Raw genomic sequence first — 57,671 nt, forward strand, 5'->3', positions numbered from 1 at the left:
TGGCGATAATACAACGTCACAATTAGAAAACCCAAATACGCATACCTATTCAACTTTTGGAGATTATGCTATTCAATTGATAATGAGTAATACATTCTCTTGTACTGATTCGGCAACCCAATGGATAAAGATATTGCCTAATATGCCTATTGCAGACTTTACTGGCGAAGGGAAAGGGTGTGCACCCCTAACTGTTAATTTCACAAACCTGTCTCAAAATGCAACTTCTTTCAGTTGGGATTTTGGTGACGGCTATTTTTCAAATCAGGAAAATCCAACTAAAATATATGAACAGGAAGGTATTTACTCAGTAAGTTTGACAGCAATAAGTGAGTCTGGCTCACATTCAGTGACCAAAGCTAACAGTATTGAAGTTTTTAAAAAACCCATCTCACGATTTTTAGTAAGTTCAGATTATATTGAAGAATTAGGTATGGCATTAGAAACAACTAATAAGTCTGAATACGCTGATACTTATTTATGGGATTTTGGTGATTTTTCTAGCTCTACAGAATTTAGTCCCTCTCACTATTACCAAGAAAATGGAAAATATACGATTACGTTAATAACATACAACGAAGAGTGTAGTGATACTAGTAGAAAAGATGTGAGTATAGCTAACAGTACAAGTGGACACATTATAGTGCCAAATAGCTTTACTCCTAATTCAAATAATGAAAACGGCAATAATTTAAATACATAAGATGGCATCAATGATATTTTTTACCCTGTCGTTATTGGATCAAAAAGTTATAAACTAGATATTTATAACAGATGGGGAGAACACTTATTTCACTCAGAAGAATTAACAGAAGGCTGGAATGGCTATTTCAAAGGACAATTGTGTCAGCAAGACGTATATGTTTATAAAATACATGTAATTTATCATAATAATTCTGAAGAAAAATTGGTAGGCAACCTAACTCTTGTTCGATAACAATTATCAAATGTTAATTTCTTTGTTCAAAAACTTATTTCAATAAAATTTGAAAATATATTCTTTAGACTTACCTTTATATTATGTATGAAGATGAATTAAGTTCACAAGGAGAAAGCAATACTAATCACTTAATCAACAGATTTGACAAGATGTTAAACGAAAGCCATTTCGTTTACTTTGATTCTGAAGAAATCGAAAAAATAATTGATTATTACACTGAAAACGTAAACAAATTTAAATTAAGAGAAGCCTTTTCTCTATATGAAAAACTTTATCCATTTTCATCACAGCTAAAAATTAAAAAGGCACAAACCTTATTGTACTTTGACAAAGCCTCTGAAGCTCTTAAGGTCATTGAGGAAGTACCTACAACAAAAAATGAAGAGTATTTATACACTCTAGCAAGTATTTATAGCAAATTAGACAAACCTAAAGATGCAATATTAATATTTGAAGATTTATTGCTTATCAATAAGAATAACGAAGATATCATTTCATGCTTAGCTAACGAATATCAAAAAATTGACAATTTCTCTAAATCAGCAGATATGCTTGAAAGGTTGTTAATTTTGAATAATTATAATGAAATCAATTGGTACTCTTACATCATAACTTGTGAGATATCAAAAAAATCAAAACGCTCTTTATCCTTCATAAAAAGACATATAAAATCCAAGCCTTACGATTATGAAGCCTGGTTCTATCTAGGCATTATTTATCAAAGAATGGATAACCATTTAGATGCTATTAAAGCATTTGATTACAGTATATGTATAAAAGAAAATTATATAAGAGCTTACACAAATAAAGCAGAGTCATTATCCGAACTGGGATATTACCAAAAAGCTATTGACTGCTGCAAAGAAACGTTTCAGTTCGAAGAAGCAGATGCCATATTATACTTTGATATTGGCGAACTCTATGAAAAATTAGATGACTTAAATAAGGCAAAATCTTACTTTTATAAATGTATTAGGAAAGATGAGTTTTTTGGCGAAGCCTGGTACACTATTGCTCTTATCCTTGACTTACAAGGTCAGCATTTAGAAGCCTCATATCATATTAAAAAAGCCATTGAAATAAGTTCTTCTAATGTAGATTATCTTTTCTCCTACGCTCAAATCCATGAAAAAATAGGATTTATTAAGGAAGCAGAAATAGCATACAGAAAGGTATTAGAACTTGATGAACTAGATTCTGAATCATGGCTTAACTACTCTCATTTGCTTTATAAAAACGAATCTAAAACTGAAGCTATTGAAGTATTAAAAAAGGGTGTTAAATTAAACCCAAAAAATGCAGAACTATCTTATAGATTATCGGCTTATCTTTTTCAGAACGGAAGTGAAAATCAAGCTCTAACATTATTTGAAGAAGCACTGTCTATTGACTACGATTTACACGAAGAGTTTTTTCAACACTTTCCTAGTATAAAAAACAATAAAAATCTACTACATTTGCTGATTGAATACAAAAAATAAAACATTTATGAATTTCGAAATACCTTACTTACCTCAAAGAGCATTAAAGCCTCGTCAAAATGGTCTTACTATGATGATGGACAAAGGGTTAAGTGTACGTCAAGTAGAAGACTTTATAGAAACTGCTGGTGAGCTTACCGATATGGTAAAGTTTGGTTTTGGCACTTCAATAATATCTCCAAACCTTGCTGAAAAGATAAAACTTTATCAAAATGCAAACATTGATGTTTATTTAGGTGGTACATTATTTGAAGCTTTCATCGCTAGGAATAAGTTTGACGACTACAAAAGGTTGCTGGATAAATACAACATCAATACAGTTGAAGTTTCAGATGGGTCTATAGAAATATCACATGTTGAAAAATGTGAATATATTTCAGAGCTAAATAAAAATTTCAAAGTACTATCTGAAGTGGGTTCAAAAGATGCGAATAAGCTGATCCCGCCCTACAAATGGATAGAACTCATGCAAAGAGAACTAGATGCAGGATCATGGAAAGTTATTGCTGAAGCTCGAGAAGGTGGTAACGTAGGTATATATCGAGGTAGTGGTGAAGTGCGTTCAGATTTAATCGAGGAGATTTTAACAAAAATTGACAACGATAAAATAATGTGGGAATCACCACAAAAAACCCAACAAGTTTGGTTTATAAAATTAATGGGATCCAATGTAAACCTAGGCAATATAGCCTATAATGAGGTTATACCACTAGAGTGTTTAAGGCTAGGGCTTAGAGGAGACACATTCTTTGACCATCTACCAAAATAGCACCACAAGGAATGACTGTTAAAGAACTCAAACACCTAATCGATGGTAAAGCAGATGTCAAAATCATTGATATAAGAGAATCTTATGAATATGAAAACGGCTCCATTTGCGAACTCAACATTCCTCTAGCACAATTTATGAGTAGAATTAACGACATTCCTAGAGAAAAACCTGTTATAATATATTGTAATAGTGGTAAAAGAAGTCGTTCTCTAAAATATATGATTGAAAAACTTCATGCTTACAACAACTTATCTCACTTAGAAGGTGGATATCAAAAGTGGGAAGAAGAAACGGCAGATCTCTAATTATGAAAACATTTTTCATTAGATTTTTTAAAGGCGTTGCAATGGGTGCCGCAAACGTCATTCCTGGTGTGTCGGGTGGTACCATAGCGCTAATAACTAACATTTACGAAGAATTAATAGACTCTCTAAAGTCATTTAATTTAAATGCTTTTCAGCTCCTTGTAAAAGGTCAGTTTCAAGCCTTACACTCTCAGTTAAACTTAAATTTTCTAGTGCCCATTATACTAGGTATTGTTGTTAGCATTTTAAGTTTAGCTAAACTGTTTGATTACCTACTTATAGAATTCCCTGCACATACCTGGGCTTATTTCTTCGGTTTAGTATTAGCATCGGTTTACTATGTTGGACTAAAAGTAAAAGAATGGAATTGGAAAATCATCTTAATCCTTATACTTGGGACAATAATAGCCTTAACTATATCATTTGTATCGCCATCTCCAACTGAAGACTCCTCCTATTTTTACATTTTCATTTGTGGTTTAATTGGTATATGCGGCATGATTTTACCCGGTCTTTCTGGTTCTTATATTTTGATGTTAATGGGCAATTACCACTTGCTAATGGTAAAATCTATAAATAGTATATCAGAATTTGTTCAAGCTCTAGCTAGCGGCAACCTTACCACATTCTTAACAAGTCCAAATTTCGAATTACTAATTTACTTCATCATCTTTTTGATTGGATCTGTTGTTGGTTTAATCTCATTTTCAAATATCATTTCATGGGTATTTAACAAATACCACGATGCAACACTAGCTCTGCTTACAGGCTTTGTCTTTGGATCATTAAGTATTATATGGCCATGGAAAAAGGAAATCTTTAGTAATGAGGTAATTGACAGACATGGCGAGCCATTACTGTTGGGTTACGAACGCTATCTTCCTAGCGTATGGGGGCTAAATGAAATATTCGTTCTCGTATTTATGCTTATCGGTGTACTTTCAATTATAGTCGTAGAATATTTAGCCAAACAAGAGTAAATGATTTCGTTTGGACTTATCGGCTATCCTCTTGGACATTCTTTTTCAAAAATATATTTTGAGAAAAAATTCAAACTAGAGAACATTAAAAACACAGAGTATTTAAACCTTGAAAACTCAAGTTTAGAAGAATTATTCAGCTCAAAAAAACTATTAACTTTAAAAGGGTTTAATGTCACCATCCCACACAAAGAAGCTATTATCCCTTACCTAGATGAATTAAGCAAAGAAGCTAAAGCTATTGGAGCAGTTAATTGTGTTAAAAGGAAAGGACAAAAGTTTATTGGCTACAATACCGACTACATAGGGTTTCTTAACTCTTTTAAAAAGGTAAAGAAAAGTTATCATAAAAAAGCATTAATACTTGGCAACGGTGGAGCAACAAAAGCTATTATTTACGCTCTTAATGTTTTAGAATTAGACTATCAAATTGTATCGAGAGGCTCATCTTTTGATTACACTGATATAGATAAAAAATGTCTTGAAGAGTATCAAATTATTATCAACTGCACTCCTCTAGGAACACATCCTGATACGGATAAATATCCATTAATACCCTACCAATTTTTAACCGATAAACATTTTCTTTATGATTTAGTTTATAATCCTTTAGAAAGTCGATTTTTATCTTTTGGTAAAGAAAAAAAGTGTACCATAAAAAATGGTAAAGAAATGCTAGAAATACAAGCTGATGAATCATGGTTTATATGGAATCGTAAAAATTACACTTATTAAAGTTTTTAAGTTAAATTTGCAGAAATCTAATCTAACAATAAGATGGTAGAAGAATCAAAAGAGGTTGAAACAGAACTTGTTAATGAAGAAATAACAGAAGAAACCCCTACTCAAGAAGTTGATTACAATACATTTACTGCTGAAGAATTACATCAGCAAGTTTCAGAATTAATTAAAATTGATAATATTTATTCTGTAGCCAAAAGTGTTGATGCTATAAAAGCTGTTTTCTACAAAAAGATAAACACAGAAAAAGAACTTCATAAAGAAGAATATTTAAAAAATGAAGGTGTTGAAGAAGAATATAAATTCATTCATCCATTAGAAAAAGATTTTAAAAAAATATTTGGAGAATTCCGCAAGAAAAAAGCAGAATACAGAGAAAACTTAGAATTAGATTTTGCCAAAAATCTCAAGATAAAATCTCAAATCATCAAAGATATTGAGAGCATAATAAAGGATGAAGAAACCATTAAAGAAACTTTTGAAAGGTTTAGAGCCTTACAAGATAAATGGCGTTCTACTGGAGAAGTAGGTATTGGCTATCGAAATGACATCTGGAAATCATACCATCATCAGGTTGAAAAATTCTATGATTTTATAAAAATCAATAACGAATTAAGGGACTTGGATTTTGATAGAAATCTAAAACAAAAAGTTTCAATGTGCGAAGAAGCAGAAGCCTTAATAAGTGAAAAGTCCATTAATAAGGTTCATTCAGATTTACAAAACCTGCACGAAAAATGGAAAGAAGTAGGCCCTGTAAAAAGAGAACTAAGAGAAGAAGTATGGGAACGCTTTAAGACAGCAACACACAAACTCCATAAGAAAAGAAACGAGCATTTTCTGGAGCTCAAAGAAAAAGGGAAACAAGCCTTTGAGAATAAATCCAAAATTTGTGAAAAGATTGCCGCCCTTTCAGACAAAGAGGTTAAATCACACAACGAATGGAATAACTTGACAACTCAAGCTCAAGAGTTAGAGGCTGAATGGAAGAAACAAGCACCAATGAGCAAAGAAGATAATAAGGCTGCTTGGAAACTTCTTAGAGAAACACTTTCTAACTTTTACGCTAAGAAAAATGACTTTTACAAAGGAAAAAAAGAAGAAAACAAACATATCTTACACCAAAAAATAAGCTTGTGTGAGAAGGCTGAAGAATTGGTTAATTCTGATGCTAACTGGAAGTTAAAATCTGAAAAGGCTATCAAGCTACAAGAAGATTGGAAAAAAAGCGGTTATTTACCCAAATCACAATCCGATAAAATCTGGAAAAGATTTAGAACAGCCCTTGACAACTTTTATAACAGTAAAAAAAGTTTCTTCAAAGAACTAGATAAAGAAAAAGCCGATAATCTAAATAAGAAAAAAGACTACTTGAAAAAAGTAAGTGACTTCAAACTTTCTGAGGATAAGAAAGAAAACTTGAACACTCTAGATAATTTTCAAAAAGAATGGCGAAACTTAGGTGATGTTCCTAGGGATAAAACCAAGATTGAAGATGAATTTAGAAAATCCATTGACAGCTTGTACAAGCAAATGAAAGTGGATAAAAAAGAGTTGAATGACATTAAGTTCAACAACAAATTGCAAAACTTAAAATCAAAGTCTGATCCATTTGCAATTGACAAAGAAAAGCAGTTTGTCAGAAACAAAATCAATGACCTTCAAAAGGAAGTCAATCAATACGAAACCAATATCTCTTTCTTTGGCGCTTCAAAAGGTGCAGACAAACTCAAGTCTCAAATAGAAAAGAAAATAGAGAATGGAAAAGCTGAAATAGATTCATTAAAAGATAAATTGAAACAGCTTAACACCCTTTAAATGGGATTCAGAATAGTATCGGATTTTAAGCCTACAGGAGATCAACCATCTGCCATAAAACAACTCGTTGAGGGTATTGACAACAACGAAAGTCATCAAACACTTTTAGGGGTTACCGGTTCTGGTAAAACGTTTACTGTTGCCAACGTTATAAAAGAGGTTCAAAAGCCAACTCTAATACTCAGTCATAATAAAACCCTTGCCGCTCAATTGTATAGTGAGTTCAAACAGTTTTTTCCACACAATGCAGTCGAATATTTTGTATCCTACTACGACTATTACCAACCAGAGGCATATATTCCTAGTAGCGGAACGTATATTGAAAAAGATTTATCAATAAATCAAGAAATTGAAAAATTACGATTAAGCACTACCTCTACCCTTTTATCTGGAAGAAAAGACATCATAGTGGTAGCCTCTGTTTCTTGCATTTATGGCATCGGAAACCCTGAAGAATTTAACAACAACGTTATTGAAATTGAGGCTGGACAAAAAATAAGTAGAAATAAGCTACTCAATCAATTGGTAACTTCTTTATACTCTCGATCGGACATACAATTTGAAAGGGGCAATTTTAAGGTCAAGGGAGATACGGTTTCTGTTTTTCCTGCATATGCTGATATAGCTTATAAAATTCATTTTTGGGGCGATGAGATTGAAGAAATAGAAAGTTTTGATCCTGTAAATAATTTGGTAATTGAGAAATTCAAGTACCTACGTATTTTTCCAGCTACCATATTTGTTGCCTCTAAAGACCGAATTCAAAGTGCTATACATCAGATTCAAGATGATTTGATGGATCAAGTGCAATTCTTACATAATACTGATAGAAAATTAGAAGCCAAGCGTTTGGATGAAAGAGTCAATTACGACCTAGAGATGATTCGAGAACTCGGCTATTGTTCAGGTATAGAAAACTATTCTCGTTACTTTGATGGGCGAATGCCAGGAACACGTCCTTTCTGTCTGATAGACTATTTTCCTAATGATTTCTTAACCGTAATTGATGAAAGTCACGTGACTTTACCTCAGATAAGAGCCATGTTTGGTGGCGACCGTTCTCGTAAAGAAAACCTAGTAGATTACGGCTTTCGTTTGCCTGCCGCTATGGACAATCGACTTTTGAAGTTTGAGGAATTTGAAACTATCAATAATCAGTTCATTTATGTCAGCGCTACCCCTGCCGACTATGAATTAGAGCAATCAGGAGGAGTAGTAGCAGAGCAAGTCATTAGACCAACGGGATTATTAGACCCAAAGATAGATGTTAGACCATCACTCAATCAGATAGATGATTTACTAGAAGAAATAAAATTGAGAGTAGATAAAGATGAACGAACTCTTGTTACTACCCTTACTAAGCGAATGGCAGAAGAATTGACTAAATACCTCACACGCTTTGAAATACGTTGCCGATACATACACTCCGATGTAGATACTCTTGAACGTGTCGAAATATTACACGAATTGAGAGAAGGGCTTTTTGATGTATTGGTGGGTGTCAATTTATTAAGAGAAGGCTTGGACTTACCGGAAGTTAGCTTAGTAGCCATTTTAGATGCCGATAAAGAAGGCTTTTTACGTTCTGAACGTTCTCTTACTCAAACAGCCGGAAGAGCCGCCAGGAATGTCAATGGATTAGTAATTATGTATGCCGATAAGGTTACTCGCTCTATGAAGCTTACCATAGATGAAACAAATAGACGTAGAGAAAAACAAATCGCCTACAATACTGAAAACGGACTAGTTCCTACTCCATTAAAGAAGAAAAAGGACAATGAATTAGCCAAAAAACTAAACCCTTACGCTATAAAAGAAGGTATGAGTATGGCTGCTGAAAGCCAAGAAGATTATTCTAATCCTAAGACTTTAGAAAAAGCCATAAAGAACACTAAAAAGCAAATGGAAAATGCAGCTCAAGACTTAGATTTTATTGAAGCAGTAAAACTTCGAGATAAACTCACTGAACTGAAGAAGTTGAGAAAATAAATTTACTCATACCCCCAACGGTGTACATCATTGTTAGCTTCTTCGATATCGTCTTTAACCGTTTTTATACGTTGAGCAAGAACACCAAAGAGTTTATCGTTAAGCATGAGCCATCGCATCTGCTCTTTATCGTTATCAGCAGCCTTAGCTACTTTAGCTAATAAATGAAAGCCATTGAGCTCTAACCAACGAAGAGCATCTTTCTTGCCCTCTACTCCTTTTATCATAGCCAATAAGTGAGGTGCATTCTTCATGAGCCAATCCGTAGCACTTTTGTCGAAGTAAAGGGCATGGCAAAACAAACCCAATTCAGGGTAATTATTTTTCATTAACCAATCTCTAATTTCAGTATTTCCAGAGATAGCCTCACCCCATGCTACAACTATTTTTTCGGAATATTTATTCATAAAAAAAAGCCTCTAAAAAGAGGCTTTAAATGATTATGGTTTTTAAGGCTTTTTAGCGACAAACTTATTTTTGAGAAAATAACGTCTATTTTCAACGCTAACTAATTCCCATCCTCTTTGCCCTAATTTATTTAGTGCATCGATAACAGTCTTAACATTTTTAAAACTATTTTGGTATTTATCAGAAATTCTCCTGTCTAATGACTCGAACTTAAATTGCAAAACCGTAGGCTCTTTTTTGGACTTTACTTCTACTACTTCCATTATCATATAAGAATAAACTGTTGGTTTTTCTTGTCTTATGTTATCTTTTGTAGCAGGTTTCCTATCAACCGCTTTTTTTGGAGCAGGTCTAGTTTGCGCCATTAGGGCTACAGGCAATACAAAACTCATTAAAATTAATATCTTTCTCATTATTCTATAGGTTAAATTAGCACTCTATTATTTGTCACCACCAAGTATGATTGGTAGGTCACCATCACCATTTCCAATAACAATTACTTTACTGTTAGGCGATTTTGACAACTCTTGAGTCGTTTCAATACCTTTCCATTTAAGTAGTTGAGGCGTAATCGTTTTGGTTACGATACGCTGGAAATCTGAAATACCTTCAGCTTCGATACGTTTTCTTTCTGCCTCTTTGGATTCTTTCAATAGTTTGAACTCATACTCTAAGGCTTCTTGCTCTTGTCTTAACTTATTCTCAATAGCTGCTTGAAGGGTCTTAGGTAAAGTTACATCTCGAATAAGTATAGCATCTAAAAAGACATATTTATCTGCAACAGATTTAGACGTAATCTCAAAAATCTTGTCTTCCACTTCTTCTCTTTTAGTAGAATACAATTCTTCTGGCAAATACTCACCAATAACCTCTCTGGTGACAGAACGGATTTCTGGTCGAATAATACTTTCTAAGTAATCTTCACCAACTAAGTCGTGTAAGTATCCTAGCTCAGCAGTATTAGGCGTAAATCGGAAAGATAAATCTACCTTTATAGAAAGACCATTTTTCGATAGTACTTCCATAGCTTCATAATCCTCTTGAATTTTAACATTGTAGATGTAAACCTTATTCCAAGGTGCTATAAAATGAAAACCTTGAGGGACAACTAAATCTTTATCTAGACCGCCTCCAAAACGCTTAAATATTACCGCTTTTTCACCTGGGTTAACAGTGTAAAACATATTTCCACCAGTTATCAAAAGGAAGATTATTGCTGCAAAACCTAGCACAAAAAATCTAGGAAGTTTAGGGTTAAATCCACCCGAATCGTTGTTTTCAAACATTTTGTTTTATTTTGAATTGTTAAATATTAGTGTTTCTTTTTCTTATGAACCACTCTAGTGCCAAAAATACAAATAATAAAGTGAAAATCCATTTCAAGTTAATGAAATCACTTTGTGATTCTTCTTTATAACTTATACTTAGAGATTCTATTGTGGATAGTTCACTTTTTAAATCAGAAAATTGAGATTTATTATAAGATTTGCCACTATATTTTTGTGACAAAGCAAAAAGGAATTGAGGTTTTGCCTGAGTATGAATTTTTTCCAATTCCAAAGGAAGAATAGAAAATTTACCCTTATTGATTAGTTCCTTACCGTTAAATATAACCTTAGCTTGATAATTATAATTCCCTACATTTAACTGATTCAATTCAAGAGAATAATTAATAGCTGTTTTATTGAACGAATAATTATACTCATTTCCTTTTTCATCGCTTATTAAGATGCTGACTTCTGCACTATTAACCAACTCATAATTGGCATCATATAAATCTGCTTCAATTAATAAGATTTCATTCTCATAAACAAGCTTATCATGACGCAACCTAAAAGGACGTTTATCTTCTTTAACTGATAAGAACTGAATACTCTTGTTAATTAGTTCATCAAAGAGCTTATGATCATCTGTTTTGAGATACTCGTACATTCGCCATTTCCATAAACCTTCAGTAGCACAAATTGCCTGTCTGTATCCGTTCTGTTTACTGAAAGAAAGAATAGGATTAGAGGTCTCAATTCCCAATACATTTTGAGTAAAAAGATGATGATGTTCTGAATTAAAGGTGTATTCAGCTAATGGACTATATAATGGTGGCAATTCTTCTATCCATAAATTCCATTTTTGGCTTAATGAGAATAAAGAAAAAGAATTGAAATCTGGGCTTACCTCATTAAGTGATGATTTCAAAGGTTTGAATGTAAACCAATCCAATGATAAGGATTGACTTGAGTTACCTATGAAGTAAAAGGTAGGTATATTAGCATCTATCACATTAAGCTGAAAAGCAATAAGCAAACTGTAAGGGCTATAATCGCCGTCAAACTCATCTGTATTTTGTACAATTATCTCGTAATTTTCATTACTTTGAATAGCTTTACTTAGGGCAGAAATATCAGGATGAGAAATGTCAGAAAGTAGAAGTATCTTCTGCTTACTTTCCAATACATCAATGAAAATATTTTGTGTATTGTTGGAGGTATTTTGTTCCCCTTTAATCTGCTTTACTTCAAGCCTGTAATTATGCACACCTACACTTTGAGCATTGAGTCTAAAATCAAAGGAATGAACTTCATCATCAAGATTGACAACGGTTGTTTTTTTATCTAGCAAAACATCTCCCTCATAAACACTTAACTCAAGAGTTTCACCTTTAGAAAATTGAGTCAATACAGTAGCTTCTATTGGAAAAGAATTACCCAAATAAGCAATTTCATTATACGAGACTGCTGTAAGTTCTATATCTTTCTGTGCTAGAGTATCACCTAAGCATAAAGTGTATAGCGGTGCATTAAAAAGGTAAATAGCATATAAAGGATTAGAGCCTGAATTGTATATACCATCAGACGCAATAACATTAGCCACAACATTGCGATTAGAATACACATCTGATATTTCGTTTATGTAGTCGGATAAATTCGTTTTTCTATCCTTAAAATCAAAAATAGGGTTTCTTTCAACTTTCTCACCAAAAGCATATAATTCTATTTGAAAATCTTCCTCAAATTCGGCTTTCAAACTATTCAGTTCATTTACAAATTCATTTTTGTAATAAGCACTATCGGCATGAGCAACGAGTGATGATGAATTATCAACACCAAAAAGAATTATAGGCTGTTCTTTGTGAGTAATAAATTGGTTAATGTAAGGCTTGAGCAGTAAAAAGGTCAATAAAAAAAGAGTTGCAAAACGAAGTGCAAACAACAGTCTTCTCAAATATAATTTAGATTTGAATACGCCCTTTTTATACAGAACATAAGACATAGCGTAGGAAAGAGCGATACAGCCCACAATCCATAGCATTGACCATTCTGTAGTAATGTAACTCATTAAGTCAACATTCCTCCGCAAACATTTAACACTTGCCCTGAAATATATGATGACATATCGGAAGCTAAAAATACCGTAGCATTAGCAATATCTTCAGGTGATCCTCCTCGCTTAAGCGGAATACTATCTGTCCAACCTTTTACAATATTTTCATCGAGTTTAGCTGTCATTTCTGTTTCAATAAATCCAGGAGCAATAACATTACAACGGATATTTCTAGAGCCTAGTTCTAAAGCCGTAGATTTAGAAAAACCAATAATACCTGCTTTTGAAGCCGAATAATTAGCTTGTCCTGCATTACCTTTTACACCAACTACCGAACTCATATTAATGATAGAACCAGAACGTTGTTTAAGCATAGGTCTTAGCACAGCCTTAGTTAGGTTGAATATAGATTTCATATTGACTTCCATTACTGTATCAAAATCTTCTTCACTCATGCGCATTAGCAAGTTATCTTTCGTAATACCAGCATTATTAACCAATACATCTATAGTGCCAAAAGTTTCCATTACATTATCAGCTAAGTCTTGAGCAGCATCAAATTGTGAAGCGTCTGACTTAAAGCCTTTTGCTTTTATTCCAAAAGCTGATAACTCTTCTTCTAGTGCTTTTGCTTTTTCTTCCGATGATAGGTAGGTGAAAGCAATGTTAGCTCCTTGCTTAGCAAAAGTCAAAGCTATTCCCTTACCTATTCCTCTTGATGCACCTGTAATAATGGCTGTTTTACCTTCTAATAATTTCATTGTTTCAAATATTTAAATGCTAAAATAATAGTATTCCAATAAAAAAGACGCTAAAAGCGTCTTTTCTAGTATTTTTTATATTCTGTTTTATGCGTTTACGCGCATCAATTCAGCCATCTTAGCGCCAATTTTAGCTGGAGATGCTACAACATGGATACCACATTCACTAAGGATTCTCATTTTAGCTTCAGCCGTATCATCTTCACCACCAACAATTGCACCTGCATGCCCCATAGTTCTACCTTTTGGAGCAGTCTGACCAGCTATAAAACCAACTACTGGCTTAGTACCGTTCGCTTTTATCCAATGTGCAGCGTCTGCCTCTAACTGACCACCTATTTCACCAATCATAATAATTGCATCAGTTTCTGAGTCATTCATTAGCAATTCAACAGCCTCTTTAGTGGTAGTTCCAATAATTGGATCGCCACCAATACCGATTGCAGTAGAAATTCCCATTCCTGCCTTAACCACTTGGTCAGCAGCTTCATAAGTCAATGTTCCTGACTTTGAAACAACACCTATCCTACCAGATTTAAATACAAATCCTGGCATAATACCGCATTTTGCTTCAACCGGAGTAATTACCCCTGGGCAATTTGGACCAACCAAACGACAATCTTTATCAGAAAGGTATTCTTTGACCGTAATCATATCTTTAGTAGGAATTCCTTCCGTAATACAAATTATCACTTTTATTCCTGCTGCTGCTGCTTCCATAATGGCATCTGCCGCAAAAGCTGGAGGTACAAAAATCAAAGAAGTATTAGCGGCTACTTTTTCTACTGCTTCTACAACAGTATTAAAAACAGGTCTATCCAGATGTGTTTGACCTCCCTTGCCAGGTGTTACACCACCAACAACATTTGTTCCATACTCTATCATTTGACCAGCGTGAAAAGTACCTTCACTTCCAGTAAAACCTTGAACAATAACTTTAGAATCTTTATTTACTAATACGCTCATTTTTGTAATTGTATTTATTTCGATGCAAATTTAAAATGAAATATGGATTAGGAAAACAAAAAAGCAAAAGACTTTCTATCTTTGTCAAATGTTTATCAACAATGATACTATTTGTGCCTTAGCAACTTCTTCTGGTCAAGGTGCTATTTCTGTAATTCGACTTTCTGGTTGTGAAGCTATTCATATTTGCAATCAATTTTTTACGAATAAGGACTTAACTAAAGTAGATAGTCACACTCTACATTTTGGTACTATCCGAAAAGAAAACAAAATATTAGATGAAGTTGTGGTTAGTGTTTTCCGCAATCCACATTCGTACACTGGTGAAGATGTCATAGAAGTTTCTTGTCATGGATCTGTATATATCCAAAATCAATTGATACAATTATTTATCGGTGCTGGTGCTAGAATGGCAAAGGCAGGTGAATTTACATTGAGAGCTTTTGCCAACGGTAAGATGGATTTATCACAAGCAGAAGCCGTAGCCGATTTGATAGCTTCTGAAAGTGAGTCAGCACACCAAGTGGCCATGCATCAAATGCGAGGTGGTTTTTCTAACGAACTTAAAGGGCTTAGAGAGGAGCTTATCAATTTTGCTGCACTTATAGAGCTAGAGCTTGACTTTGGTGAGGAAGATGTAGAATTTGCTGATAGAGAAAAATTTAATAATCTTCTGATTAAGATTAAAACAGTTATTCAAAACCTAATCGACTCATTTGCTATTGGTAACGTCTTAAAAAATGGTGTGCCAGTAGCCATAGTTGGTCAACCAAACGTAGGCAAGTCTACCCTTCTCAACGCCTTACTCAATGAGGAAAGGGCTATTGTATCTGAAATAGCAGGTACTACACGTGATACAATAGAAGATGTTATTATAATGGGCGGAATACAATTCCGATTTATTGACACTGCCGGATTGCGAGAAACCCAAGACACTATAGAAAAAATAGGTATTCAAAAAGCGGTAGAAAAAGCTTTAGAAGCTCAAATAATAATTTTTATCATTGATGCCACTCAAAGCTTAGACACTCAACTGAAAGAATTGGAGTTACTAAAAGAGAAAGGATTAAAAGAGCCATTATTGGTAGTCAACAAAATAGATTTGAATACTGAAATCAAGGAAAAGCTACCACAGGCATTATTCATATCAGCGAAGCATAAAAAAGGTATTGAAGCTTTTTCCCAAAAAATGATCGACCTCGTGAACACATCATCTTTAGGAAATAGCACTTTAGTAAGTAATAATCGGCACCTTGAGGCACTAAATCTGTCCCTAGAAAATATTGTTAAAACAATTGATGGACTGAACGGTGGTATCAGCGGCGATTTCTTAGCTATGGATATCCGTCAAGCGCTTCACCATATTGGCGAGATTACAGGTGAAATTTCTTCTGACGATCTTTTAGAAAATATTTTTTCTAATTTCTGCATCGGAAAATAGTAGTTTCTATCTGATAATTCAATACTTTAAAAAAAATCATTTTTGAGAAATATCTTTTATTTAATTTTTTTCTGATATTAGCTTTAATTATGAAAAACTATTTTTTCATCCTATCCTTCTCTCGTTCTGGTAGCACAACACTTGGACAAAAATTAAACAACCATTCGGATGTGGAAGTAATCAATGAAAGTTGGATGTTTCCTTTGTTAGGCACTTTGAAATGGAGAAAAATCACTCCACTAAGACAAAAGTATATCTTTAATCAAATAGAAAAAAATAGAGAAAATAATAACTCAAATAAATTTAACCCAAAGAACGTTGAATCTTTTTCAGTATCAGTAAGGTATTTATTTGAAAACATAACGAATTCTAAAGCTAGTTTCTTAGGAGAGAAAACACCAACTAACCTATTCTATTACGGCTATTTAAAAAGACGTTTCAAAACAGCAAAATTTATTTTTCTTAAAAGACATCCTCTAGCAATTTGCTCTTCCTATTATAGTCGTTGGCATTCATCATCGTACAGCGATAAATTTATTATAGAAACAGTAAATGTTATAAAAGCTTATAATGAAAGATTTGAGGCTATTAACGATAAGGAAAATATCTTACAGGTAAAATACGAAGAACTTGTAAGTGAAAGTAAAATATGGTTGACAAAAATAGCCCAACATATTGGCTTTGAATTTGAAGAAAAAATGCTCGATGAATCAGATGAAAAGCTATTTGAAAACTCTGAATCAGAAAAATACCACCAAGACTCTCATAAATCTCTCAATGATTTTCATGTCGATAAATACAAAAAAGTATTTACTCCAAATCAAATACAAGAACTTAGCTACCTATTAAGACACGAAATTAAGAGTTTAGGCTATCCTTTAGACGATTTAATCACGCCTAACAACAGAATCAAAAAGCTAGAGAAAAACATAATTCAAAAACGCTCTCTTAAAAGAATATATTTGAGAAGAAAAACATCGCTAGTTAAAGCCAAATTATCTTACCTTAAATTTATTTTAAAACAGCTATTGAGATTATGACTTTTTAAAATGTTGTTATTTGGGCAAATAACTTCGGTTTCTGTTTTAGAATTTATTAGATTTGTCACCGATTTAAAACACAATAAAATATGAATTTTGATGTCATTGTAATAGGAAGTGGACCTGGTGGATATGTTACTGCTATTCGCGCTTCACAATTAGGGTTAAAAACTGCTATCGTAGAAAAGGAATCTCTTGGAGGTGTATGCTTAAATTGGGGTTGTATTCCAACTAAAGCCCTTTTAAAATCTGCACAAGTTTTTGAATATATCAAACACGCTGAAGATTATGGAATTAATGTAAAAGATGCTGATGCTGATTTTTCTTCTGTTGTAAAACGTTCTAGAGGCGTTGCAGATGGAATGAGTAAAGGTATTGACTTCTTAATGAAAAAGAATAAGATAGAAGTGATAATGGGAACAGCTAAAGTAAAAGCTGGTAAAAAAATTGATGTTGTTGACGCTGATGGTAAAACATCTGAATACAATGCATCAAATATTATCATTGCTACTGGTGCTCGTTCAAGAGAGCTGCCAAATCTTCCGCAAGACGGCAAAAAAATTGTAGGCTACAGAAAAGCTATGACTTTAGACAAAAAACCATCTAAAATGGTTGTTGTGGGTTCTGGTGCTATTGGTGTTGAGTTTGCTTACTTCTATAATGCTATGGGTGTTGATGTAACTGTTGTTGAATACATGCCAAACATAGTTCCTGTTGAGGACGAAGATGTATCTAAGCAATTAGCTCGTTCATTCAAAAAATCTGGTATTAAGGTAATGACTAATTCTTCTGTTGAAAGCGTTGATACCTCTGGCAAGGGCTGTGTAGTAAGCGTTAAAACAAAGAAAGGCGAAGAAACTATGGAATGTGATGTTGTTCTTTCTGCAGTAGGTATCACCGCTAATATTGAAAACATAGGCTTAGAAGATGTAGGAGTCGTAACAGATAAAGGTAAAATTTTAGTGAACGACTTCTACCAAACGAATATGCCTGGATATTATGCCATCGGTGATGTATTGCCAACCCAAGCACTAGCTCACGTAGCTTCTGCTGAAGGTATTATATGTGTAGAAAAGATAGCAGGACACAATCCTGAACCTTTAGACTACGGTAATATTCCTGGTTGTACCTATTGTTCACCAGAAATATCTTCTGTAGGTTATACTGAAAAGGCTGCAAAGGAAGCTGGTTATGATGTTAAAGTGGGTAAATTCCCATTCTCTGCATCTGGTAAAGCCTCTGCTGCTGGACATAAAGACGGTTTTGTAAAAGTTATTTTCGATGCTAAGTATGGCGAATGGCTAGGTTGTCACATGATTGGTTACAACGTAACCGAAATGATTGCCGAAGCTGTAGTAGCACGTAAGCTTGAAACTACAGGGCACGAAATCTTAAAAGCGGTTCATCCACACCCTACCATGAGTGAAGCCGTGATGGAAGCTGTTGCTGCTGCTTACGATGAAGTTATTCATATGTAATCGCATAAGACTTTAAATAAAAAGCCCCGCAAATGCGGGGCTTTTTTAGTTTATAATTGTTTAGTGACTAATTTATCCACCAATAGAAATTAATTCTACTTCAAAAATTAGAGTAGCATTTGGTCCAATAGCACCACCTGCACCTCTCTCACCATAAGCAAGATTAGAAGGAATGAATAATTTGAACTTAGCACCTGGATTCATCAATTGCAAAGCCTCTACCCAACCCGGGATAACACCATTTACTGGAAAAGTAGCTGGTTGACCTCTCTCAACAGAACTGTCAAATACAGTACCGTCAATTAAAGTACCATGATAATGAACCGTCACTTGATCCGTCTCTTTTGGAGAGTCGCCTGAACCTTCAGTCAATACTTCGTATTGCAAACCTGTTGCAGTAGTTACTACACCGTCTCTTTTAGCATTTTCAGCTAAAAAGTTCTGTCCTGCTTCTACATTTTGAGATTGAGCTTTCTGAGCCAATTTTCCAAAATACTCTTGAAGAATAACATTAGATTCTTGTTCAGATATTTTCAACTCATTTCCTTCAAATACATCAGTAAATGCTTGAGCAATAGCCTCAGAGTCAATACTTTCTAGTCCTTGATTTTTAACGCTTTTGGCTACGTTGACACCCAAACTGTAACTTACTTTTTCCATTTCTGTGTTTAAATTTTGTGCATTAATGCTAGTTATTCCCATTATTAAAATGAGGGGTAAAAACAATTTTTTCATCTCAGTTAAATTTTATGAACGGCAAATATACTTTAAATCTATTTATTAAAGTTTTATTGTGAGAGGTTTTGTATCTTTATCCCTTATTGAAAAATGGAATTTAAAACAACAGACATAGAAGGATTAGTCATCATAGAACCTAGGGTTTTTAGTGATGAAAGAGGCTATTTTTATGAAAGCTACAACAAAGCTGCGTTTAATAAAAAGGGACTAGACCTAACATTTATTCAAGACAATCAATCCCTATCTCAAAAAGGAGTACTAAGAGGCTTACACTTTCAAGCACCTCCCTTTGAACAAGGTAAATTGGTACGTGTTATTCAAGGCAGTGTACTAGACGTTGCTGTTGACATACGCCCACACTCTCCTACTTATGGTAAACACCAAAGTATAATACTTAGTGGGGAAAACAAAACACAGTTTTGGATACCACCAGGATTTGCACACGGCTTTGTTACGCTAGAAGATAATACCATATTTTGTTACAAATGCACTGGCCCCTATTCCAAAGAATCTGAAGGAGCTATATTGTGGAATGACTCACAATTGAACATCAATTGGGGTATTGACAATCCAATAGTATCAGAAAAAGACCAAGAAGCCGAATTATTTAAATATTTCAAAAGCCCTTTTTAAATGAAAAAACACATTCCTTATCTCGCCACTGTTTTTGTTTTATTTTCAATAGTTTTCATCTTTAGCTTCTCATCAAAAGAACATTCGGACAATATTTTAGTTCTTGAAAACCTTAAAGAGAAGTACAGCATCTTTGCTCTTCCCAAGCCCTCGTCAAACATCTATTTTGCCAATGAAAGAGTACCATTAGAAAACCCAGATATCTGGGAACGCTACGACAAAGAGTTATTAAAAAATACCTATTGGCAATCCAATACCCTACTGTTACATAAAAGAGCTGCTAAGTATTTTCCTATTATAGAACCCATATTGAAAAAAAATAATCTCCCTGACGACTTCAAGTATTTAGCTCTAATAGAAAGTGGTTTGGAAAATGTCACTTCTCCAGCTGGAGCAAAAGGATTTTGGCAAATTATGAAATCTACAGCTAAAGAATTTAATTTAGAAGTCAACACTGAAGTAGATGAACGCTATCATATTCAGAAATCAACTCAGGCTGCTTGTGATTTTTTATCTTCAGCAAAAAGTAAGTTTGGTAGTTGGACCTTAGCCGCTGCAGCATATAATATGGGAAGAACAGGGCTACAAAAGCAGATGAATCGTCAGAAATCATACACATATTATGATTTGTTACTCAATAACGAAACCTCAAGATACGTATTTAGAATTTTAGCCATAAAAGAAATCATAGAAAACCCTAAGAAATATGGATTTCAACTAAGAACAGAAGATTTGTATGAAAACATCCCTACCTATACAGTCATGGTAGACTCTACTGTTAGTAGTTGGGCAGATTTTTCTAGAGAATACGGCATTAACTATAAAATACTCAAACTTCATAATCCTTGGCTTCGTGAAAGCTATCTTAACAATAAATTGAAAAAAAAATACTATATTGAGATTCCTCAGAAAGGTAACTACACCTCTCAAAATAACTTAACACAAGCTGACACAAGCCTAATTAATGAGTAAATCAAAAGAAATGCTTCATGTTTTTGGAGCGAAAGAACATAACCTTAAAAATGTCAATGTATCTATTCCTCGTAATGAGTTGGTAGTCATTACAGGACTTAGTGGTAGTGGCAAATCTTCTCTAGCTTTTGACACTATATATGCTGAAGGACAAAGAAGATATATAGAAACATTTTCCGCCTATGCTAGACAATTCCTTGGCGGACTAGAACGACCTAAAGTTGACAAAATTAGTGGCTTGTCGCCAGTCATATCTATTGAGCAAAAAACAACGAGTAAAAATCCACGTTCAACCGTAGGTACCATAACAGAAATTTATGATTTTTTACGACTTCTTTATGCTAGAGCATCGGATGCATACTCTTATAATACTGGTGAAAAGATGGTTTCTTACTCAGATGAAGAAATTCAATCTATTATCCTTAAAGAACTAAAACAACAAAAAACAATAATCCTTGCTCCAGTAATTCGATCCAGAAAAGGGCATTATAGAGAGTTATTTGAACAAACCGCAAGGCAAGGGTTTTTAAGAGTCCGTGTAGATGGTGAATTGAGAGAAATTTCACCAGGCATGAAATTAGACCGTTTCAAGACACACGATATTGAAATAGTGGTTGATAAACTTGTGATTAAGAAAGAAAATGAAAAACGTATAAAACAATCCATAGAAACGGCTATGAAATATGGCAATGGGTTGATGATGACACTAGATATAGACACTAATAAAGAACGTTTTTTCAGCAGACAACTCATGTGTTCAAAAACAGGTATTTCTTATGCTCAAGCAGAACCCAATAGTTTTTCTTTTAACTCGCCAAAAGGAGCTTGTCAAAAATGTAATGGATTAGGTATAGTGTCCAACATCGACTTAAATAAAATCATTACAAACGATACATTAAGTATCCAAAAAGGAGGAATTGCCCCCATTACCCAATCCAATAGTTCATGGATAACAAATCAGATTGAAACAATCGGTAAAAAGTACGATTTCAATTTATCTACACCCATCAAAGATATTTCTCAACAAGGATTAGACGCCATACTCTATGGCTCAAAAGAATCTTTTAATGTTGAACTTAAAAAAGCAGGGATAAACAAAACCTACAAAATCAATTTTGAAGGCATTATACCGTTCATCGAAGACCAATTCAAAAACGCATCTTCTCCAAGATTAAAACGTTGGGCAGCGGAGTATATGGTAAAAGAAAACTGTAAAGAATGTGAAGGTAGTCGATTAAATAAAGAATCACTATTTTTTAAAATAGATGGTCTAAACATCGCCGAAGTGTCCAATATGGATATCGAAGAATTACAGAGTTGGATAAATGAATTAGAAAGTAAACTTTCAGAAAAACAAAATATAATAGCTAAGGAAATCATTAAAGAATTACGCAAAAGAGTTCAATTTCTTATTGATGTAGGACTAAACTACTTATCCCTCAATCGTTCTTCTAGAAGCTTATCTGGTGGTGAAAGTCAGCGTATTCGACTAGCTACTCAAATAGGCTCACAACTTACCGATGTCCTATATATTCTTGATGAACCCAGTATTGGCCTACACCAAAGAGATAATCAAAAATTGATTAACTCATTAAAAGACTTGAGAGATATAGGAAACTCTGTTATTGTTGTAGAACACGACAAAGATATGATAATGGCTGCTGATCATATTATTGATATAGGACCAGGCGCAGGTATTCATGGCGGACAAATCATCGCTGAAGGTAATGCTGAAAAATTTATAAAGGAATCGTCATTGACCATTGATTATCTCAAGGGAAAAAAACGTATACATGTCAATCCAGAACGACGAAAAGGAACAAATAAAAGTATCGTAATTAAAGGTGCTAGAGGTAATAACTTAAAGAACGTAACAGCCGAATTTCCACTAGGAACATTCATAGGCGTAATTGGAGTTTCAGGAAGTGGGAAAAGCACTTTGATAAACGAAACACTCTACCCTATTCTTAATCAACACTTTTATAACGCCGTTAAGAAACCTTTAGACTACGATTCCGTAAAAGGTTTAGAGCATATCGACAAAGTAATAGAAGTAGATCAGTCTCCAATTGGTCGTACTCCACGTTCCAACCCAGCAACATACACGGGTGTGTTTTCTGAAATAAGAAACCTATTTGCTAATCATCCAGAATCAAAGGCAAGAGGTTACAAGGTAGGACGGTTTTCTTTTAATGTGACTGGCGGCAGATGCGAAGAATGTCAAGGTGCTGGTGTAAGAACAATTGAAATGAATTTCTTGCCCGATGTACATGTCGATTGTGAGTACTGTAATGGTAAGCGATACAACAGAGAAACACTAGAAATAAGATATAAAGGCAAGTCAATTGCAGACATACTGGATATGAACATCAACCAAGCGCTAAGCTTTTTTGAAAATCATCCCAAAATAAATCGTCAAATAAAAACACTAGCAGAAGTTGGCTTAGGGTACATAAAGCTAGGACAACAATCTACTACCCTTTCAGGTGGAGAATCGCAACGAGTTAAACTTGCCAGCGAGTTATCCAAAAGAAGCACAGGCAACACCTTTTACATTCTTGACGAACCTACAACAGGACTGCATTTTGAAGATGTAAATGTATTACTACAAGTGTTGGAAAAACTCGTAAATAAAGGAAATACAGTAGTTGTAATTGAACACAATCTAGATGTTATAAAAATGGCCGATCATATCATAGAGATTGGGCCTGATGGCGGAAGTAAAGGTGGGGAAATCATAAATACAGGTACTCCAGAACAAATTATCCTTTCAAAAGAAGGCTATACTGCTTCATTTCTGAAAGAAGAATTAAAAAATTAACTAACATATATAAATTATGAAAAAAATTGAAAAAGCATTCGAAAACAAAAATTGGAATGAAATAAAAACTAAAGACTCATGGCAAATTTTTAAAATAATGGCTGAATTTGTTCAGGCATTTGAAACACTATCAAAGATTGGTCCATGTGTATCTATATTTGGTTCTGCACGAACTAAAGCAGACAATACCTATTATAAAATGGCTGAAGATATTGCTGAAAAATTAACCTCTAAAGGCTATGGAATTATCACAGGAGGCGGTTTTGGTATTATGGAAGCAGGAAACAAAGGTGCTCACAAAGGTCAAGGTAAATCTGTTGGTCTAAATATAGATTTACCCTTTGAACAGGAAGCAAATAGTTATATTGACAATGATAAGTTAATAAATTTTGATTATTTCTTTGTGAGGAAGGTAATGTTCGTAAAATACGCTCAAGGATTCGTTGTTATGCCTGGTGGTGTGGGTACTTTAGACGAGCTATTTGAGGCTATTACTCTCATACAAACACAAAAAATTGCTGCATTTCCAATTGTATTGGTCGGCAAAAACTATTGGAGCGGTTTAATTAGCTGGATGAAAAATGTAATGTTGGAACAAGAACAAAATATAAGCCCTGAAGATTTAGACCTATTTACTCTAGTAGATACAGCAGATGAAGCCGTAGATTATATAGATAATTTCTATTCAAAATATTTGCTAAAGCCAAACTTCTAATTCTAAGCTAAATTTCTTAGTTTTACAAGCGTTCAAAACCAATAAGAATCTCGATGAAAAAATTCATTGCTACAGCGCTGTTAACTTTATTATTTTCTGTTACAGCATGGTCACAAATCCCAGACCCAGCCTATATCCCCCTAGAATATCAAGATACAGTGGTATCGGAAACTACGAATACTGACAGCTCTGAATCTGGTATTTTGGAGGCTACCAATAAATCTGAAAAAATCAAACTGCAACCCAAATTACATATCGGATTTGGTAATTTTAACTTTAAAGGTGATATTTCCGACAATCGTAATACTGGGATTATTGGTCAGTCTGGCTTTCAAATTGGATTATCAGCCAACCTAAGCGAATATGTAGATGCTACTATCATGATGGAAGAGGGTATTGTGCGTGTTGATGGTATTAATCAAGATGAATTGCCTACAAATTTCATGAGTACTATCAATACTATTGGTATTCGATTTAACTACAACTTCAAAAATGTATTCAACAATAAGCTTTTAACCCCATATGTAGGACTTGGCTTGTCTTACCTTAAATTCGACTCTAAAGGCTCATATGATAATACAAATAATGAATACGAAATAGATTTATTAAGCCAATGGTTGCTAGACCCTGCTAACTCTGAAGCTTACAGTCAAAAAGGTATAGACATACCATTATCATTAGGTTTAAACCTTAAAATTAACGATAGGTTAAATTTCAAGGTTGGAACATCTTACCACTACACCAATACAGATTATATAGATAATATTGAAAATGGTTCTTCAGATAAATACTTTGTCAATTCAGCCCACATAGTATACGACCTACATTGTTACAGTTGTGAGGAAAAATATATTCCTAAAGTTCATGACGACTACTTAGCCGTAAACTTTGACGAACTAGACCGAGAAGACGAAGATAAAGATGGTGTAGTTGATATTGATGATTTCTGTATCGGTACTCCAAGAGGTGTTGAAGTGGATGCTCAAGGCTGTCCTATAGATACTGACAACGATAATGTACCAGATTACTTAGACAAAGAAGCAAACACTCCAAAGGGCGCTGTTGTTAATGCAGAAGGTATTCAACTAACAGACAAAATGAGTGAAGCGATATATCTTGCTTACATTAACTCCGCATCGAGAAAAGATGCTAACTCTTACTTTGAAGATACATACCCTACTGACAAATTCATTAAACTAACCAAGAAAGTAGTTAATGTTCAAGGTGATACCTTAATGGTAGATATCTACAAACCAAGAGTATTCCAACAAATATATAATCAACAAAAAGAGTTTGAAGATGCTGTAACACCAGCTCAATATGTTGATCTCAGCTCAAAAGTTATATACAAACTGCAAATTGCAAAACATGCAGAAGGTATTGAAGCAGCTGAAATAAATAGACTAATGAGTATCATTAACATCAAAAGCACATTAGAAGGTGATTATACTGTTTACTACACAGGTGAGTTTGAAGATGTATTAAAAGCTAGACAAAAGCAGAAACAGCTCCTCAACAGTGGCTACAAAGATGTATATGTGATAGAAGACAAACAAGGTGACTTAAGAACAGTATCATCTAGTGAGATGGATAGAGAGAGAAATAGAAGAGCTTCTGCAAAGCTTGAAGATTTACCACCTCTTGAAGATATCGTTTTCCGAGTTCAGCTAGACGTACTTAAAGAAGTTGATTTAGATTTTTATGATCTAGATGAATTAGTAGTCTTTGAAGGTAAAGATGGCTTTAAACATGTATTTACCGAAGGATATGGCTCATATGAAGAGGCATTAGAACGTAGAAATGAGTTATACTTCATGAGTTATGAAAACTCTAAAGTTGTAGCGATAAAAGAAGGTCAAATCGTTGAAGCTAAAGATTACATGGATTTAGCTTACACCGAAGATAACGCTGCAGTATATGGCGATGTAATTTTCAAAGTACAATTGGGAATATACAGTAAAAATGATGTCGTGGAACTAAGTAAGTTGAATGAGTTAGAAGGTGTAGAAAAAACAGAAATCTCTGAAGGCATACACCGATTTACTATTGGCACTTACACTAGTATTCAAGGTGCTATGCTTAAACTAAACAAAGTATCCAAGAAAGGTTTCGAAGGCTCATACATTATTGCTTTCTACAACGATGAACAGATATCAATTAAGAAAGCTAAAGAATTAATAGGATTTTAAGATTCATTAATAAAAAAAGCGACCTAATCAGTCGCTTTTTTTTTGCTTAATTTTTTTGAACCTTCATACATTTGATATTTTAAAAAGCGACATTCTAACTTACCGTTAAATATTTTTATTCTTCGGGTATGCTTAAGATGAATATTATTTACCGCTTCCATATCAGAAGTTATTAACCAAGCCGAACAACCAGCATAATTCTTTTTGAAAGTATCTCCAATCTGTGAGTATAACTCTATAGTATCCACATTCAATCGCTCACCATAAGGAGGATTAAATAATATAGTACCACCATTTGGCATAGGCTCTGGCTTTCTAACAAAATTGGCTCTTTTTATTTCAATAATATCATCAAGCATCGCATCTTTAACATTATCTTGAGCCTTTCGAACAGATGCAAAAGCTCTATCACAACCAATTATCCTGCCCTCAAAATCACTTACCTTATTCATGGAAACTTCTTTAATCTTTGTCCATAAATCAGCATCGAAGTCAATCCAGTTCATAAAACAGAATTTCTTTCTATGTAAAGACGGTGGAATATTACATGCAATCATTGCCGCTTCTATAAGTATAGTTCCTGAACCACACATCGGGTCAAGAAAATCACTTTGCCTATCCCAGTCACTCAATAAAATTAGACCAGCAGCCAATACTTCACTAATTGGCGCCTCATTAGTAGCATGTCTATAACCTCTTTTATGTAAAGAATCTCCAGAACTATCTAAAGAAATAGTACACTTATCATTAGAAACATGAATGTTAATCCTTACATCGGGGTTTTTAGTATCAACATCGGGCCTTCTTCCTTTTGTTAAATCTCTAAAGTAATCTACTATAGCATCTTTCACTTTTAGAGCTACATAATGACTATGATTAAAAAAGTCCGAATGAACTGCTGCATTTACTGCAATAGTATTCTCTACACTAATGTATTTTGACCAATCCAATTTTTTAGCTTCTTCATACAACTCCACATCTCTACGAGCAGTAAACTTATAGATTGGCTTAAGTATTCGAATAGCTGTTCGGAGATTTAAATTAGCCTTATACATAAAGCCTAAATCGCCAACAAAACCTACAGCTCTATTCAAAACTTGAACGTCTTGAGCACCTAATTGTCGAAGCTCATCTGCTAATATTTCTTCTAATCCCAATTGCGTTTTAGCAATCATATTAAAATTATCTGTGGTGCTATTTTTCATTGGGCTAATTTAATCAAATAATACAGTAATAAATTTATATTTGAACAATGAAAAATTGGTTCGACACTTGGTTCAACACCCCCTACTACCATCTCCTGTATAAGGATAGAAATATGGATGAAGCAGAGTTTTTTTTGAAAAACCTTTTAAACCATTTAATGCCTAATAAAGACGATAAGTTTTTAGATATTGCTTGTGGAAAAGGAAGACACGCCATATTTATAAACAAAATGGGATACAATATTGAAGGCATAGATCTTTCTAAAGAAAGTATCCAATACGCTAATAGCTTTACTAATAATAAGCTGAATTTCAACGTTCACGATATGCGTAATTATTACAAGAAGGACGAATTCGATGTTGTACTCAATATTTTTACCAGTTTTGGATATTTTGACAATCCAGGAGATAACCTTAAGGCCATACAAGCCATGTCTGATAATCTAAAAAAAGGTGGGAAAATAATTCTTGACTTTATGAATGCCAAAAAGGTTGTTAATGAACTTGTTACTAGTGAATTAAAGACCGTCGAAAATATCGATTTTAATATTAAAAGAAGCTATGAAAACGGCTACATCTTCAAGGATATTTATTTCACTGATACTGAAGAGTACCACTTCCAAGAAAAAGTTCAAGCACTATTCCTATCTGATTTTATTGATTTATTTGAAAAATCTGATTTGAAAATCATAAATTTGTGGGGAGATTATTCACTTAATGATTTTAACACTATCCATTCACCTCGTCTTATTATACTAGCACAGAAATGACAATTACTGATTACATTATATTATTATCATCTGTTTTCGTAGGTGCACTGATTGCATTTTATATAAAAAACATATCACAAAACAATACCAAGCTACTCATTTCGTTTAGTGGTGCTTATTTGTTTTCTATTACTGTTTTACATCTAATACCAGAAACCTTTGCAGGACAACATAATCACATCATTGGATTATTTATACTTATCGGATTTTTTATTCAAATAATTCTAGAACATTTTTCTAAAGGTGTGGAACATGGTCATGGTCACGTACACGGAAGCATTCCTATTAGTATCCTTATAGGCCTAAGTATACATTCCTTTATTGAAGGTATGCCTCTAGGCAATCCTCATCATCATTCACACATGCATTCTTCTTTATTATCAGCCATTGCGCTACACAAAATACCTGTAGGTATAGTACTTACGCATATGCTCATTGAAAGTAAGATGTCTAAGTTGAAAATTATTTTATTGATTAGTGCATTTGCTATAACAACCCCTCTAGGAACATTATTCAGTCAGTATATCAGTAATATCTCTAATTATTATAGTGAAATAATGGCTATTGTTATTGGCATGTTCTTACATATTTCAACGACCATTTTATTCGAAAGTAGCGAAGGACACCACTTTAATAGCCGTAAAGCAATCGCCATTTTCTTAGGAACAAGCATCGCTCTGATAAGCACATTTTTATGATTAAAAGAATTATAATTACTGGTGGCCCTTGTAGTGGCAAAACAAGTATTATTGAAGCCTTGAAAGAGCGTGAGTATTATTGTTTTAATGAAGTATCAAGAGAAATAATACAAGACATGGATATCAAAACGGCATTTAAAAATATTGACTTTGAGGAAGCTGTTTTTAAAAAGAGAAAGAAAGATTTTCTAGACGCCAAACCAGGTGTTAATTTTTACGATAGAAGTATGCTAGACAACATAGCCTATCTAAAGAATAACAAACACTCTATTCCTAATCATTTTATCAAAGCTTGTGAAGAACATCGTTATCATTCAAAGGTATTTATAACCATTCCATGGGAAGAGATATACCATAAAGATAACGAAAGGTTAGAAAACTTTAAGGATTCTATTTTAATTTTCGAAGCATTAAAACAGGTCTATAAAGAAGCAGGGTATAATCTAGTAGAACTACCCAAGCTAAGTGTTAAAGAGCGCATAACACGCATCATCAATGAAATCTAATTCTTATCTTCGTAAAGATGTTGAGCCCACAAGAAATTCTAAAACAATATTGGGGTTACGATTCTTTTCGAAGTAAACAAGAAGAAGCAATACATTCAGTTCTTGATGCAAAAGACACTCTAACCCTCCTACCAACAGGTGGTGGAAAATCTATTTGCTTCCAAGTACCCGCCCTCATGATGGAAGGAATTTGCATAGTAATTTCTCCACTCATTGCGCTTATGAACGATCAGGTGACAGCATTAAAAGCCAAAAATATTCGTGCTTTAGCTATCACCTCTGGAATGAGTTTTTCAGAAGTGGACATCGCCCTTGACAATTGCATACATGGAAACTATAAGTTTCTTTACTTATCTCCAGAAAGACTAGAAAGTGAGATGGTTCAACAACGCTTAAAGAAAATGAACATCAATCTTTTGGCAGTAGATGAAGCCCACTGTATCTCCGAATGGGGTTATAATTTCAGACCTTCTTATTTAAGAATTGCCGAAATTCGAGAAATTACAAACGCTCCAATAATTGCTCTCACTGCTACTGCAACGCCACTTGTTACTAAAGATATACAAGAGAAATTAAAATTTACCGACGATAATATTATCAGTACAAGTTTTTTTAGAGAAGAATTATCTTATGTCGTTCTAAAACAAGATGACAAAGACAGCAAACTCATTCAAATCCTCAATAGAGTCAAGGGAACATCTATTGTTTATTGTAGAACCCGTAAAGAAACTAAACGAGTTCATCAGTTACTTTCAGAGTATGGTATTAGCTCACACTTTTATCATGCAGGTTTAGATGTCTTAGATAGAGCCTCAAAACAAAAACAATGGCAACTAAACCACGTTAGAGTAATGGTAGCAACAAATGCCTTTGGAATGGGAATTGACAAAGCTGATGTGAGATTAGTTATTCATAACCATCTACCTTTTTCTTTAGAAGCTTATTTTCAAGAAGCAGGAAGAGCCGGAAGAGATAGAAAGCTAGCTTATTCCATATTGTTATATAATGACTTAGATATTCATAATTTAAATAAGCAAATCAGTGATCACTACCCAGAAATAGATGTTGTGAGAAACGTATACCAACAAATGGCTAATTTTTTTGGCATCGCTATTGGCGATGGTAAACATCAAGAATTTCAATTTCACATAAACGAATTCTGTGAACGCTATAATTTAAATCAACTACAAACATATAATGTCCTTAAACTATTAGAAAAGGAAGATTACATTAAGCTAAGCGAAGCAATACACCAACCGTCAAGGGTATATATTAAAGTTTCGCATACTGAACTCTATCAATTCCAAATTGCTAACAAACAGTATGATTTGCTTCTAAAAATCCTATTACGTTCTTACGGTTCTCTATTTGATAATTTCACAAAAATTCAAGAAAATATAATTGCTAAAAGAACCCAACTAACAACTCAAGAGGTAAAAGATTTTCTATTTAAACTAGAGAAAATGGATATCTTGGACTATATCCCTCAGAATAGCAATCCTAAACTTTTATTACTAAAAACTAGAGTCGATTCTAAACATATTAGTCTATCTAAAGAAACAATAGAAACTAGAAAAGCTAATGAAGAAGCAAAAGCTGCTTCAGTTATACAATATGCAAGCAATCAATATCAATGTAGAAGTAGTGTTTTGCAAAAATATTTTGGAGAAGAAAATAAAGAAAGGTGTAATAAATGCGATGTTTGTCTAGAGAGAAACAAGTTAAAAATAAACGATCAAGAATTTGATGATATTATGAAAGCCATCGAAAAGCTAATTAGCCAAAAACCTATGTACATAGACGATATTATAATGTCTATTGTAGAGTTTAGAGAAGATAAAATGGTAAACGTTCTTCAATTTTTAAGCGATAATGGACAAATAGCATTTAATGATGAACAAAAGCTATATTGGATTTACTAAAAAGTGTAATTTCGTCGCATATGAGTTCACAACTGAGAATTGTATTTATGGGAACGCCCGACTTCGCTACTGAGTCTCTAAAGCGATTGGTGGAAAACAACTATAATATTGTTGGTGTAGTAACTGCCCCAGACAGACCAGCTGGCAGAGGACAGAAAATTAAATTTTCTTCGGTAAAAGAGTATGCTGTTAGTCAAAACTTACAGGTTCTACAGACAGAAAAACTCAAAAACCCACAATTTATTGACGAACTAAAAAATCTTGAAGCTGATCTATTTGTTGTTGTTGCATTTAGAATGCTTCCCGAAATAGTCTGGAGATTACCTGCTAAAGGAACTTTTAATTTACACGGTTCATTATTGCCAAGATACAGAGGAGCAGCACCTATTAATTGGGCCGTAATAAATGGAGATAAAGAAACAGGCGTAACAACTTTTTTCATTGAAAAAGACATAGACACAGGCAATATCATTTTTCAAGAAAAATTAAGCATATCAGACAAAGACACGGCAGGCAACATTCACGACAAGTTAATGCATATAGGAAGTGAATTGGTGTGCAAAACTATAGATGCAATTGAAAGTAATAAGGCCCCAAATAGTCCACAGCTTAATGAAACGGCAACACATGCGCCAAAAATATTTAAAGCAGATTGTAAAGTAAATTGGGAAGAAAATAGCGTAGTCATTCACAATAAAATCAGAGGATTATCGCCATACCCAACAGCCTGGACTAGTATAGACAAAGACAAAACCTTAAAGTTGTTTAGTTCTAGTTATGAAAACGCTAATCATAATGAAACTATTGGTAAAATTCTTATAAGTAATAATAAGGAAATGAAAGTTGCCGCTAAAGATGGTTTTGTTCATATTCATGAATTACAGCTATCAGGAAAAAAAAGGATGAAAACAGAAGATTTTTTACGTGGTTATAATTTTGAAGATATCGTTTTGTACTAATGAAAACTCTAATTGAACATTTTTTAAAATGTATTACAGATGAGCGCAAAGCACTTTTTGAAGAGCTTATCCGAAAACGAACAAAATACCTTACAGTAGTTTTAGAAAATATTTATCAACCTTTAAATGCAAGTGCGGTCTTACGCTCTTGCGATTGCTTTGGAATTCAAGATATTCACGTCATAGAAAACTATAACGAATTCAAACCCGATACGGAAGTAGCAATGGGTGCTTCCAACTGGCTAACAATTAATCGTTATGATGATAAAAAAGACAATACCTTAGAGTGCATACAATCACTAAAAAAACAAGGCTATAGGATTGTAGCCACTAGCCCCCATGATTCAAAAACTAGTTTAAAAGATTTTGATTTATCCAAAGGAAAAACAGCGCTGTTTTTCGGTACCGAAGTAGAAGGCCTTAGCTATACTGTGTTAGAACAAGCTGACGAGCATTTACACATACCAATGTATGGATTTACTGAAAGTTTCAACCTCTCTGTTTCTGCAGCGATATGTTTTTATGAAATGCGAATGAAAATGGAAAAAGAAAACATCAATTGGAAGATGAATGAAGATGAGAAAGATCAAGTTCTACTTAACTGGCTCCGTTACAGCATTGATCGTTCCGATATTGTCGAGGAAGATTTTTTAAGAAATCGATCTTAAGGCGCTAACCGCTCTATCCTCCAATTTTCACCTTCCTTACTGTATAAAAATCTATCGTGCAATCGACTAGCTCTACCCTGCCAAAACTCTATTTGAGTGGGGGAAATAGTATAGCCGCCCCAATTTTGTGGACGAGGCACTTCATTAGGGTACTTCTTTTTTAATTCTTCGAATTTATTTTCTAAAACATCTCTTGACTCAATGACTTTACTTTGTGGTGAGCACCACGCTCCTATCCTACTTTCATAAGGGCGACTGTTAAAATATTCCTCTGACTCTTGATCAGATAATTTACTGATGATTCCTGTGACTCTAACTTGACGTTCAAAATTTTTCCAAAAGAAATTCATACAAACATTAGGATTGTTTTCTATTTCTTTTGACTTACGGCTTGAGTAATTGGTAAAAAAACTAAACCCATTTTCTGAAACATCTTTTAGAAGCAATACCCTAGAGCTTGGAATACCTTCAGGATTAACAGTAGATAATACAAAAGCATTAGCATCAATCGACAAATTAACTACTTCAGATAACCACTTTTGGAAAAGTAAAATTGGCTCATCCGATAAGTCTTGAATATCTAATTCACTTTTACGATAGTCTATTCTAAGGTCTTTAATGTTTTTCATTCTTCAAAATTACCTATTTTTGCGTGTATTTATATTCAATAAATGAAAAAATTCGAAGTACCTGATTTTTATCGATCCAATCTTATTGGAGCTATCAAAAACCAACGAAAAGAACTTGACCCTAAGAAGAAGGATTTTTCTCCTACAATTGTTGATTTTGGTCCTGTTCAAATCCATTTAGCACGTCACTTTGGCTTTTGCTATGGTGTGGAAAATGCTATTGAGATATCTTATAGAGCTATTGAGGAGAATCCTAATAAGAATATATATCTTCTTAGTCAGATGATTCACAATCCTATTGTAAACGAAGATTTGCTTTCTCGTGGATTAAGATTTATTATGGATACGCAAGGCAACCAACTGATAGATTGGGAGGAGATAAATTCCAATGACGTAGTGATAACACCTGCCTTTGGAACCACTATAGAAACAAAAGAAATACTAGAGAAAAAGAATATTAAACTAGAAACGTACGATACGACCTGTCCGTTTGTAACTCGTGTATGGAAGAAAGCTGATAGTATTGGCAATGATAACTATTCGATTATTATTCATGGTAAACATAACCACGAAGAAACTAAAGCAACTTTTTCTCATTCTTATCAAAATGCACCGTCTCTAATCATTAAGGACTTAGAAGAAGCTAAAATTTTAGTAGATTTTATTGAAGGTAATAGATCTGAACAAGAGTTTTATTCTGTATTTGAAGGTAAATACTCTAAAGGCTTTGATTTGAAAAAAGATTTAGAAAAAATTGGGGTTGTCAATCAAACAACAATGTTAGCTAGTGAAACTGAAGAAATTTCAAATTTCCTGAAGCAGTTCATTATCCAAAAAAGAGGCCAAGAAAATTACAAAGATTATTTTGCTGACACCAGAGATACGCTTTGTTATGCTACAAACGAAAATCAAAAAGCTACCTACGGATTATTAGAAGTTCCAGCAGATTTAGCAATTGTAGTAGGTGGCTATAATAGCTCCAATACTTCACACCTTGTCGAGCTTTGCGAAGAAGTTTTACCTACATATTTTATAAAATCTGAAGAGGAAATATTTTCAAAAGATTTGATTAGACATTTCAACTATAATGACAAGTCTATACTAGAAACGGCTAATTTCTTACCACAAAAAGATAAGCTAAAAATTATTCTTACATCAGGAGCATCATGTCCAGATGCGGTTGTTGATAGAGTTTTGCAAAAGCTATTATCTTATTTTGAAAATAAAAAATCAATAGAAGAAGTCTTGGCAGATATTAGCCAATCATAGCTTTTTCACAATAGCTAAGAGCTAAATCAAATTGCTCCTTAATACTCATGTTAGTATTGTCTATTTCTATGGCGTCTTCCATTATTAAGAGAGGATTTTCTTCTCTTGTACTGTCGTCATAATCTCTACTCTGAAGGTTCTTTTTAATATCCTCAAGACTAGCATCTTTAAGCTCTAAAGATCTTCTTCTAGCACGTTCATCAACAGAAGCCGTAATAAATAGTTTCAGTTCTGCATCTGGAAATACTATAGAACCAATATCTCTACCATCCATCACAACGCCTTTATTTTTGCCAATACTTTGTTGAATAGCAACCATTTTTTCACGAACCGCTCTGATTTTGCTAATCTGACTGACATTTTCAGAAATCCATAAACTACGAATCTCATTTTCTACATTCTCACCATTCAAAAATGTTTCAGATACTGATTTTTGATCATTATAATGAAAAGATACACTCATATTATCTAAAGAGTTAATAAGAGTCGATTCGTCAATAACACCATCTTTCATAATATCATGTTTTAGAGCATAAAGACATACCGCCCTATACATAGCTCCAGTATCTACATAAATATATGAAAAGTGTTTTGAAAGCTGTTTAGCTAAAGTGCTTTTTCCGCACGAAGAATGCCCATCAATAGCAATATTTATCTGTTTCATTGTTGTTTATAGAACTTGGAAAAATCTGTGCTAAAGGAAAAGTAATTTGGTGAACCATGCAAGTGATAAGTTGATCTTCCGTAATTAATTGTGAAATGAGAAATCTTGACACCTAAACCCCAAGAAAATCCAACCATTCCTAGATAAGAATCAACTTTAAGCTCTTGCCTCCTCTTGGGGTTATATCCCATTCTAAGTTGAATATTTTTGCCAATATGTAGTTCACCACCTACATCAATGTGTCTAAAAAGTTTATTGGCAAAGCCAAATTCTTCCAAAACCTCGGTTCCATTAAGGCTTGTACTGTTAACTTCATCCTCAGAAGTCAAGTCCCATTTTTGAATATTCTTATAGTTCAACGAAAAAAGGAATGGTAAGTGTTCTAATCGTTTTGAAACACCAAAATCCAATTGAAAAGGTAGCTGTTCTTTAGTACTTGCATAAGTACTTATCTGCTTACCATAATTCCTTGCTAAAAAAGACATAGTAAAGTTCTTATCTTCTTTTTTATAAGCCAGAGCTAAATCACTTCCAATAGCGATAGACTGATAATTTTGAAGATTAGAAAATAATGTTTTTATAGATGCTCCCACAACCCATCTCTGGCTTAATTCTTTACCTAAGCCAAAGGATATAATTTGATCGTTCGCACCAAATGTACCTAACACCTCAGAGGTGTAGTTAGTTTCTTCAAATTCACCATAGCCAATAGATTTTACAGATACACCCAAAGTTCCAAAATCTTTAAGAGTAAAGGCATAAGCAGCAGAAACAAAATTTATATCAGAGAAGTAATCGACAAAATTCAATGAAAATTGCTTTTCCATACTTGCATTCAACATAGCTGGATTGAATATCCCTGACTCTATATCATTTGAATATAAAGAAACAGGCTCGTTTAATACAGCATGGCGAGCAGAAAGAGGTAAGTCTAAAGCTTGAAAAGCTGAAGATGAATTTTGAGCTATTACGAATGAAAGATTAATCGCAAAAAAAAGAAATAGACTAATGAATTTCATTCTACAAATTAACAAATGTTTTAGATCAAAACGAGCAAATGTAACACTTATTATAAAAAAAGCGCAGACTTAAGTCTGCGCTTTTAAATTATCTATTTTATTATAATTTAGAAAGAAACTCCTATATCGAAACCTATTTTCGGCACAATACCTGTGTAGCCTCTTTCAGGTGAAAAAATTCTAAATTTATTGACTTATGGTCAAACTCAGAGCTACGTAAACCACCTCCAGCAAAAAAGTCTAATGATAGTTTTTCTGAGAATAATATCTGAATACCCATTAACACCCCACCTTCAATTTGTTTAACATCGTATTCATAATTATGTTCAGTGTAAACATCATTATAGTGAAAGTGATTTGTATAAGTCTCTACAAAATATTTTCCATTTCCATATAAACCAACATAAACACCGGCTAAACTAGACTCGCTTGAGCTATTTATCATTGGTTTAAAAACATATTTTCTGAGTTGTAATTCACCCATCCAACCATACTCATCACCGTTGTCAGAAAGTCTGTACCCCCCTGATAGGGCAAACGAATTGTTATTATTTAATGCTCTTTCATAAGTAGCATAGATGGTTCCATCAAGAAAGTGAAAAGGACTGACTTTTACTAAAACATCTTGTGAGAAAACAAAAGTAGATGCCATAGATAGGCATAGAATAAGAGTAATTTTTTTCATTGTAGTAATTGGTTTTAAGTTTTAGATAATTCTTAACAAGAATAAAGAAATATTTCATTCTACAACAATAAAAATGAATTAGATAAGTGCTAAATCAATAACATCATTCATTTTACTTACATAGTGAAACTTTAATCCTTTAAGATAACGTTCGTTAATTTCATCAACATCTTTCTTATTTTGCTCACAAAGTATAATTTCTCTAACACCTGCTCTTTTAGCTGCCAAGATTTTTTCTTTAATCCCTCCTACTGCCAAAACTTTGCCTCTTAAAGTAATTTCTCCTGTCATGGCTAATTTAGCTTTGACCTTTCTACCAGTAAATAAAGACACTAAAGCCGTCAGCATGGTGATACCAGCAGATGGACCATCTTTTGGTGTAGCACCTTCAGGGACATGCAAATGAATATCATGTGTATTTAACTCTTCTGGATTAATCCCAAGCTCTTTTGCGTGAGATTTGATATACTGCATAGCAATTGTAGAAGATTCCTTCATGACGTTGCCCAAATTACCTGTAATGCTCATCTTACCCTTACCTGGACTTTTGCTGCTTTCAATAAATAAAATATCTCCTCCAACAGCAGTCCAAGCTAAGCCAGTAACGACACCAGGAATATCATTACTCAATTGGCGTTCTTTGTCAAAAGATGCTGCGCCTAATATTTCTTTTAAATCGGAGGCGTTAAGAGTCACATTATATTCTTGCTCCATAGCGATAGACTTAGCAGCATAACGCACCAACTTAGCAACCATTTTATCTAATCCTCTAACACCAGACTCTCTAGTATAACCATCGACTACAGATTCAAAGACTTTGTTAGACAACTTTAAATCAGAGGATTTTAATCCATGTTCTTTAAGTTGTTTTGGTAATAAGTGTTTTTTTGCGATTTGGACTTTCTCTTCTATCGTATATCCATTAATTTCTATAATTTCCATTCTATCTCGCAAGGCAGGCTGTATACTAGACAAAGAGTTTGCTGTTGCAACAAACATAACTTTTGATAAGTCATAACCTACTTCTAAATAATTATCATGAAAAGAACTATTTTGTTCTGGATCCAATACTTCAAGCATAGCAGATGAAGGGTCACCATGCGAATCTCTTGTTATCTTGTCGATTTCGTCCAACACAAATACTGGGTTTGAAGAATTGGCTTTTTTGATGGACTTAATAATCCTACCAGGCATTGCTCCAATATATGTTTTACGATGACCTCTGATCTCAGATTCATCACGTAAACCACCTAAGGATACACGTTCGTATTTTCTCCCTAGTGCTTCAGCGATAGATTTTCCTAAAGAGGTTTTACCTACACCCGGAGGGCCATACAAACACAATATAGGAGCTTTCATATCTCCTTTGAGCTTAAGTACTGCTAAATGCTCCAGAATACGTTCTTTGACTTTTTCCAAACCAAAATGATCTCTATCTAGAATCTTTTTTGCTTTATCTAAATCAAAATTATCCTTTGTGTATTCATTCCATGGTAAATCAAGGAATAAATCCAAATATGCACGCTGTACGGAATAGTCAGCCATAGCAGGATTCATACGCTGTAACTTTTTGATTTCTTTATCAAAATTTTCAGAAACTTCTTTATTCCATTTTTTAGCATTTGCCCTTGAGCGCATTTCCTCAATTTCTTGATCTGCAGATCCACCTAATTCTTCTTGGATAGCTTTAAGCTGTTGATTCAAAAAATACTCTCTTTGCTGTTGATCTAAATCATGCTTTACCTTGTGTTGAATTTCATTTTTCATCTCAAGGCGTTGTAACTCTTTGCTTATTATTTCAAGAGTTTTTTCTGAACGGCTTTTTAAATTAAATATCTGAAGAAGTTCCTGTTTTTTATTCATATCTACATCCATATTGGAGCAGACGAAATTGACTAAATAAGATGGCGATTCGATATTTTGAATAGCAAGCTGAGCTTCTGAGGGTATATTAGGAGACTCTTTAACTATTCGCAAAGCAATGTCCTTAATAGAATCAACAAGCGCAATGAATTGCTCATCTCCTTTTTCTGGTTTTTCCTCTGAAAGTTCAGAAACTGTTGCTTTCATATAAGGCTCTTCCTGAATCATTTCTTTAAGCTCTATCAACTTTCTACCTTGAATGATAACCGTGATATTTCCATCAGGCATTCTTAGCATTTTCATAATATGTGCTACAGTGCCTATAGTATTCAAATCCTTAAATGTAGGGTCTTCTACGTCCGATTTTTTTTGAGACACGACACCTATGGTTTTAGAGCCTTTATACACTTCCTTGATAAGCTTAACAGATTTATCTCTTCCTACAGTGATTGGAATTATAACACCTGGAAAAAGCACTGTATTTCTTAAAGGTAGAATCGCTAAAGAATCTGGAACATCTTCCTTATTAATTTTTTCTTCATCTACACTACTTAAAAGAGGAAAAAAATCCGATTCATCATCAAAATTTGCTCCAGCGAAAGTATCTATAAACATGTCTTTTTTCATTCAATATATTTTATGTCAATTATGACAATTATATTCTATTTTAACTATGAAGTATAAAGGCAAGAAGTGTGCCAATACAATTGGAATAAGAATACATGACAAAACTAGTTTTTTCTGTACGACTTTGTCAGTTCGAAAACAGTGGATAACATATCTTTTTCTGTTTGGTCAAATTCAACAGAACGGCGCTGCATGACTTTTGCAGCTACCTCAAAAACTTTATCTAATTTATAGGTTGTATATCCTGCAGCCCCCCCCCAAGAAAAAGAAGATACAAAGTTGCGAGGAAATCCAGCACCAAAAATATTAGCACTTACTCCAACAACAGTTCCTGTGTTAAACATGGTATTGATACCGCATTTGGAATGGTCTGCCATAATAAGACCACAAAATTGAAGCCCTGAATTTGAAAAGCGTTGGGTTGAATAATTCCACAACCTCACATCAGCATAATTATTTTTAAGATTTGAATTATTAGTATCCGCTCCTAAGTTACACCATTCACCCAAGACTGAATTTCCTAAAAAACCATCGTGCCCTTTGTTAGAGTAGCCCATCAAAACAGAATTATTAACTTCTCCTCCAACCTTACAATAAGGACCTAAAGTCGTTGCTCCATAAATCTTGGCACCTAGCTTTAGGACTGAATTTTCACACATAGCTAAAGGACCTCTTACGATACTACCCTCCATTATTTCAGCATCTTTGCCTACATAAATTGGACCGTTAGATGCATTTAATATAGCGTGTTCTACCTTAGCACCTTCTTCTATAAAAATATTTTCTGGTCTAGTACAAGCGTTAGTTTTGCTAATTGCTTGAGATTTTCTTCCTTTAGTAAGGAACTCAAAATCAGATTTTATACATACATCGTTGTATTCAAAAATATGCCACAGTTGTGAAATTCGCACAAAACTTCCTTGAAAAGAAATACTTTCTTCAGGATTACCTTGTTCACTGCGATAGGCTATTAGCGTATCGTCTTGCTTTAAACATTGATTTTCTTCTAGCGAATGAATCGCCTTTACTAGTTCAGCATTAGGACAAATAGAACCATTAATCCAACAGTTATCTTGTGTGGAATTTAATGGAAATTTTTGCCGTAAATAGTCTTCTGTAAAAAATGAACATTTTGCGCTCAAATATTTTTCCCACTTCTCAGTGATTGTTAAAATACCAACACGGATTTGGGATACAGGGCGAGTAAATGTTAAGGGAAGAAGATCTTCTCTAGAGTCATCAAATAGAATGTAATTCATAAAACAAATATAGTAATTACAAGGAATTTATGTGTTGAATCTGAAGTGCATAATATCACCATCAGCAACTACATACTCTTTACCTTCTACTGACATTTTACCATTTTCCTTGCAAGCTAATTCAGAGCCTAAATCAACAAAATCAGCATACTTAATAACCTCGGCACGAATAAAGCCTTTTTCAAAGTCGGTATGTATTACTCCAGCTGCTTGTGGGGCTTTCATACCTTCTTTTATAGTCCATGCTCTAACCTCTTTTACTCCTGCTGTAAAATAGGTGTACAAATTCAATAATTGATATGCCGAACGAATAAGTTTACTTACTCCTGGCTCGTCCAAGCCCATATCTTCAAGAAACATTTGACGTTCTTCATAACTCTCAAGCTCTGTAATATCAGCCTCTGTTGAGGCGGCTATCATCAACACAGAAGCATCTTCATCTTTGACCATTTCTTTTACCTTTTCTACATGAGGGTTACCGTTTTTTATGGATGCTTCATCAACATTACAAACATACATAATGGGTTTATCGGTAAGTAACATCAAATCAGCAACGTGTTCTTTTTCTTTGTCTTCTAGATCAATACTTCTGACTGACTTACCTTGTTCCAGATGCTCCTTGTATTTGGTTAAAATATCAACCACCTTTCTAGAATCTTTATCTCCTGTTCTAGATAACTTCTCATACTTTTGGAGTTTCTTATCTACAGCTTCTAAGTCTTTTAACTGTAGCTCAATGTCAATAGTTTCTTTATCCCTGATAGGGTCAACTGAACCATCCACATGAACGATATTATCATTTTCAAAACACCTCAACACATGTATTATAGCATCTGTTTCACGGATATTTGCTAAGAATTTATTTCCCAAGCCCTCTCCTTTACTAGCACCTTTTACTAATCCAGCAATATCAACTATTTCAATAGTTGTAGGTTGAACTTTTTCTGGTTGAACTAAACGTTCCAACTCGTTCAATCTATTATCAGGAACACTAATAACACCTACATTAGGTTCAATAGTACAAAAGGGAAAGTTTGCCGATTGTGCTTTAGCATTAGACAAACAATTAAACAAAGTAGATTTTCCAACATTTGGCAAACCAACTATTCCACACTTCAAAGCCATATCAATTATATTTTTTGCAAAGATAATCAGCTATTTAAACATTTTTGAAAAAATATTAACAATTGTAAATCCCCATTCTAAAAGACTTACATTTGATAATTAATCAAGTTAGACCATGACAGAAGATTTAAATGCTATATGTAATCAGATAAGAAGAGATATTGTTCGTATGGTACACGCCCAAAGCTCAGGACACCCTGGCGGCTCTCTAGGATGTGTTGAATATTTGGTAGCTCTCTATTTTGAAATCATGAATCACAAAACCGATTTTGAGATGGACGGTATTGAAGAGGATTTATTTTTCCTTTCAAATGGTCATATTTCTCCCGTTTTGTATAGTGTGTTAGCAAGGCGAGGCTATTTTGACGTAAAAGAATTATCAACTTTCAGGACTATAAATTCAAGATTACAAGGACACCCTACCACTCATGACCAACTACCTGGAGTACGAATTGCTTCTGGTTCTTTAGGACAAGGTATGTCGGTTGCTATTGGAGCAGCGCTTACAAAAAAATTAAATGACGATTCTTCAATCGTTTATAGTTTACATGGCGACGGTGAGCTACAAGAAGGTCAAATTTGGGAAGCCGCTATGTACGCAGCAGGAAACAAAGTAGATAACTTAATTTGTACAATTGATTACAATCAAAAACAAATCGATGGTGCTTTAGACGATGTTTTGCCAATGGGCAACATTAAACACAAATTTGAAGCCTTTGGCTGGAGAGTCTTAGAAACAAAAGAAGGGAACAACATTAACAACATGATTAGCGTTCTTAATGAAGCGAAGTCACTATGTGGCAATGGTACGCCTATTTGCATAATAATGCATACCGAAATGGGCAATGGTGTTGATTTTATGATGGGAACTCACAAATGGCATGGTGTAGCTCCTAACGACGAGCAATTAGCTGAAGCTCTTGCTCAAAACCCTGAATCACTAGGTGATTATTAAACTAGATGTTAAGTTTTAAAAAACATATTCTTCTAACTATGATAGGCTTTATTAGCTTATCACTCCCATTACAGTCATTTGCTCAAAAGGAAAAAAAACTTACTCGTGTGTTATTTATTTTTGATGCTTCACAGAGTATGTATGCCCCATGGGAAGGAAATAGCCGAATGGAAATAGCCAAAGAATTACTTAGTAATATGTTGGATAGCCTAGACAACAAAGAAAATCTAGAGGTAGGACTAAGGTGTTATGGTCATCAAAAACCATCACCACCACAAGATTGTAGAGATACTAAACTTGAAGTAGCACTCGGCAAAAATACTATACCTGCTATAAAGAAAAGGTTAAAAACACTACGTCCTAAAGGAACTACCCCAATAGCTAAAGCTCTAGAGTCGGGCGCTCTCGATTTTCCTACCAATACTTCCAACTCAAGAAATATCGTTATTCTTATTACCGATGGTATAGAAGAATGTGGTGGTGATCCTTGTGCTGTTTCTAGATTATATCAAGAAAGAAAAATTATTCTTAAGCCTTTCGTTATTGGAATTGGACTAAGTGAAGAATACAAAAAGAATTTTGAATGTGTTGGTACATTTTACGACGCTAGAAATCCCGAGCAATTCAAGAATATCTTAGATGTTGTTATTTCACAAGTTCTTAACTCAACCACCGCTCAAGTCAATTTGTTAGACGAAAACGAAATGCCTACAGAAACAAATGTTCCTCTTAGCTTTTACGATGCATATTCAGGTATCCTTCAATACAACTTTATTCATACTATGAATAGCAGAGGTAACCCAGACACCTTAAATATAGATCCTGTATTGAACTATAGAGTTGTTGCCCACACCATACCCCCTACAGAAGCGGAAGGAGATTGGAAATTAGTTCCTGGCAAACACACTACAATACCTATCAAATGCCCTCAAGGTACATTAAGTATTAGTTCTCCAATAAACAAAGCAAAAGTCGATTGCATTGTTAGAGAAAAAGGAGACACAAGAACACTAAATATACAAGAGCTTAATACAAAGCATAGATACTTGACAGGTAATTACGACTTAGAAATATTAACCCTCCCTAGAATTTATGAAACGATAGAAATTAAACAAAGTGAATCTACCAATGTAAAAATTCCTGAGTCTGGCTTAGTAGTTTTATCGTTTTCTTCATCAGCATACGGAAGTATCTTTGAAGTTGGTAATGAACTAAAATGGGTGTGCGATTTAAAAGCTGTAAAAGGAAGACAAACGTTGTACCTATTACCAGGAAAATATAAAGTGGTTTACAGAGCCAAAAACGCATCTTCTAGCGAATATACCAAAGAAAAAACATTTAAAGTAAGTTCTATCAAAACAGTATCTCTAAAATTATAACAAATGGAAATGAAAGACACTCGCTCAGGATTTGGAGCAGGATTAACTGAACTTGGAAAGAGCAATCCTAATGTTGTTGCATTATGTGCTGACCTTACCGGTTCTTTGAAGATGAATGAATTTGCGAATAATCATCCTGAACGATTTTTTCAAACCGGAATCGCCGAAGCTAATATGATGGGAATTGCCGCAGGCTTAACCATAGGTGGTAAAATTCCTTTTACAGGTACTTTTGCTAACTTCTCTACTTCAAGAGTTTATGACCAAATCAGACAATCTATTGCTTATTCAGAGAAGAATGTAAAAATATGCGCTTCTCATGCTGGCTTAACTCTAGGTGAAGATGGTGCAACCCATCAAGTTTTAGAAGATATAGGCATGATGAAGATGCTTCCAGGTATGGTAGTCATTAATCCCTGCGACTACAACCAAACTAAAGCAGCTACTGTTGCCATAGCAGATCACGTAGGTCCTGTTTACCTTCGTTTTGGCAGACCCAAAGTACCTAACTTTACTGATGAAAACCAAAAATTCGAAATCGGTAAAGCCATAAATTTAAATGAAGGAAAAGACGTTAGCATATTTGCCACAGGACATTTAGTATGGGAAGCTTTAGAAGCCAAAAAAGAGTTAGAGAAAGAAGGAATAAGTGCAGAAATCATTAACATTCATACCATTAAACCCCTAGATGAGAAAACCATTTTAGAGTCTGCAGCAAAAACAAAATGTGTAGTAACTGCTGAAGAGCATATGCTCAATGGTGGGCTTGGCGATAGTGTTGCTCAATGTCTTTCAAGAAATAACCCCACACCTATCGAAATGGTAGGCGTAAACGATACTTTTGGAGAAAGTGGAAAACCCCAAGAACTTATGGTTAAGTATGGTCTAGATTCTCAAAGTATTGTAAAGGCTGCATTAAAAGTTGTCAAAAGAAAATAAATATACTCAAGGGCAAGACGTATTTTTTAAACATCAGGCTCAAACGACTCCATTTGCCACTGGCATGGAAATATCTCATGCCAGCGGTATGTATATCCATGATGTGAATAACAATAAATACCTTGATTTAGTAGCTGGTGTGTCAGCCTGTACGCTAGGACATAGCCACCCAGCAATTATTCAAAGTGTTAATGAGCAAATACAACGCTATGCACACGTTATGGTATATGGAGAATATGTACAATCACCACAATACCAACTATCACAATTACTAGTAGATAATTTGCCTGAAAATTTAAACTGCACCTATTTAGTTAATTCAGGAACAGAAGCTATTGAAGGGGCTATGAAATTAGCTAAGCGTATAACTTCAAAAAGCAAGATTATATCTTTTAACAACAGTTATCATGGTAGCACACATGGAGCTTTGAGTATTATGGGTAAAGAATTGTATAAAACCAAATACCGCCCTCTTTTACCCCATTGTGAATTAATAGATTACAACAGTACCGAACAACTCGTGCTAATAGACAACCTAACAGCAGCAGTAGTCGTTGAACCCATACAAGGTGCTACTGGCTTTTCCGTACCGTCTAAAAAGTGGTTAAAGGCACTCAGACAACGTTGTGACGAAGTGGGTGCGCTTCTTATATTTGATGAAATTCAAACGGGCTTTGGTAGAACAGGTCAATTATTTGCTCTAGATACTTTTGATGTGATACCTGATATTCTTTGCATTGCTAAAGGAATGGGAGGCGGAATGCCGATAGGTTGCTTCATCAGTTCTAAGGAAAATATGGACAAACTAAAAGACAATCCTAAACTAGGACATATTACCACCTTTGGTGGGCATCCCGTTTGTTGTGCTGCTTCACTAGCTACCCTAAAAACCTTGTTAGAAGAAAAAGAAATTATTCAATCCATAGAACGTAAAGAAGCCCTATTCAGAGAACATTTAAAACACGATAAAATAAAAGAAATCCGTGGCAAGGGTTTAATGTTAGCTATTGAATTGGAAAAACCCAATTATTGCCAGCAACTTGTAGAGAAAGGTTATGAAAAGGGCTTAATCATGTTCTTCTTCTTGTTTACAAATTCAGCAGTACGCCTTTCTCCACCTCTAATAATTTCAGAAGAAGAAATAATAGTAGCATGTCATAAAATCAAAGAAATACTAAACGAATTAGAATAAGATGAAAAACATTCTTTTAATAGCTTCTATTTTTGCATTTTCGATAGCTTGTGGAACTAATGAAGATAATAGAGGTTATAAGGTTAATATTGGCGATACTTGTCCAGAATTTATCCTACCACTTATGGACGGAACGCCTATTTCTAATGAATCTCTTCTTGGTAAAGTAAGTGTCATTCAATTCACAGCTTCTTGGTGTGGTGTTTGTAGAAAAGAAATGCCCCATTTAGAATCAGAAGTATGGCAAGAGTTTAAAGGCGAAGATTTTATATTACTAGGTGTGGATTTGAAAGAAACTCCAGAAAAAACAAAATCATTTATTGAAGAAATGCAAGTGACTTATCCCATAGCACTTGACACTAATGGATATGTTTTTGAACAATTTACACTACCAAAAGCTGGAGTGACACGAAATATAGTCTTAGACAGAGAAGGAAAAATAATTTTTCTTACTCGCTTATTTGATAGGGTAGAATTTTATCAAATGATTGAAGTGATAAGAAAAGAGCTAGAGAAATAAATCACTTTTGATTTGAAGATTTGAAACGTCCTTTAACGAACCCTCTTAAAGAAAGGTGTTTTGTCCTTCTACTTTTAACACGCTTACGCCACATAATAAATGATGAACGTTTCATATGCTTGCGCATCAGTTGACGCACCTCATTTTCTTTTAAATTATATTGTAGTTCTATAGCGTCAAAAGGAGTCCTGTCCTCCCATGCCATCTCTATAATTCTATCGATATCTATTTCTCTAAACTGCAATTATTACTGCTTAATTAATTTCTTAATAGAATTATTGAAGTGAACAAAATAAATACCTGATTCAAGATTCTCTAAATTCACAAGGAGTTTTAGGTCGTTTTTGTAAGTGGAGTACACCTCTTGAGAAAGCGTATTATAGACTTCAACTAAACCTTCGGTATTACTTTCCAAAGTGAAAACTCCATCAGTGGGGTTAGGAAATAGTCCAAATTGAAAAGTTTCAGATAGATTATATGATGTAGATAAGCCCGACTCAACACAAAATTCAAGCGTTATATCATCACCAAAATCTGAATTAGGCTCATTTAACTCTGTAAGGGTGTTGCCATCGTTATCATATATAGTAAAATCACCATCAAATTCACAAGTGTGCTGAGAACCGTACAAACCATCGCCATATTCATCTTCAACAATAAACTTATAGCATCCATCAAGCAAACACCAATTTTCAATAACATTTTCAGGGTTTGACTCCATATCTTGCGCATTATTTCCTCCAGGATAGTAACCACTAGAAACAGAGTAAACCACCTGACCGTTGGTATTTTGTAATTCCCATGAGGTTTCTTCACCATAACAATCCGGTAAAAAATCCAACTCTACTAAATTTGCTGCAACACTAATGTAATCGTTCATAGAGAAATCATCCGAATTTTCTGTACCAGTAACGCTTAAAGAAACATCATAAGTTCCTGGCGAATTATAAGTTACATTATGAGGCCCAGAACCAATTGCTGAAGATGGTGTGCCACCGGGAAATTGCCACTCATAAGCTGTTATCTCACCAGATGATATAGAAGAGAAAGTAACAGAAGAATTAAGGCAAACATTAGTTTCTGAACTATTGAAAGCAGCTGTTACTGCTGCACTTTGGTTGCAGTACAAACCGTTTAGTGTAACAGCATTAGTATTAGCTGGATCTAGCCAAGGTTTGAGTTGCTCAGAACTTGAATTACTTAACTGATCCCAACCATGCCAAAGTTTGCCGTAAATATCGGTCTGATTAGTAGCATCACAAAAAGATGATCCACCAGTAAGTACACCTACTAGCAAGGAATTTTGATTATATATAGGAGAACCAGAAGAACCACCTTCTGTTACTCCATGACCATTAGTCGTTGATGCCCATTGTACTTGCCAATGTGTAGTATTATCAAAGCCAAAACCCAAACCACTAGATGTTGACAAACTATTCGTGAATGTTGATATTTTCATAATATCCCCACTAGGGTGATGAATACTCACACCACTTGTAGCTGGTGAATTAGAACGATTCCATCCAGAAAAATACGGGTCAAAATCAGGATCACTATTTAGCTCAACTAAGAAAAAATCAGGGTCACCTACATTCCCTTCACCACCACTATTTGCCACTCTAGAACAACCTGTAATAGAATGCGTATTATTAGGCACCGAATTGTTGCAGTTTGATGAGCGATAATTAAAATAAAAGATGGATTGGTTCAAACCATTATCACTTATATCTCCACCGCTAAAACAGTGGTCAGCAGAAAGCACATATGGAGTACAGTTATTTAGAGTATTATTAACTAAAGCTCCTGAACATAATCCAACGTTCCAACCAGAGCCAATTTGAATTCTACAAACAGATTTCTTTTGATTCTCCCAAGCATTTCCTTCAGAGCAATTAGTATTTACTTGGCAATCATCTGAAGAGTTATATCCACTTAATTGACCTCCACTAATATCTCGGTAAGCATAAACAAAACGATTAATGGACAATTTGAGTTCACTCATGACATGAGACGGCTGAAAATACTCTAATATGAGCATATCTCCATAAATAACTTCAGTAGCATAAACGCCTGAGGGAGGATTATTTTTTGAAGTGAACGGACCTATTTTTTGACTTTGAGAAGGGTTGTAAATGTATAACTCGCCACCAGATGGAATCCAAAAGTCATCGTAGTACAAAGAAATACCTTTTGCTTCATCGGCTTGAATAGCAAGGGTCCAAACCTTACCACCTTCCACATTAGTCCAAGAGCCCTTAGTGTCTCTATTTATATCACACGTCACAAACCTTCCGAAATTAAAAATTTGACCTTTAACAACCTCTTCATTGATAAGCTCATCTACATCAGAAGGTTTGTCAAAAGAAAGTAAAGCGATTTCAGAACCTGAATCTAGAAAATTGGATTTTATATTCTGAGCATTTAAAAAAGTAAAACTCAACAAAAACAATAGAAGTGATCTATACATAAATTTATTGTTAGGTTAGCACACAATAGTGATAGGTACAAAAATAAGGAATTGTAAATTAATCTTCACAGTTTTGATGCTTAACTCTTATATTTGCCCTGTAAATTATGTCAAAAAATAAAAAACTATCATTAAAACGAGCCAGTCGTTTATTCCAATATATTAAACCTTACAGAGTAGAGTTTTCTTTTGGTCTTTTCTTCCTATTATTATCAACAGCAGCATCCTTAATATTTCCTGCATTGATGGGGCAACTTGTAGATTCTGCATCTGATAAACTCATCAGTAATATTAATGAAATAGCCATTGCCCTTCTGGTATTATTTGCCTTACAAGCCATCTTTTCATACTTCAGGATTGTACTTTTCGTGAATGTTACAGAAAAAACATTAGCCGTAATTCGTCAAGAAACCTATGCCCACCTCATTAAACTACCTATGAACTTCTTTTCTAAAAGAAGGGTTGGTGAATTGAACAGCCGTATTGCCTCTGACATTTCACTTTTACAAGAAACATTTACAACAGATTTAGCTGAATTTATACGTCAAATCTTGATTGTTATAGGTGGTATTGCATTCCTTTCTTTTACCTCCGTAAAACTCACTTTGTTTATGCTAGCTATTATCCCTGCAATGATGTTAGCTGCTGTCTTTTTTGGTAAATATATCAAACGTTTTTCTAAACAGGTACAAGAGAAAGTAGCAGAGTCAAATACCATTATTGAAGAAACATTGCAAGGTATATCAAACGTCAAAGCCTTTACCAATGAGTTTTTTGAAATTAATCGTTATACCAAAAAAACAAATGAAGTAATGAATATAGCCAAGAAAGGCGGTCGATATAGAGGTGCCTTTGCTTCATTTATTATTTTCTGCTTATTCGGCTCAATTGTAGCAGTTATTTGGTACGGTGTTTTAATGATAAACTCAAACGAATTAAGTATAGGTGAATTATTCACTTTTATACTATACTCCGTATTCATAGGTGCTTCAGTAGGTGGCATGGCAGACATATATGCTAAACTCCAAAAAGCCATTGGTGCTACCGAACATTTGATGGATATTTTAGACGAAGAAAAGGAAGATATTAACTCAACATACGATGCAGAAGCTGTTAGAGGTCAAATACAATTCAAAGATTTGAGCTTTGCCTATCCTAATAGAGCTGATGTTCAAGTACTAAAGAATCTAAACTTTACAGTCAAGCAAGGGCAAAATATCGCTCTAGTTGGACCTAGCGGTGCAGGAAAAACAACGCTAACCTCTATCCTATTTGGATTTTACAAAATCGAAGAAGGTCAAATCACTATTGATAATAAAAATATTGAAGATTATGACCTTCACTTTTTAAGAAAACAGATTGCTATTGTCCCTCAAGATGTTTTGTTATTTGGTGGCACTATCAAAGAAAATATCGCCTACGGAAAATTAGATGCTAATGATGAAGAAATAGAAGAGGCTGCCCAAAAAGCTAACGCTCTGAATTTTATTAATGACTTTCCAGAAAAAATGGATACCCTTGTCGGTGAACGTGGTATTCAACTTTCTGGTGGACAAAGGCAACGTATTGCTATTGCTAGAGCCTTGCTCAAAAATCCAAGTATTTTAATTTTAGACGAAGCGACTAGTGCACTAGATTCAGAGTCGGAAAAATTAGTGCAAGAAGCTATGGATATTCTTATGAAATGTAGAACATCTATAGTTATAGCACACCGACTTTCCACCATTAAAAATGCAGATTGTATATTAGTGCTCGAAAATGGACAAATCATTGAACAAGGTACGCACCAAGAACTTACAGGAAATGGCGGCTTATACAGTCAACTTAGTGATATGCAATTCAACCATTAGGAATAAAACATAAACCCATGAAACACATCATAAGCCTAGTAACTCGATTAATACCAAGACACTATTTACATCATATTAGTCACTTTTTTCTAAGGATTTTCTCCTTATTTATGAGAGGTAATAAATTCGAAGACCCCATAAATGGATATACTTACAGAAAATTATTGCCTTACGGAAGGCTCCGTTCAAGAGAAAATGCCATTGCTCCTGATAGTATGTCTTTAGAAAGACACCGCCTTATTTGGTTGTACCTTAAGGAAAAAACAAATTTCTTCACCGATAATTTAAAATTCTTACACATCGCTCCAGAATACTGTTTTATCAAGCTATTCAAAAATCAAAAGAACCTTGATTACACCACAGCGGATTTAAACTCTCCATGGGCTGATGTAAAAATGGACGTTCACGACATTCCCTTTAATGACAATAGCTTTGATGTGATAATGTGTAATCATGTCTTAGAACACGTGCAAGATGATAGAAAAGTAATGAAAGAATTCTTCAGAGTAATGAACAAAGGCGGTTGGGGAATTTTTCAAGTACCTATTGACACCACTAGATCAAAAACTTTTGACGATCCCACAATCACAGACCCAAAAGAAAGAGAAAAACATTATTGGCAAGACGACCATGTTAGACTTTATGGTTTGGATTACGGCAAAATCCTCTCTGAAGCTGGTTTCGAAGTCATAGAAGATGACTACATAAATAAGTTAGACCCTAAGCTAGTTGATCGCCATGCACTTCCTAAAGGAGAAATTATTTATTTCTGCAAAAAACCGCTCTAAGCAATTTGGACATAAACCACCTTTTTAGTTTCAAAAAAATCTTCTTTGAAATACTCTGAGAGGTTAAATGTATTGTGGTGATATTGAACATCGCTCATCTCTTCTGTCAAGTCACCACCTTTAAGATAAAGAATACCATTGGGGAAATCATTTTTACAAAAAAGGGAAAGCTTGCCTTCTATCCATTTTAAAAATGTAGGCATACGTGTCACAGCTCGACTTACAACAAAATCAAATTTTTCGTTGATGTTTTCTGCTCTCTCATGAGCTGACCTTACGTTTTTAAGGCCTAATTCTTGAGCTACTGCACGAACTACTTTTATCTTTTTACCGATACTATCTACTAGATAAAAATCGACATCAGGAAACAATATAGCCAAAGGTATTCCTGGAAAACCGCCACCAGTTCCTACATCTAAGACCTTAGTTCCTGATTCAAACGGCATAACCTTAGCTATTCCCAATGAATGTAATACATGGCGCTCCAAAAAATCACCCATATCTTTTCTTGAAACTACATTAATCTGAGCGTTCCAAAAGGTGTATAAATCAGTAAGTGCTGAAAATTGCTGACGTTGTTTATCGCTTAAATCAGGGAAATAGGTTGAAATAATGTTATCCATTACAAAGCATCTTTTTTTCCAGATAGTATTTTAAACAATTGCTCTCTTGAGCGATAAAGTTGAGCTTTTACCGTTCCTATGGGTATTTTTAGTTCTTCTGAGATTTCTTCGTAGCTAAATTCTTTAAAATAGCGCAATTTGACTAACTCTCTATAATTAGGTTTTAGCTGCTCAACGATATTTCTCAAAATCTGAATACGTTGCTTATTTATCATTGTTTTCTCAGGTCCGTCACCATAATCTGGAATATCAATAGACGTTTGGGAGCCTTCGCTATGTTCTATCATAGCATCTATGGAAAAGGTTGGTAATTTCTTTTTCCTTAAATAGTCAATGCAGTTATTTCGTGCAATACTAAAAAGCCAAGTGCTAAAAGCATATTTTGGAGTATACGAATGTAACTTGTTAAAGGCCTTACCAAAAGCTTCGATAGTCAATTCTTTAGCAAGTTCTCTATCATTGACTCTTTCGTAAAGCATAAAAAATATAGGGTCTCTATATTTAGACATTAACTTGTTATAGGCACGTGGATCTCCTTTGGTCAGTGCTAATTCGATGATTTTTAAATCCTCTTTAGCTTTTTCTGTAAGTTCTCTGTTTACCAAAACCGTTTCTTTTTTATCAGTCTATTGACTATAAATATAAAGTAAAAAAAGATAAATAGTAACTCTAAGAATGGATACAGATAGATTAAATCTTTTTCATTCAATCTTTTCAAAATATTGAAGGATACTACTAACTGGATAATTAAACGAATGAGAAAGAGGGAAAGAGTAATGTATATGAATGGCTCCAAAAATAAGAGAGTAATAAAAAATATCCAAAAAAGTGCTTGGCTGAGTGTCCACAAACCTAACATTACTTTATGGTAAGGTTTATAATAAACTCCAGTACTGAGATGTCTACTTTTCTGTCTTATCCATGATTTCCACGTGGTTTTGGGTTCAGATATCGTATGAGCAGAAGCACCTAGGCTTATGGCTGTATTGTTGGAATTAGTGACTTCTTTTATAAACAAATCGTCATCACCTGAAGGAAGGTGCAAATGTGAAGCAAATCCTTTGTTATCAAAAAACAAGGATTTTTTATAGGCTAAATTTCTTCCGACCCCCATATAGGTTTTACCTATTAGAGCATAAGAGAAGTATTGCATAGCCACTTGAAAGGTGTCAAAACGAATAAGCTTGTTTAATAGCCCTTTTGTTCTTTCATAAGCACCATACCCCAACACAATAGTTTTATTGGAGAAATGTTGTACCATAGAGCTAATCCAATGATTATCTCTAGGGTAACAGTCGGCATCGGTCAAAAGAAGATAGTCATACTTAGCAGCCTTAATACCTAATGTTAAAGCAAACTTTTTACCTAGTCCTTTTTTAATATCTTCTCTGATATCTACTAATTTAATCTTGGGGTGATATTCCCATTGCTTGAAAACAAATTTAGTGTTGTCAGTAGATTGGTCGTTTACTAAAACAATTTCAAAATTAGGGTAATCTTGTTCCAGTAATTTTTCAACAAGTCCCTCCCAGTGTTTCTCCTCATTATAACCACAAACTACTACCGAAACAGCTTTAGAAAAATTGTTTTTTTTCTCTTTATACTTTGCTAACTTCAAATAAATAAAAAGGTAAAAGCATAACTGCACTAGAGTGAGAGCAGCAAAAACAACCAAGCATATAGTAGCTATATCCATAGTTTACAATGATACGGATATTTAATATTTTTATGTGGTATAAATTTTATGTTATTAAGACTTAACTATCTTTGGCGAAATTTGCATTTATGGATTTTAAGCTGATAAAAAAAGATAGTGCTTCAAAAGCACGTTTGGGAGAGCTGACCACAGCCCACGGAAAAATCCAAACACCCATTTTTATGCCTGTAGGTACAGCAGCAACAGTAAAGGGTGTACACCAGCATGAAGTAGATAAAGATACGCAAGCCCAAATCATTTTGGGGAACACCTATCACCTGTATCTTAGACCCGGTTTGGAAGTCTTAGAAAAAGCCGGTGGCCTACATCAGTTTATGAATTGGCAAAAACCCATTCTTACCGATAGTGGTGGTTATCAAGTATATTCACTTTCTGGCAAACGAAAAATCAAAGAAGAAGGCGTAAAATTTCAATCGCATATTGATGGTTCTTACCACCTCTTTACCCCTGAAAATGTAATGGATATACAACGTACTATAGGAGCTGATATCATCATGGCATTTGATGAGTGCACACCCTACCCTTGCGACTACAATTATGCTAAGAATTCCATGCATATGACACACCGTTGGCTAAAGCGTTGCTGTGAACGTTTCGATAGTACCGAACCTAAATATGGCTTTGACCAAACCCTTTTTCCTATCGTTCAAGGTAGTGTCTACAAAGATTTAAGAAAACAATCTGCAGAGAAAATAGCTTCTTTCGAACGTGAAGGTAATGCCATTGGCGGCTTGTCCGTAGGTGAGCCTCATGACCTCATGTATGAAATGACAGAAATAGTGTGCAACGTATTGCCAGAAGACAAGCCCCGTTACTTAATGGGCGTTGGAACTCCCACAAATCTTTTAGAAAATATTGCTTTAGGTGTAGATATGTTCGACTGCGTAATGCCAACTAGAAATGCTCGAAACGGTATGATTTTCACTAGTGAAGGAACTATAAACATCAAAAATAAAAAATGGGCAGACGACTTCTCTCCCATAGACGAAAATGGCACCTCCTATGTAGACTCTACTTATAGCAAGGCTTATGTACGTCATCTGTTTACTGTTAACGAAATGTTAGGCAAACAAATAACAACCCTGCACAATATCCGTTTCTATCTTTGGTTAATGGAACAAGCAAGAGAACACTTAGCAGATGGTACATTTACTGAATGGAAAAATAGAATGGTCAAAAAACTCGATAGACGTTTATAAATGCAAAAGTTAGACTGGTATATCATCAAAAAGTTTTTGGGAACTTTCTTCTTCTCAATATCTTTGATATTACTCATCGTTGTCGTCTTCGATATGTCTGAAAAAATTGACGATTTTATTGAAAAAGAAGCGCCAATCAAAGCCATTATTTTCGATTATTACCTGAACTTCATCCCCTATTTCGGCAATTTGTTTAGCCCATTATTTACCTTTGTTGCTGTTATCTTTTTCACCTCAAAAATGGCTAATAATACTGAGGTCATTTCAATTCTAAGTAGTGGGGTAAGTTTCAATAGATTTTTACGTCCGTATATGCTATCTGCTGGATTATTAGCAATACTATCCTTTACTTTAGGAAACTTCATAATACCACCTGCTAATAGTGAAAGATTAGCATTTGAGAATACATATATCAAAAATCCTTATAACAATAGGGATAAGGATATACACATGCAAATTATGCCAGGGCAATTTATTTATATGCAATCGTATAATACCAAACGTAATATTGGTTATAAATTCTCAATGGAACGCTTTGAAAATAATGAACTTAAAGAAAAACTATTCTGTAATTATATAAAATGGAATAAAGAAAACGAAAACTGGGTTGTACATGACTACTTCATTCGTAAGATTGATCACTTAAACGAAAAAATTACAGAAGGAGATACATTAAATCTAGATATTAACCTTCACCCCAATGACTTTAATGTTAGGCGAAGTATGGTCGAGACGATGAATATGTTTCAGCTAAACGACTATATCAAAGAGGAACGTATGAAAGGATCTAAAAATTTAGTTTTCCATATTATTGAACAACAAAAACGCTTTGCCTATCCTTTTGCTACCCTTATACTTACCTTTGTTGCAGTGGCTATGGCTTCTCGTAAAGTCAGAGGTGGTATTGGCTTACATTTAGGTGCAGGATTGCTTATTAGCTTTGCCTATATTTTGTTTATGCAAGTGTCAACTACCTTTGCTACTAACGGTGATTTATCTCCTATTGTAGCCGTATGGATTCCTAATTTAATATTTGCTAGTTTAGGCTTATATCTTCTAAAAAAAGCACCTAAATAGTTTTTGCTTCATTCCAATACACGTCCATTTCTTCCAAAGATAAATCAGACATATCTTGACCTTTAGCTTTTATTTGTTTTTCCATATACTGAAAACGGTGTATGAATTTTTTATTGGTTTTCTCTAAAGCATCTTCTGGGTTTACTTTAACAAATCGGGCGTAATTAATCAACGAGAATAATAAATCTCCAAACTCTTCTGTTGTTTTATGCTGGTCACCTTTGTCAACCTCAGTTTTGAGTTCAGATAATTCTTCCTGAACTTTATCCCATACCTGTTCGCTGTTGTCCCAATCGAAACCTACTCCTCGTGCTTTTTCTTGAATACGAATAGCTTTAACCATAGATGGCAAAGACTTAGGCACACCCTCTAATACAGACTCTTTACCTTCTTTAAGTTTTAACTTCTCCCAATTGGCTTTTACTTCTGCCTCATCAGCAACTACAACGTCTCCATAAATATGAGGATGACGATGCACGAGTTTATCACAAACACCATTGAGCACATCGGTAATATCAAAATCTTCTGTTTCAGACGCTATCTTAGAATAAAAAATTAGGTGTAACATAATGTCACCGATTTCTTTCTTTA

At 34.2% G+C, this 57,671-nt stretch carries 53 protein-coding genes (1 of these 53 running past the window's edge); 32 read left to right on the forward strand and 21 right to left on the reverse strand.

What is annotated here, in order from left to right; all coding sequences use genetic code 11:
• The 8 genes from P8I29_01955 to uvrB form a co-directional block, all read left to right on the forward strand.
• The coding region (locus tag P8I29_01955; GenBank protein ID MDG1916560.1) for a PKD domain-containing protein at positions 1–703 on the forward strand (703 nt) is incomplete at its 5' end.
• A 317-nt stretch (positions 704–1,020) separates the two neighbouring features.
• Entirely contained in the window at positions 1,021–2,421 is a 1,401-nt protein-coding gene (locus P8I29_01960; GenBank protein MDG1916561.1) for a hypothetical protein, read from the forward strand.
• Positions 2,405–3,190 carry a phosphosulfolactate synthase gene (locus P8I29_01965; GenBank protein ID MDG1916562.1) on the forward strand — a complete coding sequence of 262 codons (786 nt, stop codon included), beginning with the start codon at positions 2,405–2,407 and terminating at the stop codon, positions 3,188–3,190. The genes P8I29_01960 and P8I29_01965 overlap by 17 nt, the downstream gene beginning before the upstream one ends.
• 11 nt (positions 3,191–3,201) lie before the next feature.
• Positions 3,202–3,498: a rhodanese-like domain-containing protein gene (locus P8I29_01970; GenBank protein MDG1916563.1), complete on the forward strand. Its 297-nt coding sequence runs from the start codon at positions 3,202–3,204 to the stop codon at positions 3,496–3,498.
• A gap of 2 nt (positions 3,499–3,500) precedes the next feature.
• A complete protein-coding gene (locus P8I29_01975; protein ID MDG1916564.1) occupies positions 3,501–4,478 on the forward strand; it encodes a DUF368 domain-containing protein in 978 nt (325 codons plus the stop codon).
• Complete coding sequence (locus P8I29_01980; GenBank protein MDG1916565.1) at positions 4,479–5,213, forward strand: shikimate dehydrogenase; 735 nt, start codon at positions 4,479–4,481, stop codon at positions 5,211–5,213.
• A gap of 42 nt (positions 5,214–5,255) precedes the next feature.
• Complete coding sequence (locus P8I29_01985; protein MDG1916566.1) at positions 5,256–7,037, forward strand: DUF349 domain-containing protein; 1,782 nt, start codon at positions 5,256–5,258, stop codon at positions 7,035–7,037.
• The gene (uvrB, locus tag P8I29_01990) at positions 7,038–9,026 is read left to right on the forward strand and encodes an excinuclease ABC subunit UvrB (protein MDG1916567.1); all 1,989 of its coding nucleotides are present in this window, start codon (positions 7,038–7,040) and stop codon (positions 9,024–9,026) included.
• A gap of 2 nt (positions 9,027–9,028) precedes the next feature.
• On the opposite strand, the gene P8I29_01995 is transcribed toward uvrB, so the two are convergent.
• The 6 genes from P8I29_01995 to sucD form a co-directional block, all read right to left on the reverse strand.
• Entirely contained in the window at positions 9,029–9,433 is a 405-nt protein-coding gene (locus tag P8I29_01995; GenBank protein ID MDG1916568.1) for a hypothetical protein, read from the reverse strand.
• Positions 9,434–9,475: 42 nt separating this feature from the next.
• Positions 9,476–9,847 carry a hypothetical protein gene (locus P8I29_02000; GenBank protein MDG1916569.1) on the reverse strand — a complete coding sequence of 124 codons (372 nt, stop codon included), beginning with the start codon at positions 9,845–9,847 and terminating at the stop codon, positions 9,476–9,478.
• 27 nt (positions 9,848–9,874) lie between these two features.
• The gene (locus P8I29_02005; GenBank protein ID MDG1916570.1) at positions 9,875–10,720 is read right to left on the reverse strand and encodes a prohibitin family protein; all 846 of its coding nucleotides are present in this window, start codon (positions 10,718–10,720) and stop codon (positions 9,875–9,877) included.
• A 19-nt stretch (positions 10,721–10,739) separates the two neighbouring features.
• Positions 10,740–12,767 (reverse strand): hypothetical protein, encoded by a 2,028-nt coding sequence (locus tag P8I29_02010; protein ID MDG1916571.1) that lies wholly within the window; start codon positions 12,765–12,767, stop codon positions 10,740–10,742.
• Positions 12,767–13,513 (reverse strand): 3-oxoacyl-[acyl-carrier-protein] reductase, encoded by a 747-nt coding sequence (gene fabG / locus P8I29_02015; GenBank protein MDG1916572.1) that lies wholly within the window; start codon positions 13,511–13,513, stop codon positions 12,767–12,769. Before fabG ends, P8I29_02010 begins: the two co-directional genes overlap by 1 nt.
• 87 nt (positions 13,514–13,600) lie before the next feature.
• On the reverse strand, positions 13,601–14,479 hold the full coding sequence (gene sucD / locus P8I29_02020; GenBank protein ID MDG1916573.1) for a succinate--CoA ligase subunit alpha: 879 nt from the start codon (positions 14,477–14,479) through the stop codon (positions 13,601–13,603).
• Between the two features lie 88 nt (positions 14,480–14,567).
• Here sucD and mnmE point away from each other — a divergent pair, with 88 nt between their 5' ends.
• The 3 genes from mnmE to lpdA all read left to right on the forward strand — a co-directional run bounded on the left by mnmE (position 14,568) and on the right by lpdA (position 18,438).
• Positions 14,568–15,920 carry a tRNA uridine-5-carboxymethylaminomethyl(34) synthesis GTPase MnmE gene (gene mnmE / locus P8I29_02025; protein MDG1916574.1) on the forward strand — a complete coding sequence of 451 codons (1,353 nt, stop codon included), beginning with the start codon at positions 14,568–14,570 and terminating at the stop codon, positions 15,918–15,920.
• 89 nt (positions 15,921–16,009) lie between these two features.
• Positions 16,010–16,960 carry a sulfotransferase gene (locus tag P8I29_02030; GenBank protein MDG1916575.1) on the forward strand — a complete coding sequence of 317 codons (951 nt, stop codon included), beginning with the start codon at positions 16,010–16,012 and terminating at the stop codon, positions 16,958–16,960.
• 89 nt (positions 16,961–17,049) lie between these two features.
• On the forward strand, positions 17,050–18,438 hold the full coding sequence (lpdA, locus tag P8I29_02035) for a dihydrolipoyl dehydrogenase (GenBank protein ID MDG1916576.1): 1,389 nt from the start codon (positions 17,050–17,052) through the stop codon (positions 18,436–18,438).
• Between the two features lie 72 nt (positions 18,439–18,510).
• Here lpdA and P8I29_02040 read toward each other — a convergent pair whose 3' ends face one another.
• Positions 18,511–19,098, reverse strand: coding sequence for an FKBP-type peptidyl-prolyl cis-trans isomerase (locus P8I29_02040; protein ID MDG1916577.1), 588 nt, complete (start codon positions 19,096–19,098; stop codon positions 18,511–18,513).
• A 168-nt stretch (positions 19,099–19,266) separates the two neighbouring features.
• Here P8I29_02040 and rfbC point away from each other — a divergent pair, with 168 nt between their 5' ends.
• From rfbC to P8I29_02065, 5 genes are read left to right on the forward strand one after another with little or no spacing between them, the layout of a single operon-like run.
• The gene (rfbC, locus tag P8I29_02045) at positions 19,267–19,809 is read left to right on the forward strand and encodes a dTDP-4-dehydrorhamnose 3,5-epimerase (GenBank protein ID MDG1916578.1); all 543 of its coding nucleotides are present in this window, start codon (positions 19,267–19,269) and stop codon (positions 19,807–19,809) included.
• Positions 19,810–20,781 carry a lytic transglycosylase domain-containing protein gene (locus P8I29_02050; GenBank protein MDG1916579.1) on the forward strand — a complete coding sequence of 324 codons (972 nt, stop codon included), beginning with the start codon at positions 19,810–19,812 and terminating at the stop codon, positions 20,779–20,781.
• Complete coding sequence (gene uvrA / locus P8I29_02055) at positions 20,774–23,602, forward strand: excinuclease ABC subunit UvrA (protein MDG1916580.1); 2,829 nt, start codon at positions 20,774–20,776, stop codon at positions 23,600–23,602. The genes P8I29_02050 and uvrA overlap by 8 nt, the downstream gene beginning before the upstream one ends.
• A gap of 16 nt (positions 23,603–23,618) precedes the next feature.
• Positions 23,619–24,317, forward strand: a complete 699-nt coding sequence (locus tag P8I29_02060) for a TIGR00730 family Rossman fold protein (GenBank protein ID MDG1916581.1) — start codon at positions 23,619–23,621, stop codon at positions 24,315–24,317.
• 53 nt (positions 24,318–24,370) lie between these two features.
• Positions 24,371–26,506, forward strand: a complete 2,136-nt coding sequence (locus tag P8I29_02065; protein ID MDG1916582.1) for a hypothetical protein — start codon at positions 24,371–24,373, stop codon at positions 26,504–26,506.
• A 23-nt stretch (positions 26,507–26,529) separates the two neighbouring features.
• Here the strand turns inward: P8I29_02065 and P8I29_02070 are convergent, their stop codons facing one another.
• Complete coding sequence (locus P8I29_02070) at positions 26,530–27,711, reverse strand: THUMP domain-containing protein (protein MDG1916583.1); 1,182 nt, start codon at positions 27,709–27,711, stop codon at positions 26,530–26,532.
• Positions 27,712–27,758: 47 nt separating this feature from the next.
• Between P8I29_02070 and P8I29_02075 the strand changes: the two genes are divergently transcribed.
• From P8I29_02075 to P8I29_02100, 6 genes are read left to right on the forward strand one after another with little or no spacing between them, the layout of a single operon-like run.
• Complete coding sequence (locus P8I29_02075) at positions 27,759–28,481, forward strand: class I SAM-dependent methyltransferase (GenBank protein ID MDG1916584.1); 723 nt, start codon at positions 27,759–27,761, stop codon at positions 28,479–28,481.
• Positions 28,478–29,179, forward strand: a complete 702-nt coding sequence (locus P8I29_02080; protein MDG1916585.1) for a ZIP family metal transporter — start codon at positions 28,478–28,480, stop codon at positions 29,177–29,179. Before P8I29_02075 ends, P8I29_02080 begins: the two co-directional genes overlap by 4 nt.
• Positions 29,176–29,685 (forward strand): ATP-binding protein, encoded by a 510-nt coding sequence (locus tag P8I29_02085; protein ID MDG1916586.1) that lies wholly within the window; start codon positions 29,176–29,178, stop codon positions 29,683–29,685. Before P8I29_02080 ends, P8I29_02085 begins: the two co-directional genes overlap by 4 nt.
• A 17-nt stretch (positions 29,686–29,702) precedes the next feature.
• The gene (locus P8I29_02090; protein ID MDG1916587.1) at positions 29,703–31,607 is read left to right on the forward strand and encodes a RecQ family ATP-dependent DNA helicase; all 1,905 of its coding nucleotides are present in this window, start codon (positions 29,703–29,705) and stop codon (positions 31,605–31,607) included.
• A 20-nt stretch (positions 31,608–31,627) separates the two neighbouring features.
• Positions 31,628–32,566 carry a methionyl-tRNA formyltransferase gene (gene fmt, locus P8I29_02095; GenBank protein MDG1916588.1) on the forward strand — a complete coding sequence of 313 codons (939 nt, stop codon included), beginning with the start codon at positions 31,628–31,630 and terminating at the stop codon, positions 32,564–32,566.
• The gene (locus tag P8I29_02100; GenBank protein ID MDG1916589.1) at positions 32,566–33,234 is read left to right on the forward strand and encodes an RNA methyltransferase; all 669 of its coding nucleotides are present in this window, start codon (positions 32,566–32,568) and stop codon (positions 33,232–33,234) included. The genes fmt and P8I29_02100 overlap by 1 nt, the downstream gene beginning before the upstream one ends.
• On the opposite strand, the gene pdxH is transcribed toward P8I29_02100, so the two are convergent.
• Positions 33,231–33,863, reverse strand: coding sequence for a pyridoxamine 5'-phosphate oxidase (gene pdxH, locus P8I29_02105; GenBank protein ID MDG1916590.1), 633 nt, complete (start codon positions 33,861–33,863; stop codon positions 33,231–33,233). The genes P8I29_02100 and pdxH overlap by 4 nt on opposite strands.
• Before the next feature lie 42 nt (positions 33,864–33,905).
• Between pdxH and P8I29_02110 the strand changes: the two genes are divergently transcribed.
• Positions 33,906–35,132 (forward strand): 4-hydroxy-3-methylbut-2-enyl diphosphate reductase, encoded by a 1,227-nt coding sequence (locus tag P8I29_02110; GenBank protein MDG1916591.1) that lies wholly within the window; start codon positions 33,906–33,908, stop codon positions 35,130–35,132.
• On the opposite strand, the gene cmk is transcribed toward P8I29_02110, so the two are convergent.
• The 6 genes from cmk to ychF form a co-directional block, all read right to left on the reverse strand.
• The gene (cmk, locus tag P8I29_02115; GenBank protein ID MDG1916592.1) at positions 35,119–35,796 is read right to left on the reverse strand and encodes a (d)CMP kinase; all 678 of its coding nucleotides are present in this window, start codon (positions 35,794–35,796) and stop codon (positions 35,119–35,121) included. The genes P8I29_02110 and cmk overlap by 14 nt on opposite strands.
• On the reverse strand, positions 35,793–36,815 hold the full coding sequence (porQ, locus tag P8I29_02120; GenBank protein MDG1916593.1) for a type IX secretion system protein PorQ: 1,023 nt from the start codon (positions 36,813–36,815) through the stop codon (positions 35,793–35,795). Before porQ ends, cmk begins: the two co-directional genes overlap by 4 nt.
• A gap of 133 nt (positions 36,816–36,948) precedes the next feature.
• Positions 36,949–37,500 (reverse strand): DUF3575 domain-containing protein, encoded by a 552-nt coding sequence (locus tag P8I29_02125; GenBank protein MDG1916594.1) that lies wholly within the window; start codon positions 37,498–37,500, stop codon positions 36,949–36,951.
• A gap of 78 nt (positions 37,501–37,578) precedes the next feature.
• A complete protein-coding gene (gene lon, locus P8I29_02130; GenBank protein MDG1916595.1) occupies positions 37,579–39,990 on the reverse strand; it encodes an endopeptidase La in 2,412 nt (803 codons plus the stop codon).
• A 104-nt stretch (positions 39,991–40,094) separates the two neighbouring features.
• Positions 40,095–41,249 carry a GlmU family protein gene (locus P8I29_02135; protein MDG1916596.1) on the reverse strand — a complete coding sequence of 385 codons (1,155 nt, stop codon included), beginning with the start codon at positions 41,247–41,249 and terminating at the stop codon, positions 40,095–40,097.
• 27 nt (positions 41,250–41,276) lie between these two features.
• Positions 41,277–42,368, reverse strand: a complete 1,092-nt coding sequence (ychF, locus tag P8I29_02140; protein ID MDG1916597.1) for a redox-regulated ATPase YchF — start codon at positions 42,366–42,368, stop codon at positions 41,277–41,279.
• A gap of 121 nt (positions 42,369–42,489) precedes the next feature.
• Between ychF and P8I29_02145 the strand changes: the two genes are divergently transcribed.
• The 5 genes from P8I29_02145 to P8I29_02165 all read left to right on the forward strand — a co-directional run bounded on the left by P8I29_02145 (position 42,490) and on the right by P8I29_02165 (position 47,359).
• Positions 42,490–43,329: a transketolase gene (locus tag P8I29_02145; GenBank protein ID MDG1916598.1), complete on the forward strand. Its 840-nt coding sequence runs from the start codon at positions 42,490–42,492 to the stop codon at positions 43,327–43,329.
• A gap of 5 nt (positions 43,330–43,334) precedes the next feature.
• Positions 43,335–44,708, forward strand: coding sequence for a VWA domain-containing protein (locus P8I29_02150; protein ID MDG1916599.1), 1,374 nt, complete (start codon positions 43,335–43,337; stop codon positions 44,706–44,708).
• Between the two features lie 3 nt (positions 44,709–44,711).
• On the forward strand, positions 44,712–45,647 hold the full coding sequence (locus tag P8I29_02155; protein ID MDG1916600.1) for a transketolase family protein: 936 nt from the start codon (positions 44,712–44,714) through the stop codon (positions 45,645–45,647).
• A 64-nt stretch (positions 45,648–45,711) separates the two neighbouring features.
• Positions 45,712–46,839, forward strand: a complete 1,128-nt coding sequence (locus tag P8I29_02160; protein MDG1916601.1) for an aspartate aminotransferase family protein — start codon at positions 45,712–45,714, stop codon at positions 46,837–46,839.
• A 1-nt stretch (position 46,840) separates the two neighbouring features.
• Complete coding sequence (locus P8I29_02165) at positions 46,841–47,359, forward strand: TlpA disulfide reductase family protein (GenBank protein MDG1916602.1); 519 nt, start codon at positions 46,841–46,843, stop codon at positions 47,357–47,359.
• A 1-nt stretch (position 47,360) separates the two neighbouring features.
• On the opposite strand, the gene P8I29_02170 is transcribed toward P8I29_02165, so the two are convergent.
• Positions 47,361–47,603 (reverse strand): TIGR03643 family protein, encoded by a 243-nt coding sequence (locus tag P8I29_02170; protein ID MDG1916603.1) that lies wholly within the window; start codon positions 47,601–47,603, stop codon positions 47,361–47,363.
• A 3-nt stretch (positions 47,604–47,606) separates the two neighbouring features.
• The gene (locus tag P8I29_02175; GenBank protein MDG1916604.1) at positions 47,607–49,826 is read right to left on the reverse strand and encodes a T9SS type A sorting domain-containing protein; all 2,220 of its coding nucleotides are present in this window, start codon (positions 49,824–49,826) and stop codon (positions 47,607–47,609) included.
• Between the two features lie 107 nt (positions 49,827–49,933).
• Here P8I29_02175 and P8I29_02180 point away from each other — a divergent pair, with 107 nt between their 5' ends.
• A complete protein-coding gene (locus P8I29_02180) occupies positions 49,934–51,676 on the forward strand; it encodes an ABC transporter transmembrane domain-containing protein (GenBank protein MDG1916605.1) in 1,743 nt (580 codons plus the stop codon).
• Positions 51,677–51,693: 17 nt separating this feature from the next.
• Entirely contained in the window at positions 51,694–52,464 is a 771-nt protein-coding gene (locus P8I29_02185) for a methyltransferase domain-containing protein (protein MDG1916606.1), read from the forward strand.
• Here the strand turns inward: P8I29_02185 and rsmG are convergent.
• The 3 genes from rsmG to P8I29_02200 are packed head-to-tail and all read right to left on the reverse strand — an operon-like array spanning position 52,461 to position 54,705.
• The gene (gene rsmG / locus P8I29_02190) at positions 52,461–53,087 is read right to left on the reverse strand and encodes a 16S rRNA (guanine(527)-N(7))-methyltransferase RsmG (GenBank protein MDG1916607.1); all 627 of its coding nucleotides are present in this window, start codon (positions 53,085–53,087) and stop codon (positions 52,461–52,463) included. The genes P8I29_02185 and rsmG overlap by 4 nt on opposite strands.
• Complete coding sequence (locus P8I29_02195) at positions 53,087–53,692, reverse strand: sigma-70 family RNA polymerase sigma factor (protein MDG1916608.1); 606 nt, start codon at positions 53,690–53,692, stop codon at positions 53,087–53,089. Before P8I29_02195 ends, rsmG begins: the two co-directional genes overlap by 1 nt.
• On the reverse strand, positions 53,686–54,705 hold the full coding sequence (locus P8I29_02200; GenBank protein ID MDG1916609.1) for a glycosyltransferase: 1,020 nt from the start codon (positions 54,703–54,705) through the stop codon (positions 53,686–53,688). Before P8I29_02200 ends, P8I29_02195 begins: the two co-directional genes overlap by 7 nt.
• Positions 54,706–54,872: 167 nt before the next feature.
• Here P8I29_02200 and tgt point away from each other — a divergent pair, with 167 nt between their 5' ends.
• Positions 54,873–56,003 (forward strand): tRNA guanosine(34) transglycosylase Tgt, encoded by a 1,131-nt coding sequence (gene tgt / locus P8I29_02205; GenBank protein MDG1916610.1) that lies wholly within the window; start codon positions 54,873–54,875, stop codon positions 56,001–56,003.
• Entirely contained in the window at positions 56,004–57,080 is a 1,077-nt protein-coding gene (locus P8I29_02210; GenBank protein ID MDG1916611.1) for an LptF/LptG family permease, read from the forward strand.
• On the opposite strand, the gene mazG is transcribed toward P8I29_02210, so the two are convergent.
• On the reverse strand, positions 57,073–57,671 hold the 3' portion of the coding sequence (gene mazG, locus P8I29_02215) for a nucleoside triphosphate pyrophosphohydrolase (GenBank protein MDG1916612.1). 166 nt of this gene lie beyond the right edge of the window; 599 of the gene's 765 nt are visible here — the last part of the coding sequence; the start codon falls outside the window, past its right edge; the stop codon is at positions 57,073–57,075. The genes P8I29_02210 and mazG overlap by 8 nt on opposite strands.

The organism is Flavobacteriales bacterium, from assembly GCA_029248105.1.
Taxonomy (GTDB): Bacteria; Bacteroidota; Bacteroidia; order Flavobacteriales; family UBA7312; genus UBA8444.

Coding starts and splice junctions, on each gene's coding strand:
- P8I29_01960 (MDG1916561.1), top strand. CDS start 1,021: ATGTATGAAGATGAATTAAGTTCACAAGGAGAAAGCAATACTAATCAC.
- P8I29_01970 (MDG1916563.1), top strand. CDS start 3,202: ATGACTGTTAAAGAACTCAAACACCTAATCGATGGTAAAGCAGATGTC.
- P8I29_01975 (MDG1916564.1), top strand. CDS start 3,501: ATGAAAACATTTTTCATTAGATTTTTTAAAGGCGTTGCAATGGGTGCC.
- P8I29_01980 (MDG1916565.1), top strand. CDS start 4,479: ATGATTTCGTTTGGACTTATCGGCTATCCTCTTGGACATTCTTTTTCA.
- P8I29_01985 (MDG1916566.1), top strand. CDS start 5,256: ATGGTAGAAGAATCAAAAGAGGTTGAAACAGAACTTGTTAATGAAGAA.
- uvrB (MDG1916567.1), top strand. CDS start 7,038: ATGGGATTCAGAATAGTATCGGATTTTAAGCCTACAGGAGATCAACCA.
- P8I29_01995 (MDG1916568.1), bottom strand. CDS start 9,433: ATGAATAAATATTCCGAAAAAATAGTTGTAGCATGGGGTGAGGCTATC.
- P8I29_02000 (MDG1916569.1), bottom strand. CDS start 9,847: ATGAGAAAGATATTAATTTTAATGAGTTTTGTATTGCCTGTAGCCCTA.
- P8I29_02005 (MDG1916570.1), bottom strand. CDS start 10,720: ATGTTTGAAAACAACGATTCGGGTGGATTTAACCCTAAACTTCCTAGA.
- P8I29_02010 (MDG1916571.1), bottom strand. CDS start 12,767: ATGAGTTACATTACTACAGAATGGTCAATGCTATGGATTGTGGGCTGT.
- fabG (MDG1916572.1), bottom strand. CDS start 13,513: ATGAAATTATTAGAAGGTAAAACAGCCATTATTACAGGTGCATCAAGA.
- sucD (MDG1916573.1), bottom strand. CDS start 14,479: ATGAGCGTATTAGTAAATAAAGATTCTAAAGTTATTGTTCAAGGTTTT.
- mnmE (MDG1916574.1), top strand. CDS start 14,568: ATGTTTATCAACAATGATACTATTTGTGCCTTAGCAACTTCTTCTGGT.
- P8I29_02030 (MDG1916575.1), top strand. CDS start 16,010: ATGAAAAACTATTTTTTCATCCTATCCTTCTCTCGTTCTGGTAGCACA.
- lpdA (MDG1916576.1), top strand. CDS start 17,050: ATGAATTTTGATGTCATTGTAATAGGAAGTGGACCTGGTGGATATGTT.
- P8I29_02040 (MDG1916577.1), bottom strand. CDS start 19,098: ATGGAAAAAGTAAGTTACAGTTTGGGTGTCAACGTAGCCAAAAGCGTT.
- rfbC (MDG1916578.1), top strand. CDS start 19,267: ATGGAATTTAAAACAACAGACATAGAAGGATTAGTCATCATAGAACCT.
- P8I29_02050 (MDG1916579.1), top strand. CDS start 19,810: ATGAAAAAACACATTCCTTATCTCGCCACTGTTTTTGTTTTATTTTCA.
- uvrA (MDG1916580.1), top strand. CDS start 20,774: ATGAGTAAATCAAAAGAAATGCTTCATGTTTTTGGAGCGAAAGAACAT.
- P8I29_02060 (MDG1916581.1), top strand. CDS start 23,619: ATGAAAAAAATTGAAAAAGCATTCGAAAACAAAAATTGGAATGAAATA.
- P8I29_02065 (MDG1916582.1), top strand. CDS start 24,371: ATGAAAAAATTCATTGCTACAGCGCTGTTAACTTTATTATTTTCTGTT.
- P8I29_02070 (MDG1916583.1), bottom strand. CDS start 27,711: ATGAAAAATAGCACCACAGATAATTTTAATATGATTGCTAAAACGCAA.
- P8I29_02075 (MDG1916584.1), top strand. CDS start 27,759: ATGAAAAATTGGTTCGACACTTGGTTCAACACCCCCTACTACCATCTC.
- P8I29_02080 (MDG1916585.1), top strand. CDS start 28,478: ATGACAATTACTGATTACATTATATTATTATCATCTGTTTTCGTAGGT.
- P8I29_02085 (MDG1916586.1), top strand. CDS start 29,176: ATGATTAAAAGAATTATAATTACTGGTGGCCCTTGTAGTGGCAAAACA.
- P8I29_02090 (MDG1916587.1), top strand. CDS start 29,703: ATGTTGAGCCCACAAGAAATTCTAAAACAATATTGGGGTTACGATTCT.
- fmt (MDG1916588.1), top strand. CDS start 31,628: ATGAGTTCACAACTGAGAATTGTATTTATGGGAACGCCCGACTTCGCT.
- P8I29_02100 (MDG1916589.1), top strand. CDS start 32,566: ATGAAAACTCTAATTGAACATTTTTTAAAATGTATTACAGATGAGCGC.
- pdxH (MDG1916590.1), bottom strand. CDS start 33,863: ATGAAAAACATTAAAGACCTTAGAATAGACTATCGTAAAAGTGAATTA.
- P8I29_02110 (MDG1916591.1), top strand. CDS start 33,906: ATGAAAAAATTCGAAGTACCTGATTTTTATCGATCCAATCTTATTGGA.
- cmk (MDG1916592.1), bottom strand. CDS start 35,796: ATGAAACAGATAAATATTGCTATTGATGGGCATTCTTCGTGCGGAAAA.
- porQ (MDG1916593.1), bottom strand. CDS start 36,815: ATGAAATTCATTAGTCTATTTCTTTTTTTTGCGATTAATCTTTCATTC.
- P8I29_02125 (MDG1916594.1), bottom strand. CDS start 37,500: ATGAAAAAAATTACTCTTATTCTATGCCTATCTATGGCATCTACTTTT.
- lon (MDG1916595.1), bottom strand. CDS start 39,990: ATGAAAAAAGACATGTTTATAGATACTTTCGCTGGAGCAAATTTTGAT.
- P8I29_02135 (MDG1916596.1), bottom strand. CDS start 41,249: ATGAATTACATTCTATTTGATGACTCTAGAGAAGATCTTCTTCCCTTA.
- P8I29_02145 (MDG1916598.1), top strand. CDS start 42,490: ATGACAGAAGATTTAAATGCTATATGTAATCAGATAAGAAGAGATATT.
- P8I29_02150 (MDG1916599.1), top strand. CDS start 43,335: ATGTTAAGTTTTAAAAAACATATTCTTCTAACTATGATAGGCTTTATT.
- P8I29_02155 (MDG1916600.1), top strand. CDS start 44,712: ATGGAAATGAAAGACACTCGCTCAGGATTTGGAGCAGGATTAACTGAA.
- P8I29_02160 (MDG1916601.1), top strand. CDS start 45,712: ATGGAAATATCTCATGCCAGCGGTATGTATATCCATGATGTGAATAAC.
- P8I29_02165 (MDG1916602.1), top strand. CDS start 46,841: ATGAAAAACATTCTTTTAATAGCTTCTATTTTTGCATTTTCGATAGCT.
- P8I29_02175 (MDG1916604.1), bottom strand. CDS start 49,826: ATGTATAGATCACTTCTATTGTTTTTGTTGAGTTTTACTTTTTTAAAT.
- P8I29_02180 (MDG1916605.1), top strand. CDS start 49,934: ATGTCAAAAAATAAAAAACTATCATTAAAACGAGCCAGTCGTTTATTC.
- P8I29_02185 (MDG1916606.1), top strand. CDS start 51,694: ATGAAACACATCATAAGCCTAGTAACTCGATTAATACCAAGACACTAT.
- rsmG (MDG1916607.1), bottom strand. CDS start 53,087: ATGGATAACATTATTTCAACCTATTTCCCTGATTTAAGCGATAAACAA.
- tgt (MDG1916610.1), top strand. CDS start 54,873: ATGGATTTTAAGCTGATAAAAAAAGATAGTGCTTCAAAAGCACGTTTG.
- P8I29_02210 (MDG1916611.1), top strand. CDS start 56,004: ATGCAAAAGTTAGACTGGTATATCATCAAAAAGTTTTTGGGAACTTTC.